Raw genomic sequence first — 56,262 nt, forward strand, 5'->3', positions numbered from 1 at the left:
GGGTGCTGCACCGCTACGGATTTTTCGAGGCCGCCCTCACGCAAACCGTGCTGCTGCTGGCCCTTACCGTACTTACCTTTTTCATCCGCCTCGACCATACCGACCAGCTTGTGCCTACTTTCGGCCGCAGTGCTGCCGCGCCGCGTCACGCCGACAACCCATCGGTAGGCTGGCTGTTCCGGGCGCTGTTCCGAGCCATAACCGAACCGCGCACGTTGCGGCTGTTCGGTGTTATTGCGGCGGCTTACCTGTGCTTCGGCATGTTCGGCTGGGCTTACAACTACCACCTCATTCACGTGCTGCACTGGCCCGACAGCGACGTATCCATCCTGCAAGGCGGCTGGGGTACGCTGGCCACCCTCGGCATAACCGTAACTGGCGGCATCCTCGCCGACCGGATTGGGCCAGCCCGGCTGCAACGCCGGGTGTTGCTGGTACTGGGCGTATTTCTGCTGCTGTTTTGTAGCCTGAGTTTCCTGTGGCCGCAAGTGCCCTTCGCCATCTTCGGCTTGCTGGTTTGGAACATGGCCGACCCCAGTCTCAGCGTAGCGGCTCTGCCCTTGCTCATGGCGCTGTGCCAGCCCCGTATCGAAGGCTCCCAATTCACCACCTATATGGCTCTCGTGAACCTGTGCGGCGTGAGTGGCGCCTACCTCACGGGCTTGCTGCTGGAGTATCTGTCGGTGCCGGTGCTGGGTGGGGCTTGTAGCGTGGTGGTATTGCTGCTATTCTGGGTACTCGGCAACAAAGCGGTAAGAGCCACTGCGCGCTCAGGTAGTTCGGTTGGTTGAGAATAAGCCGCCTACAGCCCTTCTTCGTGCGCAAACCGCACCAGCGCGGCCACGTTGTGCAGCTCCAGCTTGTGCATGATATTGCGCCGGTGCGTGGTAGCCGTGTGTACTGATATCGACAACCGGTCGGCTATCTGGCTGGTGGTAAAGCCCAGGCGTACTAGCCCTACAATTTCTTTCTCCCGAGTGGAAAGGCGGTGTAACTGCTTGGTTGCTGCGGCCGGCAACGCCGAGTACACCGGGAAACAGGTTTCTCCGGCGAATATGGCCCGGATGGCCAGCAACAGCTGGGCGGCGTCGGCAGCTTTCGATACAAAGCCGCTGGCCCCGGCCGCGACCAAGCGGCTTATCAACTCGGGTGTGGCATCGGTGCTGAACACCAGTACCCGCAGGCTGGGCCACTGTTGGCGCAGGCGGGGCAACAGGGTCAGGCCGTCGGGGGGGGGCAGGTGCAAATCCAGCAGCAGTACGTCGGCGGGGGTAGGGCCAGCTTTGGCCAGCCAGGCCAGTAGTTCGGGCCCCGTAACAAACTGGCCAAGTACCTGCAAATCGGGCTGCTCGTTCAGCAGCCGCTCCAAGCCCTGATTCAACATCAAGTGGTCATCCAGAATCAAAAGTCGGCAGCACATAGGATTACGGTGGTGAGAAACAGATCGAATGAAAAACTACGCCAGTATCGGCCGGTGTGGTCTTACTCTTTCAGTGGCAGCCTGACCACAATGCAGGTGCCCGTTGCCGAGCTGTCGATGTGCATCTGGCCCCGCAAGTACTCAGTGCGGGCCTGCACGCCGCGCAGCCCGATGCCGGCGCGGGTTTGCGTTTTGTTGAAGCCGTTGCCGTTGTCGTCCACCAGTATTTCCAGCGCCTCGGGGTGTAGCAGCAGCTGCACTTGCACCTCGGTGGCATTGGCGTGGCGCACGGCATTGTTGAGCAGTTCAGCGGCAATCCGGTAGGCGGCTAGTTGCAACGGCTGGGGCAGTTGCTCTAGGCCCTTGTCGCAGTAGGTGTGCACCGTGGGGTTGCCATACAGGTTGAGCAGTTCGGCCAGCGCCGCTACGGAGTCGCAGAGCCCTCCCAGGCCAGGCTCGGCTGGTAGGATGGCGTGGCTGAACGTACGCACCTCGTCGCGGAGGTGGCGTAGTAGTAACTCGGTATGGTGGCCGGCGGCGGCAGCTTCCGGCGAGCTGTTTATGGCCTCTTGCACAGCCCGGCCCTGCCAGGCCAAATGCAACGCCGCCAGGTTGGGCCCCAGGGCATCGTGCAGCTCCCGCGCCAGCCGTTCCCGCTCTTCGTCTTGGGCCGCAATCAGGCGGGCGCTTTGGCTGTTGCGCTGCCGCAGCTGTCGAATGCGCAAACGAGCATTCTGACGGAGCGTATGGCGGAAGCGCCCTGTAAGCAATGCACTCAGTACCAACAACTCGAAAAACAAGCCCCAGGCCAGCGCGTTGGGATACACGGGGTTGAAGCTGGTTAGCCCAATATGGTTGAACCAAAAGATGGCAAAGCCCGCAGAGAAAAAGAAGTACGTGAGAGCATAGTAGGCTGCCAAGCGCCGGCGCCGGGTGAGCATCACGGCCAGTAGAGTCACCCAGCCATAGCCAAACTGGCAAATCAATATCAGCTCCCGCGTGAAGTTCAAGGCCTGAACCATCGTTAGGCTGTGGCGTACGGCCCACGGAAAAGCTACCGCATAAAGTAGCACGAACACCGCGGAAGTACCCGCCAGCCAAGTACCTGCCCGGTGCAGACGGGGCCAGCCGCTGCCCAGCCGTACGAATAGCTGTAAGATGCGGATGCCCGCTGCCGCCGCCAATATCACAAAGTTGAATTGCCCTATTGACCAAGCCAACTGGTAAAGGCCAGTTGGAAGCAACATGGCGTCCAGCCCATCTTCCATCATCAAAAACAGCGTGACGCATACCACGTACGCCAGGTACCATACATGAATTCGGTCGCGGAGGAAGGCAAATAGCACCAGATTGAACAGCGCGCTACTTAAGTAAAAGCCTAGCATCCAGACCCAGTGCCGCTCGAAGGGAAAGTTCATTTCCCAGTTCAGGAAGTGTTCAGCAGTTTCGATATACGTGGGTAGGTATAGCGCCCCTGCGTGCAAGTCAATGCGTAGGTAGAGCACGGCAGATTCGTTGGCTTCCAGCGTAAAGGGGAAGCTGAGCGCCCGCGCCGGAAAGGCCCGCTCGGCAGCCGGCACCCAGGAGCTGGCTATAGCAAGCTGGGTGAATTTCGTTTCGCCCCGGCGCCGACAATAGAGGGCCGCACTATCGGTGAAGTTGAAAATGCTCCACAAGAATCGTAGCCGTTGGGATTCGGTGTTGCGGACAGCCAGCCGCATCCATACCCGTTTGTGCAGTATGCCTAGGTTGAGCGTTTCGTGCCAGGGGCCAGGGCGAAACTTGCCGGCTCGCCACTGCGCTTCCACTTGCTCGGGGTCGGGCTTGGTGGCAAAGGGTTCGGTGTAGTAACGGTACGCTTCTGAAATATGGGCGCCCTTTGGGTTCTTAAGCAGGAGGGTATCCGTCAGAACTTGTTGCGGCGGTGCTGCCCCAACGTTAGCTGGCACCAAACCACCAAGCAAAAGCCAGAACAAGAGGAGGCGTGCAAACACAACAGTAGGTGATTATAGATGGCTCACTTTCAGAAAGCACAATACAATAATATAATCAGATACTAAGATATTGAGTGCTGGTACTGTAAATTATAAGAAGTAGTTGTTTCGGTAAAGCGCTGCTAATAAACTGTATACTACAAGAAAGGCCCGGCCAGTTATTTGCTGGTCGGGCCTTTTCTTTACAAAGTTTTACGCTGTGCCGCTACCTCAGACCTGTTACAGCCCTATTAAAGAAGCTCTCCTTATTTGGCCTGTCCTACCGTTTCGGGCTTCAGCGTACGGCCCAGCCACTCGAAAAACACCCTGTTCCAAAGCACAGCGTTTTGCGGCTTGGAAATCCAGTGGCCCTCGTTGGGGAAATACAGGAACCGGCTCGGAATACTGCGCAGCTGCGCCGTGCCGAAAGCCTCCATGCCCTGCCCCTCGGGCACCCGGAAATCCTTGCCGCCGTGAATCACCAGAATCGGGGTGTCCCAGTTTTTGGCGAACAGCTGCGGGTTGAACTCAGTGTAGCTCTTGTGCTGCGGTGTTTCCCAGGGGGCAGCCCCAATGTCGTGCTTAGCGAAGAACATTTCCTCGGTGCTCGGGTACCAGCTGGTGAGGTTGTAGAGGCCGCAGTGGGCAATAAAGGTTTTGAAGCGGCCTTCGTGCTTGCCCGCCAAGTAGTACACCGAGTAGCCGCCATAGCTGGCTCCCACGCAGCCCAGGCGAGTTTTATCCACGTACGGTTCGGCACTCACCGCATCAATAGCCGACAGATAATCCCGGATGGGCTGCCCGCCCCAGTCGCCGGAGATACTGTTGTTCCACTCAGTGCCGAAGCCGGGCAAGCCGCGTCGGTTGGGGGCCACTACTATGTAGCCGTTGGCGGCCAGCAGCTGGAAATTCCAGCGGTACGAGAAGCTCTGGGTGATTGGGCTTTGCGGGCCACCTTGGCAGTAAAGCAGCGTCGGGTACTTCTTGGCCGGGTCGAAATCGGGCGGGTAGATGACATATACCTGCATCTGTTTGCCGTCGGTGGTGCGTACCATGCGGGCCTCGGTTTTGCCAGTTTTCACGCCTGCCAGCTCCTGCTGGTTGATGGTAGTAAGCACCGTTTCGCGGCCGGTTTTCAGGTCTACGCGCACCAGGTCGGCGGGTGTGGCCTGGGTGGTTTTGTTGGCAATGGCCACGTCGGAGCCGGCCAGCTCAAAGCTGTTGTAGTTGTGTGCGCCTTTGGTGAGCTGCTTGATTTTGCCGCCCTTGCCCGGTACCGAGAACAACTGCTCGGTGCCTTCCAGTACGCTCACGAAGTAGATGGTTTTGCCATCGGCACTCCACCGGATGTTGGCTGCCGCCTGCTCCGAGCTGGCGGTAATATCCTCGCGCTTCTTGGTTCTGAAATCATACACCACAATGCTGTTGCGGTCCGACTCGAAGCCGGGCGTGGCCATACTCAGCCAGGCTACCTTGGTGCCGTCGGGCGAGAAGGCAGGCTCGGTGTCGTAGCCGCCCAGGCCTTCGCTCAGGTTCTGGGTTTTGCTTTCCCGAATGTCGTAGAGGTAAATGTCGGAGTTGGTGCTTTCGGCTTCGGCTTTGCCTGTGAGCTTGCGCGAAGTGTAGGCGAGGCGGTAGCCGTCGGGCGAAAACGCCAGCTGCTCGGTGCCGCCAAACGGCTGAAGCGGGGCGTCGAATTTCTCGCCGCCCATTACGTCTTTGCCATAGCCGGTCGGGCGTCCATCGGTACCTACCGGCTGGAAAAACACGTGCGACACCTTGAGGTCGTCCCAGGCGTTCCAGTGGCGGTAGTTGAGGTCGTCGATGATTTTGGCGTCGGCTTTGGGCAGGTCGGGGTACCAGTCCTGCACCGATTTGCCGGTTTTCACGTCCTGGGTGTACAGGATGAAGTTGCCTTTGGGGGCGTATTTCAGGTTAGCCAAGCCTTCCTCCGGAAACTCGCTGAGCTTCTGTTTACCGGTGCCGTCGGCGTTCATCACGTACAGTTGGTCGGAGCCACCTTCGCCGCTCACAAAGGTCAGCTTGCCATCGGGCCGCCAGTTCAGGTTACCCTCCGAGCCGGGCGTGGTGGTGAGTTGCTTGGCTGCGCCGCCCGCTACTGGCACCACCCAAATATCGGCGTTGCCCGTGTTGTCGGCCAAGTTGTAGCGCGTGATGGTGTAGGCCACTGTTTTGCGGTCCGGCGACACCTGCATTTCACCTAAGCGTCCTAGCTTCATCAGCAATTCGGGCGTGTACACAGGTTGTTGGGCTGCCGCGGCCAATGGCAGCAGGGTAAAAGCAACAGAAAGGAATTTATTCATGGTAGCAGGCAGGGCGAACTATACAGCCAACAAGGTAAGCATGCCCACCGATAAGGTTAGCTACTAGCGCGCAGCCCCGGCCACCATCCAAAAAAACCAGGGCACTTTTTGCGCTGCTGATGCAACGCCCGGCTATCTGCCCGGACTCAGCCAGTAAAAGTTGGGTTTGACCGGCCTGAGAATCTGAAACCCTCCCAAATCGTTTTAAATTGCTTGGCCGGCTTGTTCAGCTAGGCACCTATTGAGGTATTATGATGAAACTACTACTCACGGTTTTGTTGCTGCCTATTGCGCTGTCGGGCAGCTTTGCTCAGCAAACGGCCAGTACCAGCAAGCCCGCGCCCAATGCACGGGAAAACAAAGAACTCGAGCGCCAGAAGTGGAATGCAGTGCTAACGGGCAGAGAAAGCCGGGTGCCATTCAATGCCCGCCCCAACAAGCTGCTGGCCGAAACCATCAAGGAGCGCAAGCCCGGCAAAGCTCTGGACGTAGGCATGGGCCAGGGCCGCAACACGCTGTTTCTGGCGCAGCAAGGCTGGGATGCCTACGGCGTGGATATTGCCGACGAAGCCGTAACGCTAGCCCAGGACAATGCCCGACGAGCCAACCTGCGCATTACCACGTTTGTGCAGGACGCATCGGAGTTTGAGTTCGGGACTGACCGCTGGGACTTGGTGGCGTTTATCTACGCCGGAGGGCGCAACGAAGCCGAGCAGGTGCACCGCAGCCTGAAGCCCGGCGGTATTGTAGTGGTGGAAGGGTTTCACCGCGACGCCACCCGCAAGCGCAAAATTGGTGAAAACGTTGTTTTTGATACCGATGAGCTGAAAAAGCTCTACACAGCGGCGGGCTTTACGGTGCTACGCTACGAGGAAAAGGAAGGTATCGGAGACTTTGGTTTGCAGCAGATGCGGCTAGTGAAGCTGGTTGCCCAGAAGAAATAGGTAGCAGCATTCTTTAAAGCAAAAAGCCCTTGTACGCAAATACAGCGGCTTTTTGCTTTATCTCATTAGGAGGTTTAGCTGCTCTTCTTGCGGCCGGAGCCGCTCTTTTTACCGCCGCCGTCTTGTTTGTTGACGGTGGCCCAAGCGCGTGCTTCCGCTTCTTCTTCGGGTACGCCGCGCTTCTCGTAGCTCTCTTCAATGTGTTCGGCCTGCCGCTTTTGCTTGTCGGTGTACGCCGATTTATCTCCTTGTGGCATGATGGAAAGAGTTGAGTGGTAGAAACTTGACAATGTGCTTGTAGTGATACGCCGCCTGCAATCAGAGGTTATGCCGAGCTTGTTCGGGTGGGTGGTTGCCGGGCAGGGGCTATCTTCGCGCCTTCGTTTCACCAGTCTGCTTCTGCCATGCGCCAGCTTGCCAATATTCCGCACCCCGAGGTCAACATCACTCTGTTTTCCTGGAACGGCAAATACCTTATCAAGCTGGAAAAAGGCCCGTTTGAGCAAACCTACAAAGTGAGCGAGATGGACGTAACCAGCGACGAGGACATCCGCATGCTGCTCGATGAAGAGTTCGTTCAGGCTGCCGTTGCTCGTTTCCGGCACATGCACGCCGATTTGCAGGCCGCCTTCGACCGAAACGGCCTCTAGTCCGGCGCTGGGCCCAACTCTTTTGCCCGGAATGAGTTAGAGTGACTCACCGATATAGCAGAAAAACAATATGAAATCCACCTTCCTCTTCCTGGGCGTTTTTTTGGCGGCTGTATTGAGCAGCGGTTCGGCTACGGCACAGCTTTATGAAGTGCGCCAAAGCTCTATCAACTACGAAAAGCAGGAGCGCCCCGCCGCCAAAGTGTTGGTAGATGGCACCCCCGACTGGACGCGCAACTTCTGGCAAACTTGGCTCAAGGACACCTACAACATCAAGCCCAAGGGCAACGGTACCTTCGGGGTGGGCAAGCGCGACGTGCTGGCTGCCAAGCAGGTACCCGCGTCCAGCGTGTCAGGCAAGCTAATCGACCTCTACGCCATGGTAACGGCCCCTTCCGACAGCGTAACGGAACTGGCCGTGTTTGGGGGCTACGACGCCAAAACCTATTTCAGCCCGGAAGGCACGCCCACTGAATTTGCCGCCATGCGCAACATGGCTCAAAACTTTGCCGCCGCCGCCCGCCTGAAAGCCTACCGGGAGCAGATTGAAGCCGCTGAAAAAGAGCTACGCGAAACAGAGAAGGAAAAAGACCGACTGGAAAAGGAGCGCGCAAATCTGGCCAAAAACACCGAAAGCAACCTGGAGAAGATTGAGTCGTTGAAGAAGCAAAATATTGAGAATAAGCTCAAAGCCAGCCAGGACTCCGCGCAACTCATCGTAAACGGCCAGCAGCTTGACCTGCGCAAAGCCAAGCTCCAGCGCCGCAAAGACCGGCTCTCCACCCTCGACCGAAAATAAGTTATCGGGTGTCAGTTGCCAGTTGTGGGTTACCAGCTGCCGGTTTGTTCATTAACTGGCAACTGGTAACCCACAACTGCAAACTCCCAACTGGCAACTCACAACACACATCATGGAAAAAAGCTCTTCCCCCCTCGATAACCTTCTTCAGCTCCGGGAACTGTTGGATGCAGGCCTCATCACGCCGCAAGAATTCGAGACGCTGAAGAGTCGGTTGCTGGCTTCGTCCGCCGCGCCGCTCCCGCCGCCCGCTCCGGCCGCTGAAGCTCCCACCACCCCAGAGCCGGAACTCTCCGTCCCCGACTACGGAAGCCCAGCTACGCCAGAGCCGGCCGCTACCACCCCCACCGAGTGGCCCCAGCCCGCCGCTGCTTCGCCCGAGTACACTTCCTCCTACCAACCCACCGAACCATCGGCGTATACCAGTCAGGAAACTGCGCCGGATGTAGCCACAGATGAGTACTTTGAGGAGCCCCCTCGCAATCCGCTCGGTAAAATCCTGGCCATTGGGGGCGGGGTATTACTACTGGGGCTGATTTTGTACCTACTGCTAGGCCAGTCTCGCCCTAGTGAGCACCTGACTAGCACCAGCCAAACCGCCGCTGATACTGTGGCCGTAACTCCCGAAACCGGCCCTCAAGCCGAGCAACTGGATCTGCCGCCCGTAGCCGCCCCCGAAACTGTACGAGTGGCGCCCGCCGTGCCGCTCACTTCCGATACTGCGTCGGCCACCTTGCCCGCCGATGCTACCATACCACCCACTACCGACCCCACTCCGTCAGCCGACAACCCCGACGAAGCCGCAGTCCGCATCAGCAAGGTACTCTCGGCATACTACTCGGATTTGCAGGCCGCGCCTTTCAACGCCGAGCAATATTTCGCGCCGCAGGTTGAGCTATTTATCATTCTGCGCAATACCACGCCGGCCGCCATTAATGCGTGGCTGGACCAGAACCGGTTTCCAGAGTTCAAAGACGCTCAAACCCAAGTGGAGCCCGGCACCCTGCGGGTAACTCCGGTAGCGGCCGATGGCTCGCGCACGGCTACCTACGTCGAGCGGAGCCGGGCGTTCCGGCAGTCGCTCCAGAAAAACCAGAACACCCGCGCCCAGATGCGCCTGCGCGTCAATGCCGATTATAAAATTGTATATCAGAAACAGGAGCGACTGCTGGAAAACACGCTTACCGACGCGGAAGGCGCCGCCCAACCAGCCGTAGAATAGGCCATCCACACTGTATCGTCTACAGTATAGAAGCCTTAGCAACAGCCTTTACCTACTAGAATAATGGCGTGTATCTTTGCTTGAGAGAACCACTAGCTACTATATAGTGGATATTTTGCCTTCCTCCTGCTATGTGAGTATGCGTTACGCTGTTTTTCTGTGTTGGCCAGCATTACTACTGGCTTTGCTACTATCTTCTTATCTTAATGTAATCAAGCCTGGCCGCGACTTTACTAGCTGCCCGCTTCCTCCAACTCCTGATTACACCCAGTCAGCCTACTGGGCTGCTCTGCCTACCCGCCCTGATGCGGCCGACTCCGTGCCTGCTCACTCTGGCTTGCACGACCAACAGGCTATGGCGCCGGTAGATGTGTTTTTTGTGCACCCTACTACGTATTTTGGTCGCACTACCTGGAATGCCAATCTAGCCGACCGAAAAACCAACCGCTTTACCGATGCCAGCACTATGCGGCGGCAAGCTTCTGTATTCAACGGTACGGCGCGCATCTACGCGCCACGGTATCGGCAGGCTACGCTGTTTTCGTTTTTCGATGAAGTTTCGCCGAGTGGTAAGGAGGCATTGGAGCAAGCGTATGTCGACGTGAAAACGGCTTTTCAATACTATTTAGCGCATTACAACCAAGGCCGCCCGTTCATTATAGCGGGGCACAGCCAAGGTACGTTTCACGCCGCGCGCCTCCTGCGCGAGCTAGTCGACCAAGACCCTAAACTGCGCAGTCAACTGGTAGCGGCATACCTCATCGGGTTCAACGTGAAGTCCAGCGAATATCAGGTGCTCAGGCCATGTCAGGATTCTACCGAAACAGGGTGCTACGTAGCGTGGAACTCTGTGGAGTGGGGCAATGAGTATCCGCCGTTTCAAGGTGGTGTAGCTGTAAACCCGCTCACTTGGAAAACCGATACGGTAGCTGCACCCGCCACGCTAAACCTAGGCGGCGTGCCATACACGTTCAACAAAATAGACAAAGCTGTAGCAGATGCCAAAGTGCATGACGGCCTCGTGTGGCTGCATGCCCCCAAACCCATTGGCTATCCTCGATTCCTCGTTCCAGGCCGTCCCGAACTCCGCCACTCCTTCCATATTGCCGACTACGCCTTGTTTTACATGAATATCCGGCAGAACGCCGCCACGCGGGTGCGGGCGTACGAGCGGCGGAGTAACGGGCAGTAGTCTACTTTTCTAATAATTCAGCCAAACGACGCTCGAATACTGTTCTGTAGCGCGTTGCTAATGGTATCTCAGGGTTTTGATTTGAAAAATGCTCCAAGCCAGCCCAGAAATGCTCTTCATCGAAATCTGTAAAGTCGTTAGCCACCGCCAGACCAAAGTTGTGTAATTGATAAGCTACTGCCCCCGTGTAATAATTCCGCTTAGCCAGCCACTCGAAAGTTGCAGTGTCAAATGGCTGAGGACTTGGAGGAACAGGTACTGTTCTGACTTCAATAAGAAACTGGTATAGCAAGTAGCGGTAAGCATTTTTTCTGTTTGCGTCCATGTCGTAATAACGCACAAAAAGCCCCGCCAGCACAATGCTAGCGGGGCTTTATATATATGGCAAGGCTAAAAGCTACGCGCCGATGGCTACGCGCTTGAAGTCGGTTACTGTCATACCCTTGGAAGTTTTGTCGAGCAACTGAGCAATAGTTACCGAGTTATCTTTCACAAACTCCTGGTTCAACAGCGTATTCTCTTTGTAGAACTTGTTGAGCTTGCCTTGAGCAATTTTCTCCAGCATAGCCTCAGGCTTGCCTTCGGCACGCGCCTGCTCTTTACCGATTTCGATTTCGCGCTCAACCGTAGCTGAATCCACACCGTCTTTGTCAACGGCAACGGGCTTCATAGCTACAATTTGCATAGCTACGTCGCGGCCTACAGTGGTTACGTCAGCACCGTTCACGTTCTTCAGGCCTACAAGTACGCCTTTCTTACCATCGGAGTGGATATATGAAGCCACTTTCTCGGCAGTCATGTTAGCGTAGGCTACTACGTCCAGCTTCTCGCCGATTTTGCCCATCAGGTCGGTGATGTGGTCTTGCAGGCTACGGCCATCTTCTTGCGAAGCAGCCAGAAGCTCTTCTTTGGTAGCTGCGTTGGATTTCACAGCTGCGTCCAGGATTTGCTGAACCAAAGCGCGGAAGTCAGCCACTTTCGAAACCGGCTCGGTTTCGCAGGCCAGAGCTACCAGCTTGCCATTGGTGCCGTCTTCGCTTACGCTGGCCATTACTAGGCCTTCGGAAGTAGCGTTGTCGGAACGCTTGTCAGCAATTTTCTGACCCTGCTTGCGCAGAATGTCGCGGGCAGCTTCGAAGTCACCTTCGGCTTCTACCAGAGCTTTTTTGCAGTCCATCATGCCGGCGCCGGTCATGGCGCGCAGCTTGTTCACGTCTTGGGCGGTAATTGCTGCCATTCTTGGGGAAGTTAGGGGCTAGCGCCAAAGGCACTAGCTAAAAGGTTGGAGTTAATGAGAGGAAACGACAAAAGAAGAAGTCAGAAGCAAAACCCGGAAACTGGCATGCACCATCGGATTCTAGCTTCTGACTTCTCACTCTTAGCTTCTGGAAAGCTTATTCTTCAGCAGTCAGTTTTTCCTGGATGCCTTCGTCTTCAGCTTGCTTCTTGTCGGCATCTTCTTTGTCGACTTTGCGCTCCGACAGACCATCTTCGATGGCCTTACCGATTACGCTGATGATCAGCTGGATAGACTTGGAAGCGTCGTCATTGGCTGGAATCGGGAAGTCTACCAATTCAGGGTTGGAGTTAGTATCGCAGATAGCGAATACCGGAACGCCCAACTTCTTGGCTTCTTTCACAGCAATGTGCTCACGCTTCACGTCCACTACGAACAGAGCAGCGGGCAGGCGGCTCAGGTCGGCAATGCCACCGAGTACACGCTCCAGCTTCTCCCGCTCGCGGGTCAGCATCAGACGCTCGCGCTTAGCGAGAGCGGCGTAAGCCGTATTTTCTTTCACCATCTTGTCGATGGTGCTCATTTTCTTCAGCGACTTGCGCACCGTGGCGAAGTTGGTGAGCATGCCACCCAACCACCGGTCAGTTACGAAAGGCATCTTGAGGCGCTCGGCCTCCGAGGTTACGATTTCCTGCGCCTGCTTCTTGGTTGCTACGAACATCACCTTGCGGCCGCTCTTTGCAATGTTGCGGATGGCGTTAGCAGCCTGATCCAGCGAAACAAGGGTTTTGTTGAGGTCAATGATGTGGATACCGTTCTTCTCCATGAAGATGAACGGAGCCATTTTCGGGTCCCACTTGCGCGTGAGGTGACCAAAGTGGGCACCAGCGTCAAGCAGTTCTTTATAAGTGGTGGACTGAGCCATGATGAATTTCCTCTGGGATTAGCGTTTCGAGAACTGGAACGAACGACGAGCTTTGCGCTTGCCAAATTTCTTGCGTTCCACCATGCGCGGGTCGCGGGTCATGAAGCCTTCCTTCTTCAGGGCCGGACGAACTTCTTCGTTATTCCCTACGAGGGCTTTCGAGATGGCCAAACGGATAGCTTCAGCCTGAGCCGAAATGCCGCCACCGCCTACGTTCACCTTGATGTCGTACTGACCAACCTGCTCAACAATAGCGAGCGGCTGATTCACAATGTTTTCCAGGAGTTCGTTACCGAAGTAAGTCTTCATGTCCCGGCCATTGATAGTGATATTCCCTTGCCCGGCTTGCATGTAGATGCGAGCCACCGAGGTTTTTCTTCTACCAGAGGTGTTGGTAATTTCCATTAAGTGAGAAAATTAAAGAAAAAAGAGGCCGAAATCGGCTTAAAGGTTTTTCAGTTCAACAGCTTGCGGCTGTTGGGCTTGGTGCGGATGCTCGTTGCCAGCATACACATACAGGTTGCGGAATTGCTCGCGGCCGAGGCGGTTGCCTTGCAACATGCCTTTCACGGCGTGCTCGATTATGCTAGCGGCGTTTTTAGCCTTTTTCTCGCGTAGCGTCAGGCGCTTCTGACCACCTGGATAACCCGAGTGGGTTACATAGATTTTGTCGGTCATTTTTTTGCCCGTTACGCGCAGATTGTCGGCGTTGATAACGATAACGTTGTCGCCGCAATCGGAATTGGGCGTGAACGATGGCTTGTGCTTGCCACGCAGCATGTTGGCAATCTGGCTGGCCAGACGGCCCAGGGGCGCAACACTGGCATCAACCACAACCCAGGCCTTATCGGCGTTGGCTTTGTTGACGGATACCGTCTTGAAGCTCAGATGATCCATTGGGAGGAAGGTAAGCGTTTGGAAATGAGATGAAACCGAACCATGTCCGGGAAAAACGGACACAAAGATACCGCTTTCACGCGGATTTACAACATGGTGAGCAACAAATGCGCCGGAGAAAGGGCTAGAATACAGGCGCTTCGATTGTCTTATAGACTATTGGTACTGCCGGAGCGTATCTATCAGCACCCGAAAATCTTTAGGATAGGGTGCCTCAACAGTAACAATTTCGCCATCGAGCTTGGCAAAGCTGAGGCTGGCTGCGTGCAAAGCAAAGCGCTTGATGAAGGGCTGCTCTTCCTCGCCTTCCTTCATATTGAACTTCTTTTTTAGCGACGATAAGTAGAAGTCCTCGCCGCCGTACATCTTGTCACCAATGATGGGGGCTTGCAGGTAGGCTAAGTGCAACCGAATCTGGTGCATGCGGCCGGTAATGGGCTGGCATTCTAGCAGCGTGTGGCGAGCATAGGCCTCCATGGTACGCACTAGTGTCACGGCGGGCTTGCCGTTATAGGCTAAGCGTGCTCTGCCTTTGGTAGTGGTTTCAATATTGCGCTCCACGCGCAGACCATCGTACTGGTGCACGCCCCAGGCGGCAGCATGGTACACCTTGCGCACTTTGCGGTCCTCGAACTGCATGGCCAGGTGGCGGTAGGCGGCGGGATTTTTGGCCAGTGCCAGCGAGCCGCTGGTTTCTTTGTCGAGACGGTGGCAGGCCTGCACGTCGTCGTACTGCTCACGGGCCAGGCGCAGGATATTGGGCGCGCCGCCAAATCGTTCATCAAGTGTGGCCAAGAATGGTGGCTTGTTGATTACCACGTAATCTTCGTCCTCGAACAGGATCAGGTCTTTGAAATTGGGTAGCTTCATAGGAAGCTGCAAAGGTAAGGGGCTGCCAGTGGTTTTGTAGCCTCCACACATCAAGCGAATGGCAGGAGGATAAGCCGAAAATACAATGATGGATGCTACGCTTCCGGTGCTTGTTCGCCGGTTGCCTTGGTGGTAGGAGTTAAAGGGCTTTTGGGCTTAATAAGCTTGAATTCCAAGGAGGTGCCCTGCCCGACTTCGCTTTGCACCCGGATGGTGGATTTGTGCGCCTCAACGATGTGCTTGCAGATAGCTAGTCCCAGGCCCGAGCCGCCCGAGTCGCGGGAACGGCTCTTGTCGATGCGATAGAACCGTTCGAAAATGCGGTTTAGATGCTGTTTCGGAATGCCGGCTCCGTCGTCGCGCACAGCTATGCGCACCGATTTGCCGCTTTCCTCCAGCAGCACGGAAACGTGCCCATTTTCGCGGCCGTACTTGATGGCATTGTCAATCAGGTTGATGAGTACCTGCCGAATCCGGTTGCGGTCGGCCAGCACGCGCAGGCCGGTTTCAGGTAAGTTGGGGGGCAACAGCTCCAGGCTCACATTGCGTTGGGCGGCCTTCATCTCCAGCTGCTCGAATATCTCATGGACCAGCACCACCAAATCGAAGCCCTGACGGCGCATGCGCACCACACCTTTTTCCAACTGCGAAATCGTTACGAGGTCCTGCACTAGGGTATCCAACGCGTCGAGGCTATTGGCCGCTTTGCGCAGGAAGCGCTGGCGTGTGAAATCGTCTACGTCGTCGTCGTCGAGAATGGTGTGCAGGAAACCCTGAGCGGCGAAAATGGGCGTTTTTAGCTCGTGTGATACATCGGCTAGGAACTCACGGCGTAAGGCCTGAAGGCGTTTTAGCTCGTCGATTTCCTTCTGCTTACGCTCGGCCATGTCCACAATTTCGTCGCGCATGCGCTTGAGGGGTTCGGGGCGGAAAAGAAATTTGTTGGACATTTTCCGGAACTCCTTGCGCTTCACGTTCTCCAAGCTGGCATAAATGCTATTGATTTCACGGAAAATCAGCGCCTCAAACATTAGGTATAGCAACAGAAAACAGGCGGCCACGGTGATGCCTCCTGCCAGTACACCTTGCTCCAGGCTCATGGTAGGGCCCACCAGCGCCAGCGTAGTAAGCACCCCAGCCACCAGCAGCGACAAGATGATGGCAATGACGCGGGAAGAAATATTCAAGGGAAGCACAACGATTGATTCGGGGGTAAAGATACTTGATAACGGAGGCCAACTCGACGCAAAAAGGCCCCTGCATCCTCTCAGCGTAGCTGGAGCAACCAGCAAGAGAAGAAAACAGAGGCCAATGCGTAGAGGACAGAAGCCCGGCTAGTCGATGTTGAACTTGTAGCCGACGCCTTTAATGGTCTGAATGTGGTGCTCACCTACTTTTTCGCGCACTTTACGCACGTGCACGTCCACGGTGCGAGCCAGCACGAATACGTCGTTGCCCCAAATATTCTGAAGCAGTTCCTCGCGCCCGAATACCTTATGCGGCGTAGCGGCCAGGAACGCCAGCAGTTCAAATTCCTTCTTGGGTAGCGTGATTTTGCGGCCTTCCTGGTACACCGAAAAGCCGGTGCGGTCAATCTTAAGGCCGTTAATTTCGATGGTGTCCTGCACAGACAGCGGGTCCCGGTCGCGGCGTACGAAGGCGGCTAAGCGGCTGAGCAATGCCCGGGGCTTGATGGGCTTGGCAATGAAGTCGTCGGCGCCGGCCTCGAAGGCGGCCACTTCCGAAAACTCCTCGGCGCGCGCCGTCAGGAAAATGATGTAGGTGTCTTTGAACTTGGGCTGCTCGCGCAGGTGGCGGCAGGTGGCAATGCCATCAAGGTTGGGCATCATCACGTCGAGCAGGATAATGTCGGGGGCAAACTGCGGGGCAATATCCAGTGCCCGGCGGCCGTCGGGGGCCGAAGCCACAGAGTACCCTTCCTTGCGCAGATTGTATTCCAAAAGCTCCACGATATCAGGGTCGTCATCGACCACCAAAATCTTGTAGGCGTTGGGGTTGGCAGGTGCTTGCACGATGTAGGGTGTTTAGGTAAAAGGATTGCGCAAATGCAAAAGTACCGCCCCGCTGGGGCACTCGTGTATTACCTTTTTGTTACTCGCAGGTATTGATAAGCATTATCAAGATACTGGAAATAGTGGTTCCGGCCCGAACCGCTAGCCCTACGGCGGAGAAGCAGTAACCCATTACTTAGTCTTATAAGTTGGCTACATCTCGGCCAAAAACAACAACGGCTCCGTTGGGAGCCGTTGTGCTGTTCCTTAGTTCTGGGCTACCAGATTGAGCCTGTTTTTGAGGCCTTGGTATTTGTACATATCCACTTTCACCGCACCCACAAACATTTCAGCCTGAATCAGTACCGGAATCTTGTTCCGGTCGTCGGAGAGGTATACTGAAATGGCGTTTTCGCCTTTGAAGAGCTTGTTGCTGGGCATTTTCGGAACCAGCTTAATGGCCCGTACGGTGCCAGCCTTGGTTTCCACCGTTTCGCGGCCTTTATAAACGACGTCCATGACAAATACATTTTCGTCGAAAAAGCCTTGTACCCGAATGACTTCCCCGATGCGGCGCTGGTCATAGTTGATGGTACGCAGGTAATAGAACCCGCTCACTAAGTCCTGCACGTTGTCGGGCACTTTGTAGGTGCCGGTTTTGACTTTATTTTTGTCTTTGCCGTGGCGCTCCATCTGAGCTACGTCTCTTTGGTGGTCGAAATCTACGGTTTCGCGGCGACGGTAATTGTTTTCCTCGATGTTGCGAAAAAAGCGCTGTGGCAGGATACTAGTAGTGTCAAGGTAGGTGCGCCAGGTGTCCCGTATACGCAGAAACACGTCGAATGAGCCCGTAGTACGGCCCGTAACGGTAGCCTTGAAGCAAGTCCGGTCGTTGACGCGGTGTAACTCATCCGACACTTCAATGGTAGCTTCAGCGGCGTTGATTAGGCCGTAATGCACTTTGTATTGCAGCACCTCGCCTCGCTTGAAGCTATTGTTAGGCACTGAGCGAAGCGCATCAGAGGGTTGAAAAGCCAGCAAGCCGGCCAGTGACAATACAGTAAAGGGTGCTAATAGCCAACGGCAATTCATAGTGGTAATAAAACAGGACAGAGGGGTGCCTGATGCCCCAGACAAAAGGGGTGCCAGCAAATATACAGCAATGTGCGAACGGGGCAGAAAAGCTACTGCTCGGTAGCAGCTTTCCTAGTATAATGGACTGGTATTTACGGAAAGCAATAGTACTTGGTATACGGGCGCCAAACGAAAAAAGCCCCGCCAGATTGCTGGCGGGGCTTTTCAACCTCTTGAACTTACTTCTTAAAGCAACGACTATAGGGTGTCGTCGTCGTCAACGGTAGTATCTACGGGAATTGCAGCCATAGCGGTTTCCGGTTCACCTTTCACCAAGTTCCGAATTTGGGCTTCAATCTTATCAGCCAGCTCCGGATTGTCTTGCAGAATGGTTTTTACGCCTTCACGGCCCTGGCCCAGCCGGTCGCCGTTGTACGAGAACCACGAGCCCGACTTAGCAATAATACCCATGTCAACACCCAGGTCAAGGATTTCACCGACCTTGGAAATGCCTTCACCGTAGATAATGTCGAACTCGACCACCTTGAACGGCGGCGCTACTTTGTTCTTCACCACCTTCACTTTGGTGCGGTTACCAGTTACATTGTCTTTGTCTTCCTTGATCTGGCCAATGCGGCGAATATCAAGGCGTACCGAAGCGTAGAATTTTAGGGCATTACCACCGGTGGTGGTTTCGGGCGAACCGAACATTACGCCGATTTTCTCCCGCAGCTGGTTGATGAAAATGCAGCAGCAGCCCGTCTTGTTGATAGTACCAGTCAGCTTCCGCAGGGCCTGGCTCATGAGGCGGGCGTGCAAACCCACTTTCGAGTCACCCATGTCGCCTTCCAGTTCGCCTTTTGGCACCAAGGCAGCTACGGAGTCAATTACGATAATGTCGATGGCACCCGACGAAATCAGCTGGTCGGCAATTTCCAGCGCTTGCTCGCCGTTGTCGGGCTGCGCAATGAGCAGGTTTTCGGTGTCGATACCCAGCTTCTCGGCGTAAATCCGGTCGAAGGCGTGCTCAGCGTCGATGAAAGCCGCCATGCCACCTTTTTTCTGTGCTTCAGCAATGGCGTGCAGTGTCAGCGTGGTTTTACCCGATGATTCTGGACCGTAGATTTCTACCACCCGGCCGCGGGGCAAGCCGCCAATACCAAGGGCAATGTCAAGGCCTAGCGAGCCAGTGCTGATGGCCGGAATATCGACAACTTTGTTGTCGCTCAGCTTCATAACCGTGCCTTTGCCGTAGTTTTTGTCGAGCTTGTCCAGCGTGAGCTGAAGGGCTTTCATTTTCTCGGTCTGAGGGTTGGTCACCTTCTCGGCTTTGTCAGTAGTAGCAGCCATTAGAATAGGGTTTGTGAAAATGCTTAGGTTTGGTGAATGTAGGCGTTTTAGGTTGCCTTCGCAACCACAGAATCAGCATTGCAAAAGGGCAAGTGGGTCTGTTTTTGGCAGGCTAGTGGTAACGCTGCCGACCTATATTTTGTCCCCGCAATGCTAAAAATTTTCGTTGAATTTAGGTGAAATTTTTCGTGCTAAAAATTTTGGGAAATAAGCCTGCTTATACCGCGCTGATACTGACGTTGGTAAGCTGGTTAAGTGGGGCAGAGCAGGCGTGGGGACAATTAAATAATTCGGCCTTTCTGCATCCGCTGGCCGTAAAACCCGAGTACGTTGGGCAGCTTCGAGTAGCGGTACAGGCGTTTTTGTTTTCCAAAGACAACGAGTACTTCAATAAAATCAACGAGGGCAAAACGCTCTATGGTACGCAGCTGGCGCCGCGGCTGGTGTACTTTCCCAGCAAAAATCTGCGGTTGGAGGCTGGTATCTTTTTGTACAAGGACTACGGTACGCCGCGGCTGCGGCAGGTGCGGCCTCTGTTTACGGTGAAATACCAGAATGGACCGCATAGCCTGCTGTTTGGCAATATTGAAGGCAACCTGCACCACGGCTACATCGAGCCGCTGTTTGACTTCGAGCGGGTGATGCTCAACCGGCTGGAAGAGGGCATGCAGTATCGGTTGCAAACCCGCCGCCTACAATTGGATGCCTGGGTGGACTGGCAGCGGCAGCAGTACCGCTTTAGCAATTTCCAGGAAGAAGTGGCCGGCGGCCTAACCACCGAGTTTACGGCTTACCAAGATTCGGCGGGGTGGCGGCTGGGCGTGGTGCCCATGCAGTTTCTGGGGATTCACCGCGGCGGGCAACTTGATACTATCCAAACGCCGCTGCAAACCTTGTTCAACTTTGTGGGAGGCGTGCGAGTGCGGCGCAAGCTTGGTTCTTACTTCACGCGGGCCCTGTATTTTGATGGCTACGTCACGCATTATACCGACTACTCGTTTGAAGAAGTGCTGCCTTACGGTAGTGGTACCGGGCTTTACCTTAATGCGGCCGTGGATACGCGGCTTGGCAATGTGATGCTAAGCTATTGGTCGGGCAAGGGGTTTATAGCTCCGCAGGGTGGCAAGCTATACCAGTCCATTTCCAGCACCGTCAACAACCCCAATTACACCGAGCGGCACCGACAACTGCTGATTCTGCGCTTCCTCAACGATTTTCATCTGCCTGGCAAGATGGTTTTATCTACCCGGTTCGAGCCGTTTTATGATTTGCAGAACAAACAGGTTGAGTTTTCCTTCGGAACGTACCTGAATTTCAACGCCGAATTTCTATTGACAACACTACGCCGGGCCGATTAGGTTGATTTTCAGCTCTCAGTTGTGGGAGATGAGCTACCGAAGTACGGTTACAAACCAACAACTGGGTCTATCCGAAAATGCACGATGTCTGGTTCCTTATCACGCAAGGGCCACAGGCGCCGCTTGGTTACAACAGGCTGAAATCCCACGGCTTTGGCCACGGCTATGCTGCGCGGGTTGTTGCGCCGACACCGAAGTGTGAGGTATTGAGCCTCTAAATATTGGCCGAACCCAAACGTAACAGCGGCGGCCAAAGCTTCGCGGGCGTAGCCATATCCTTCCGCTTCGGCCGCCAGATAGTACCCTATTTCGGCACTTCTGGGCAATTGCCAACTAGGCCGAAGGCTGATGTCGCCGAGGTAAACACCAGTTTTGCGGTGCCAGATGCCGAATACATATAACCGGCCGGTTTGCCAATCCTGCTTGAATTGGGTGAGGGTGCGCGCCGCGCCGGCAATAGTTTGAACAGCGGCAACTCGGTTGGGGAAGGCAGGAGCGAGGCGGCTCCGGTTTTGGTCGAGAACAGTGAAAAATGCCTCTTCATCTGTGGGTTCGTATGGCCGCAGTGTAAGCCGAACGGTGCTGATGGGCGTGAGGGGAGGGGGAGAAGCAGCGTACATAATTTTAAAAAAGCAGCGCCACTATCTACGTACAGCACGGCAAAAACGCTCAAATACAGCTATAACTGCTAGCTCGGCCGTAACTCTCGCTACCTAGGGCCGTTAGTTTTGCTAGTCTCGCCTGTGTACTGTCTGCATGAAATAAGCATGGCGTAAGACTTTCACTCGCTCATATTCATCTGCCTGCTATGAAAAGAAGACTCGAAGGAAAAGTGGCTATTGTCACGGGTGGTGGCGCCGGTATCGGGGAAGCCATTTGTAAGAAGTTTGCCAACGAAGGGGCCGCCGTGGTGGTGGTAGGGCTGGAAAGTGACCCGGTGCGGAAGGTAGTAGATGAAATTCAGCAACGAGGGGGCAAAGCCATTGGCTATCTAGGCGACATCTCGCACGAGAAAAACGCCGAAGAATGCGTGCAGCTAGCTGTTGATGATTTCGGGAAGCTAGACATCTTAATCAATAACGCAGGCGTATTTCCAGCAACCTCCGTGCTCGAAAAGTATCCTGTGGACGCTTTCGAATACATGATTAAGAATAACATCTATTCCACCTTCATGATGACGCGGGCCGCTCTGCCCGAGCTACAGAAAACACGGGGCAACATTGTAACGGCTGGGTCGGAGGCTGGCTGGATGGGCATTGCTGAAAACACACCATATGGGGGTACCAAGGCTTTCAACCACGCCTTTATGAAAGGGGTGTCCACTGAGCAAGCCAAACATGGCGTACGCGCCAATTGCGTTTGCCCTGGCCCTGTGGATACTGCCTGGACCCACAAGGAAACCGGACCAATGAATGCTAAAATGGAAAAGCAGAACGTAGACGGCCCACCACTCGGCCGCCGTGGTACGCCCGAGGAAGTTGCTAATGTTTATCTGTTCTTGGCTTCCGATGAAGCCAGCTACGTAACGGGGGCGCTGTTCTTTGTGGATGGAGGCATCACCAATTCCAAAGGCACACCGGGCGCTGAGGTACCCAGCCACCTGCGCCGTGAGCCAGAAGGGGAGTTGAGCTTAAAGCACAGCAAAGAAGGCAATACAAAGATTCGGGAGGAAGCGGCCGGCACCATGATCAGCTAACCAATTGTTCTGACCCGTGCTATAGCTGAAAAAGAAAAGCGGCTTGCCAATTGATTGGCAAGCCGCTTTTCTTTTATACTTGGTTAAGCATTACGCTTTTTGCAGCGCAGCTCCAATGCCAGAACGGTACTGCGGTGGGCTGCCCAAGGACTGTTGAATCCGCATCACATTTACCTGGCGAGCTGCTTCGTTGAAGAACTCAAGACGGCGAATTAGCATTTCCTTTACCAGCACTCGGCCTTCGGGGGTACGCATAACAGCACGCTTGTCTTCCAAAATCCGGCGCATAATGGCTTCGGTTTCAGCCTCACGTTGCGCGTATTGAGCTTGGAACTCGCGCAGCCGCTCTATGCCTTCGGTGGTGAGGCGGAATTGGCCGCCGCCTTGGTTCAGGACCTCACACAGCACATACACTTCCAGCGGAAGCGAGGTAGCCAGCGCCGTAGTGCGCAAATCGAGGCCTACAGCTAGCGCATCCAGAATGATGTGAATGTTGCGCTCAAACTGCTGATAGTAACCGGAAACTTCCATATGGGTAATACTGGATTATGAATGCTGAGTTCTGAATGCCAGTTGACCTATAAAGTCAAGGCTTAGCACGCTTGATTGCTTAAAGCAATTCTTTTACAATCTGCTCAACCGAAATGCCTTCGGCTTCGGCCTTGAAATTACGAACCAACCGATGCCGCAGAATCGGTAGCGCTACCGCCTTTACGTCCTCAATATCGGGCGAATATTTACCGTTGAGCAAGGCGTTGCACTTGGCACCTACAATCAAATGTTGAGAAGCACGTGGGCCGGCACCCCATTCCAGCAATTGAGTGGCACGAGCAGCACCTCGCTCGGTGTTGGGGCGGGTTTTGTGCACGAGGCTCACGGCGTACTCCACCACGTTATCAGCAACGGGCACTCGGCGGACGAGTTGCTGATACGCTTGAATTTCGTCGGCGTGCAAAGTCTTTCCAACTTTAGCCTTCACGTCCGACGTGGTATTCTTCACGATTTGCAGTTCGGCCTCGTAGCTCGGATAGCCCAATTCAATATTGAACATGAACCGGTCGAGCTGAGCTTCGGGGAGTGGGTAGGTGCCTTCCTGCTCAATAGGGTTTTGGGTAGCCAGCACAAAAAACGGCCGCTCCAGCGGGTACCGCTGGCCTGCTACCGTCACGGCGTATTCCTGCATTGATTCTAGCAGGGCGGCCTGGGTTTTAGGCGGGGTCCGGTTGATTTCGTCGGCTAGTACGATATTGGCAAAAATAGGACCTTGCACAAAGTGAAAGTCCCGCTGCTGATTCATCGTTTCCGAGCCCACAATGTCGGAGGGCATCAAATCGGGCGTGAACTGGATACGGTTGAACGAAAGATCCAGTGCATCGGCTACTGTTTGGATGAGCAGCGTTTTGGCCAAACCTGGCACGCCAACCAGCAGGCAATGCCCCTGCGAGAAAACGGCAGTTAGCACCAGCCGAACTACTTCATCCTGCCCAACTATGACCTTCCCAATTTCCTGGCGCAGCGTGCGGTACGAGGCAGCCAGCGCGTCGGCGGCTTCTTTATCAGAAGAGAATGTGCGCATTCAGAAGGAGCTAGAAGATAAAAACTAGATACTAGAAGCCAGAAGTTCGAGGCCTATATTCTAGCTTCCAACTCTTGACTTCCAGCTTCTTGAAAAATTAATTAACCGAGTCCAATAGTTTGCAGCCAGCGTATTGCGGGTCAACTTCGATGAAAACACTGCCACGGTTCTTAGTGAACCACTCATCCAAAGCCTTGTTTTTCTTTTCAGCTAAAGCGGCCTGGGAAAGTTTCTGGTAGTCGTCTTTGAAGTTGGCTTGGTGCGGCGGCGTATTCGATTTCAGCCAGATGATGCGCATGGCATCTTTGCCGTCGTCGGTACGGTAGGGCATGGGCGGCGTGATGTGGCCCACTTTCATCGTGTCAATAGTAAAGAATACGGCCGGATCGAGCTTGTCGAGTGGCAGATACGTGCTGCCGTCCTCACGGTTCTGAAGCAAGCCTCCATTCGCGCCCGACTGCTTGTCATCGGAATTATCCTTGGCGGCTTTAGCAAACGTGAGGCTGTCAGCCAGAATACGGCGGCGCAAAGAAGTCAGGTCTTTTGCGGCTTCGTTTACGTCGGTCGAGCCAGTGGTAGGCTTAAGTAGGATGTGGCGGGTGCTATATTGGTCGCCTTTGCGCTCGATTAGTTGAATGAGGTGGAAGCCGAACTGCGACTCCACCACCGGCGACAACCCACCTGGCTCCAAACGCAATGCGGCGGCTTCGTACTCAGGCACCAGTTCTTTCCGCTTGAAAAAGCCAAGGTAACCGCCTTGGGCTCCCGAGCCAGGGTCTTCAGAGTACTGCTTAGCCAGCGTTTCAAAACTCTCGCCGGCCAGAATACGTGCCCGAATATCGTTGAGCTTGGCTTGCGTAGCCTGCTTAGCTGAAGAATTTACTTTGGCAAACTTAATGATCTGCCCCACTTCCACTTCGGTGGAATAATAAGGGAGACTGTCCTTGGGAATCCGGTTGAAGTACTGGCGTACTTCGCGGGGTGTCACGCTCACCTTGCCTGAAATCTGGTCCTGCATTTTCTGCTGCACCAATTGCTCTTTCACTTGGGGCCGCAGATCTTCCTTCAGCTGCTTGATGGGCTTATTGTAGTACTCCTCTAGCTTTTTCTCTGAGCCAATCTGCTGGGCGAAATAGTTCATGCGGCGGTCCAACTCACCTTTCACCTGAGCGTCCTCCACTACCACCGAGTCGGTTTCGGCTTTGGCGAGCAGAAGCTTATTAAGTGCCAGACTTTGCAGGATACGGCATTGCAGGTCAGGTGGCAAAGGCTTGCCTTCAGCCCGCGCCTTTTCCTGAGCCATAATAGCTTCTAAGTCGGAGCGCAATACAATCTGGTTGTCGATTTTAGCGATAATGCCATCAACGAGCTGCTGCCCTACGGGGCGCCCCACACCTAGCTGCGCAAAGCCCGTGTTGTACAACGTGGTGAGCAGCAATACGGTCAGCAAGGCTGCCCGTTTCAACGAAACAAAGGAACGAGTCATGGAATGAGTCAAAGGATACGTCCGGCACTAGACTATAAGCACCACCGAACCGGGCTGCTGACTGAACGCAGAAAGCGGCCCGTAAATTTCAACATAAATCCTTTCTCCGGCAAAAACCATCCGGGTATCAGGCTTTCAAGCATAGAGCCTGCCAGTGAGCTACGGGTTGCACGCCTGCGAATGTGCTGCGGCAAATCATGTACTAAACAAAAAGCCCCGGTTGTAACCGGGGCTTTTCACTGCAAGCGAAGCACTACTTAGTAATAAGCTTATCAACTTCGGCCTGATTGATTTTCACGGGATATTTAGCCCGCAGCTGTGTTATCCACTCCTTTTCCAGATAATTCTGGTAATCGGAAGTGGCAAGACCACGAGCTTCAGCTAGAGTCTTTGGCCCTGCTGGCAACGTTTTGTCGATGATGACGGTGTAGTAGCGCCCATCTTTCTGCACGTCGTACGAGCCAGGCCCACGGCTCATCAATTCATCCACCACTTTATTGTCGCCTTTAGCAAACGCCTTCTGTGTGATTTGCACTGAAAGTGGATTCTGGGCATTCAGCAACTCCTCCAAAGCCGTTGGGCTAATACTGGAAACGGTTTGGGTTAGAGTATTGTCGGTGCTAGGCTTGGCCTGAGTGGTTTGCTCGATGCGGTTTGCTGGTACACCCTTACCAGTTAGGTACGCAGCTGTAGCGGCGGCGCGGCGGCGGGCAATGCCAGCGGGTTCGCCTTTTTTTGCCCGCCCAACCAGTGTAACGCGTAAGGCGCTATCGGCTTGCAGAATCCCAGCCAGTCGGTCGAGGGTAGGGCGTGCGCCTTTGTTAAGCTTATCGGTATTCGGGAGGAAGCCTACGGGCTGCGGTGCTAGGCGTGACACCGCATAGCGGCCAGCTTTTAACTGCTGCTTGGCTTGAGCCAGCAGCGCTGGTGTAGCCGCGCTGATAACGGTACCCTGGGCGCGGTTGTCCCACTGATATTTGCTCTGATTTTCAGTGAAGTATTTCTGTAAGCCTACTGTATCCTCAATGGCTTTGCTCCATACTTTCTCGTCCATGAGTTGGAACAGCAGAATACCGTCGCGGTACTCTTTCACCAGCATCCGGTAATCCTCATACTTATTTTCGAGGTTGTTTTTCTCGAAATCAGTCAGGCTTTGGTCAACAAACTGCTCGTATAGCTGCTGCGAAACAAAGCGAGGTTCGGCGCCGGGCCGCGGGCGTTGGTTCTGCTGCTCATAAGCCAGAAAGTCAGCCACCGTATAGGGCTTGCTTTTAATGGTAAACAGCGTTTGAGTGTCGCCTTCTGCCTTTTTGCCGCCTTTGCCTACCGGAGTAACCGGGGCGGTGTACTTGAAGCGGCCACTTACCAGCGCGGTGTCAGCCTTGGCAAACGCATAGTCTTTGCCGGCTTGGTTTTCAGTGAATTGGTTTTCAGTGCGTACGCGCTTGAGGAAGGCGGCTTTATTCAACTCAGAGCGTGAGTCTTTGGCTACCTTGCTTTTCAGCGTTGGCTCCATGGCCTCAAAAGTGGGCACTGGCTGTTTCTCAATTAGCTTGATAACGTGCCACCCGTACGGAGTTTGTACCGGCGCCGAAATCTGGCCGGGGGCCTGCAGCTTGAACGCTACTTCCTCGAACGACGGAATCATGCGGCCCGTACCGAAGGGCGGCAATTCGCCGCTGTTAGCTGCCGAGCCGGCGTCTTCCGAGAATTGCGCTACCAGCTTGTCCCAGTTCTCTTTGCGCTGGGTGAGGCGGGTGTACAACTCGTCAATTTTCTTTTTGGCCGTTACAGAGTCAGCTTTAGGCATGCCGGGTGTCGCCCGAATCATGAGGTGCGCCACCTTAATTTCGCCTTGCGCTGGCCGGATATCGTTCACCTTGATGACGTGGTAACCGAAGCGCGTCCGTACGGGCTGCGAAATCTGCCCTACTGGCGTTTTAAAGGCTGCTGATTCAAACGGATACACCATCTGCATGGCAGTGAAGTACCCCAAACGGCCACCGTTTTCACGGGCTGAGGGGTCCTCGCTGGTTTCACGGGCCAACTGCTCGAAATTCTCGCCGCTGCTTACGCGCTGGCGTAAGGCCGTGGCTTTTTGGTAGGCTGCCAGCGTATCGGCAGGGGAAGCATCGGGCGAAAGACGAATCAGAATGTGCGAGGCATTCACCTCTTTGCTCATCCGCTCATAGGCTTCGCGAACCAGCTGCTCGGTGACGCTTTTCTCGGTAAGATAAGGTTGAGCTAGCTGCTGCTTGTAGCCGTCCAGTTCGCGCTTGAACGCCTGCGTGGTATCAAGGCCGCGCTGCTCGGCTTCAATCACTTTTAGCTTGAAATTGGTGTACAAGTCCAAGTATTCCGTAACGCTAGGGCGTGTGCCGTACTCGGGAGCCGTGCTATTATTCTTCCGATAAACGTAGGCAAACTCCTGCGCGGGTACTGGCGTGGTCCCGAGCGTTTCGACAGCAGCTTGAGGAGCGGTAGTAGTTGGTTTGGTAGCCTGGCAAGCGGCCAGCAGCGCGGCGGCAGCAGTGCCGACGTACAGAATGCGTTTGTGCATACGAGATATAAGAAACTACAATGCGGGGCAATTGCCTCTCAAATCAACTGAGCCTAGCTAACTGCACTGTTGCAATTTTACGGAATTTATTTGGCCTGCCCTCTACAAATTACCCTTGTGGCTACGGTCAATTTGCAACTAGCACAGCTTGGTTTCAACTGCGCTAATATCACCTAACGCCATAAGGGCCGGGCAGAAACAAGAGAAAATCAGCAACTGCTGTTCTTGTTTCTGCCCGGCCCTTATGGCATTGAATGGCTATTGCTGAGGTTGCTGTACCAAGCTTTTGTACAGCCGGCAAACGTTCTGCGTGCCTTGGGTGGTAAATTCCACCCGGTCCATAATGCGGTTGACCAAGGCCATACCTACACCACCCTTTTTGCCTTGCCGAATAAACTCTGGCAAATCGGGCTCGTGGTAAGAGGATGGCTTGTATAAATTGGCCGCATTATCGAATATCTCGATGCCGAAAGCCTGCTCGTTTACATCAATCGCCAAATCGAGGTGTTGCGACTCGTCTTCACCGTTGGCGTGAATGATGATGTTGGCCACTATTTCATCCACAGCCAGCACAATCTGGTTGAGTTGGAGTGGGGACAGGTGATAGTTCAGCAGAGAATCCGCGACAAAGTCGCGGACAACCTTCAGGTTGCCTCGGCTACAACTAATCCGCAGTGCGTTTTTCATCCCCGCTGGCTGTTCAATATAAAATTAAATGGCAGTAGCCTCCGATTCTGAAGGCACGATGGTCATGAGGGTATCTAGACCGAGGATTTCGAACACGTTGTGTACTTTCTCCTGCATATTGAAGAACACTAGCTTTACTCCTGCGTCCTGAAACTGCTGCAAGTGCGAAATGAAAACACCTAATCCAGCCGAAGAAATGTAGTTCAGCTTCTGACAATTGATAAGTACTTTCTGGTATTGCAGGGTTTCTGGCTTGGTTAATTCGCCATCGAGCAATACTGATGAACTGGCATCTAGTTCACCATCAAGTAGTAACGAAAGTGTATCGGCGGAAGCGTGTTGCGTTATTTTCATAAGGTCAGGGTACGTCAGTTAAGCCCGTCAGGTTGAGCGGATTTGAACTTAACTACCAGCAGCGTCTGGTCGTCGTGCATAGGCTGGCCAGTACTAAACTCAGCTAGATCTGCCAGAATCTGCTCCTTGATTTCGTCAGCCTCCATCGAGAAGGTTTGTTCCAGCATATACAGCAGGCGCTGCTCCCCATATTCTTCCTGAAGGGCGTTGCGGGCTTCTACAATACCGTCGGTGTAAATCACCATCACATCTCCCGGGTTGTAGTCGTAAAACTGGTTTTTGATGTGCTTCTCGTAGGTCTCGTTGCGAATGATGCCTAGCCCTAAACCGGTTGTTTGGAAGTAGGAAACCTCTTCTTTGATGGAGTGATAATAAAGCGTGTGGCAATGGCCAGCGCGGGCAAATACAAAGCCGCCGTTTTCGTAGTCAATAATGTACAAGGAAGCCGTGATGAAAGCAGCCTTTTCCAGGCAGCGGGCCAAGGCAGTGTTGGCCTGGGTCATGAAGCGGCTAGGCACCGGAAACTTCTCTCGCTCTGAGCGGGCCAGGTAGTTTTCCTGCATCAGCGCGTGAAAAATGCCCTTCATTTGAGCCACGTGGAACGCTGCCGTTACACCCTTGCCTGATACGTCACCGATAAGGATAGCTAACTGCCGGCCCGGCAGGTGTAAGAAGTCGTAGAAGTCGCCGCCAACTTCCTTGGCCGAAGCCGCATAAGAGCTGATGTCAAACCAGCTATCGATAGGTAAGTTCTTGGGAATCAAACTGTCTTGTACTGCAGAAGCAATCTTTAGCTCCTCCTGCACCCGCTGGTTTTCCATCGAAATATGCACCAGTTGCAAGTTCTCGATACTAAGTACCGTTTGGCTGGCGAAAGTTTGCAGAATGCTCAGGTTTTCACGGTCGAAACCATAGCGCTGCTCTTTCAGCATATAAAGCGACCCAAAACGCCGCTTGGCCGAACGCAGTGGCATCATCACCAGCGAGCCATACGGCAACTCTAGGCTGCGGAAGCCGCTACTGCCAGCTAAATCGTTGTTGAGGTACTCGATATGTTGTAGCTTATACTCTTGCAGCAATTGTAAAATGCTGTTTATCTGCTCGGGTGAAACGCGGTATTCTTGGATGGTGGTGGTGCCTTCTTCGGTTTCCAGCGTAAGCCAGGCTGCATCGGCGTCCATGGTTTGCACCGCCGAATCGAAAAGCATGGCGTATACTTCTTCTTCGGTTTGGCCTTTTTGAATGAGCTGGGTGAGGCGCTGCATGCTCAAAATCTCTTCGCGCTTCTGCTCAAATACACTAGCCGTGGGCAAATTGAAGATGGTTACCAACAACCCCATAGAGGAGTAGAAAGCACCAAAGAAGGCGTTGAGTAATAGAAAGGCATGTTGCGGTGCCGGGGCCACCAGCTTGGGGTCGAAGCGGATGCGCAGGAAGTACACCACAAACACCGTCATGGCCAGCAAAATAGCTACTTGCAGCAGCACAGCTTCCCATTTTTGACGGCGGTTGAGGTAGGCCACCCATTGTTGATTGCCACTCAGATACACCCCAAAAATACCTAGGCCGCCCACAATAAAGTAGTCGAATGGATGTGGTGGTACCCAGTTGAGCAAGCGGAAAAGGAGCGTAAAGCCTAGTAAAACTTCAAACCATACCCATTGCTGCCGCAGCTTTGGCGAAGCTCTGAACAGCACTAGGCTGCGCCAGGAATAATTAGTGTACGCCAGGAAAACAACAAACAGCGCCAGATTAATCGTGTAGATAACCGCATAGAATGTCTCATCGTTGGTGGGCAGTTCGGCCTGTACAAACCGCTCAGTCAAGTGCAGGCCGATGCAGACGGTAGCTAACAAACCAGGACCTAGTACGAGGCGGCGCAGCAGACCCGCAAAGTCGTTGCCATGCAGCGGATCTGGGCGGCCGCGCTGATAGATAAACGCAAATGCCGCAAATGCCGCCTGACTTACCAGCGTCACCCACTCCGGCCAGCTACCGCCCAGCCATTCAGCCGCCTGGCCGTTGGTACGGCTAAGCGAGCTAAGTAGCAGCAGCACCCAGCTGATAATCGTAAGAGGTAAGGTAATGGCTTTCAGCCGCTGGCGAAAGGGCATAAGGTAAGGAACAAAACTGCGCTGGATTATAGCCAGCATTTAAGCAAAACGGACCGCTAAGATATAGCGGCAGAACTAATAATGTAGCTGAGGCTTTGGGGTAGCTACTTGGGTGAGTTTTAACTGTAAGCTGTTAACTAGCTACCAGCCTGAGCACATGGGGTTTTGTGCTAGACCTTTAATGAATGTGAATTAGTCAACAGCAATGCTCACAAAAGGAAAGCCGGCCCTTTGCAGGACCGGCTTTCAGTGACAGAATACAGTGTTGCTATTTGGTGCTGTAGTTAGGCGCTTCTTGCGTAATCTGTACGTCGTGGGGGTGCGACTCCCGGAGGCCAGCACCAGTGATGCGCACGAAGCGGGCTTGCTGCAAGTCTTCCACGGTAGCGGCGCCACAATAGCCCATACCGGCACGCAAACCGCCAGCCAGCTGAAACAGCACTTCAGCTGCTTGGCCCTTGTAGGCCACCCGGCCCACAATGCCTTCGGGCACTAGCTTCTTGATATCGTCTTCGGCATCCTGGAAATACCGGTCCTTCGAGCCGTCTTCCATAGCTTCCACCGAACCCATGCCGCGGTAGCTCTTGAACTTGCGGCCTTCAAAGAGCGTGACTTCGCCAGGTGCCTCTTCGGTGCCGGCTAGCAACGAGCCAACCATAATTGTGCTAGCTCCGGCCGCCAGCGCCTTCACCACGTCGCCCGAAAACTTGATGCCGCCATCGGCAATCAGCGGAACGCCGGTACCTTCCAGGCCGCGGGCCGCTTCCAGTACGGCCGAAAGCTGGGGCACCCCGATACCAGCAATGATGCGGGTGGTGCAGATAGAACCCGGTCCAACACCCACTTTCACGGCGTCAGCGCCAGCATCGGCTAGGGCGCGGGCACCCTCGGCAGTGGCTACGTTGCCGGCAATTACCTCCAGATTAGGAAACTGCTGCTTAAGGTTACGTACAGCATCAAGTACGCCTTTGCTGTGGCCGTGGGCGGTATCTACGCTTACCACGTCTACGCCAGCTTCCACTAGCGCCGCTACCCGGTCCATCAAATCAGGCGTAACACCCACGGCGGCACCTACCCGCAAACGGCCGAACTCGTCTTTGCACGCGTTAGGAGTACGGCGGCGCTTCCGAATGTCCTTGTAGGTGATGAGGCCTACCAGCCGGCCGTCGGTGTCCACTACCGGCAGCTTTTCCACCTTCGATTCTTGCAGAATATCCTCGGCATCGGCTAGCTCGGTGCCGGCTTTGGCCGTTACGAGCGGGCCGTGGGTCATCACCTCGGTTACGTGGCGGCTCATGTCCTTCTCGAAGCGCAGGTCACGGTTGGTAAGAATGCCTTTGAGGCGGCGCTGCTCATCCACGATGGGAATGCCCCCAATGTTGTTGTCGCGCATCAGCTTTTTGGCGTCGCCGAGGGTAGCCGCTTCTTGCAGCACGAACGGGTCGAGAATCATGCCGCTTTCCGAGCGTTTCACCCGGCGCACCAACTCAGCCTGTGCCTTGATGCTCATGTTCTTGTGAATGATGCCGATACCGCCTTCCTGCGCCAGCGCAATAGCCATTTCCGACTCCGTGACGGTATCCATAGCGGCCGACACAAAAGGCAGTTTTAGACGGATGTTGCGGGTGAGTTGGGCGCTCGGGTCGGTGTCGCGGGGCAGTACTTCCGAGTAGGCGGGAAGCAGCAGGACGTCGTCGTAAGTCAGCGCCTCGAAGGCAATTTTGGAATGGGGGGTGGCGTAATCAGCCATGGCAACAAGGAGGTTAGGTTCCGCTTATTGCCGGGTAAAGTTACTATGAAAAGTTGGGATGCAGATTATCAATAGATTGTTTTACTAGAAAGTATACTGCCAACAGCCGTCAGCCTTACCGAAAACCTCTGTTGCCGTTTTCGAGTTGAAAGAACCGCTGTGCTAGGTAGCATAGCATCTTCCTCTCAGATTCAATATTCATGGCAACTAACAACAAAAACTGGTTTATAACCGGTGCCAGCACCGGATTCGGCAAAGAACTGGCTGAATACTGCCTCAGCCAAGGCGATAAAGTGGCGGCTACTTTCCGTAAGCAGGAGCAAGCCGATGAATTCACCAAGAAAGCCGGTGCCAACGGCCGCGGCCTCATCTGTGAGGTGACCGACGAGCAGCAGGTAAAACAGGCTATTGCCGATGCTATTGAGGCGCTGGGCCACGTAGATGTGGTAGTAAACAATGCCGGTTACGGCTCCTTGGGCAGCATCGAGGAAATTGACGCGGAAGAAGTGCATCGTCAGTTCAACGTGAATGTATTTGGGCCGCTGCACGTGTTGCGGGCTGTGCTGCCGCATCTGCGGGAGCGGAAAAGCGGCCACGTGCTCAACATCACCAGCATTGGCGGCCTGAAAACTTTCCCCGGTGTGGGCGTGTACAATGCCAGCAAGTTTGCGCTGGAAGCCATTGGCGAGAGCCTAGCGCAGCAAGTGAAGCCTCTCGGCATCAAGGTGACCAACATCGAGCCCAGTGGCTTTCGTACCGAGTGGGCCGGCGGTTCGGCGTCGTATGTGGATACTAAAATCGAGGATTACCGCGCCACCGTGGGCGAAAACCTAAAAGGCATTCAGAGCTATAGCGGCAAGCAGCCCGGCGACCCGCAGCGCGCCGCCAAAATCATGTTCGACGTGGTGCGGGAAGAGAATCCGCCGCTGCATTTGCCACTCGGTAAAGCGGCCGTGAAAGGTGCCCGCGACAAGTTTACGGCCTTAGTGCAAGAATTGGAAGGCGTAGCTGAATTAGGTGATTCGGCCGACTTTCCGGAAGAAGGCAAATAGCGCAGCAACCGCGCTTTTCGCTAGTGCAAGTGCTTAAATACGGGCTGTTTCCTCTTAGGGAATGGCCCGTATTTGTTTGTGGTACCAACCAATGGTAAGAATGTGGAGCGGCATTCGGGCTTCCACCCAAAACATAACGGAGTTGCACCGCCTGCCGCCCGGCAACCTCCGTATCTTGCTACGCAGTTACTCACTTATTCAGCTACTCTATTGTGTCGCTTTCCGCTAACGACCTCCACGTAACCTCCTGGGCCGACTTGCAGCAGGCGCTTTTTCGCGACACCTGGGACGGACGCATCGGGCGTTTCCGTTCACCGTTTGTGTACCGGGGGCTGCGCTCTTCCAACTGGTTGATGACTACCAGCTTGCAGCGCCTGGGCGGCGAGTATGGCCAATTGGAAAATCATTTGCTGCGCAATTTTCGCAAGTACGGCCGCGACTTTAGCCAGCCGGGTGCTTCGGTTTGGAACTGGCTGGCGCTGGCGCAGCACCACGGCCTGCCTACCCGCCTACTCGACTGGACTTACTCACCTTATGTAGCCCTGCATTTCGCCACCGACGACCTGGAAGCTTACGGCGAAGATGGCGTCATCTGGGCTATTAACTATGTGCTGGCGGCTGAGTCGTTGCCACCTAGTTTGCGAGAAGCCTTGCGCACCGAAGGATCCAATGTATTCACGCCGGAACTATTGGAGCCGCTTTGCACCACCTTACGAGAACTGGAGCTACTGCGTGACGAGCAATTTCTGTTGTTTCTGGAGCCACCTTCCCTTGATGCCCGCATTGTGCATCAGTACGCGTTGTTTTCGCTAATGAACACGGCCAACGCTACGTTGCATGAGTGGCTGGAACAGCACCCAGAACTGTATTTTCGTATCATTATCCCGGCACATCTGAAGTGGGAAATCCGGGATAAGCTCGATCAGGCCAATATTACGGAGCGGGTACTGTTTCCGGGACTAGGGGGGCTCAGCCGCTGGCTGCACCGTCACTACACCCCCACGCCAGGCCAAACTGCCTCCGACTTAGAGGACGACCAAATTTCTGGTTAGCGTGGCGGTCGATGTGTTTTTGTGGAACAAGCCGCCGGGTGTTGAATGCCGGCAAACACTTCCTCTTGCTTATCTTTGCAACTAATCCCGCCCTGCGCGGTTTTATATGTCAGACCGGAACCGAAACCGGCTGACTTTCTCCCGCTTGTCTCCAAGTCTTTCAAACATGGCTGAACAACTCACTGCCCCCGCTGCGCCGGTATCAATCTACGCCGAAGCCAGCCCCAACCCCGAATCCATGAAGTTTGTGCTCAACTCCCAGCTGCTAGCTGATGGGGTAAGCGTAGACTATCCGAACGTAGAAGCCGCTGCCAATTCGCCGCTGGCTCAAGAGCTTTTCAACTTCGATTACGTAGGCCGCGTGTTCATTGCGCAGAACTTCGTAACCATTACCAAAACCTCTGATTTGCAGTGGGCGCACCTCATTCCGGAGCTGCGTACTTTCCTGAAGTCATATATTGAGGCTGCTGGTCCTATCTTCTTGGTCGATCCTGCCGCCGAGCAAAAAGCCGCTCAGCAGGCCGCTGCTACTGGCGATTCGTCGGAAGCCGACCAGCAAACCAGCCAGAAAATCATTGACCTGCTCGACAACTACGTGCGCCCCGCTGTAGAGCAAGATGGGGGCAATATCACCTTCAAAAGCTACCAGGACGGCATCGTGACTGTGAATCTGCAAGGTTCATGCTCGGGCTGCCCTTCGGCCACTGTTACGCTGAAGTCAGGCATCGAAAATCTGCTCAAGCGCATGGTGCCTGAAGTGACAGAAGTGGTAGCTGAAGGCGTAACCATCTAAGCTTTCTGAAGCCCGATTTATAATCGAAAAGCCCGCCGGTGTATCCGGCGGGCTTTTCTTATTTCTGTAATCCGGTTTGTTGAGCCCTGTCTGCAACCTGGGCGCGGCTTACAGAAAATCCAGCTACTCCTAATGGCGTAGCTGGAAGGCGCGGGAAATATTGAAACCGAAATAGATGTCGCCATCAAAGAAGTTGCCGGTGGTTTGCGGCACAAAAAACTTCTCAATCATACCCTGCGAGTTGGTGAAGTGCAGTTGAAACACGTGGCCCCCGGTTTCAATGTCGAAGCCCAGGGCCAAGGAGTTGCGGTAGTCGTCGGCGGTACTTCCGGGCAGCACGTAGTAGTATTCAGCCGTAAGGGCTAGGCGCTTGGTGAGCTTTTGCCGGCCTGCCGCCCCAATGGCGTATACGTTATTTTCGTCGCGCCGCAAATCCACATAGTTGCGGTGGATGAGCGTGGGCATGAGCTGCACCGACAGATTGGAGCTGAACTTGCGGGCGAGCAGCACCTGATAAGAGTAAGTGAAGCGCGAGGTGGTAGAGCGCTCCGGTTGGGGCTGAAACTTGAGGGTACTTACGGACGTGGTAGCCAGCAGCGTTATGGAAACGGGCATAGGACGCGGGCCGCTGCTCTGGCGCACTGCCTTGTATTTCACAAATCCGTCGTAGGTTTTCTCCAAGGAGCTACGCCCGATACCTACCGCTAGCCGGTCGGTGAGGCCATATTCCAACCCCAGCCGAATGGTGGCTTGATCGAGGCCAAAGAACTCGTAGGCGCCACTGTTGAGCGTGCCGAAGCGGTGTGAAATCAGAAACAGCATACTGCCCTTGCCCGGCGTTTCGATGGAGTGCCCGTTGATAACGCGCGTGCCTTTGAACGTGGCCGTTACGTACTCGCGGCGCAAACTATCGGTGGTTTGGGTTTCCAACTGGTTCAGCAGATCCTGGGCTTGTGCGTGTGAAGCAGCTAAGGCAAAGGCCACAGTCAGGGGCCCAACTACCCGCCGAAAAGATAAAAGTGAAGGCATACAAAAGACAGTTATAGAGTTGTTGGTGCATCGTGCCTAGTGCGTAGTGGCCGTTTTGCTAAGTACGAAGCACCAGGCACAATGGGTTAGAGGCATCAGAAAGTTGGGTCGCAGGCCAAACTCACGGTAACATCCACCGACTTAGCAATTTGATTGCGCACCAGCAGTGGAATCTCGATGTTGTAGTCGGCAGGAGCCACGGCAAACTTGGATTTGACTACCAGCCGGTTGCCTTGCTTTTCCAGCGTGCCCGGTACTTTCATCCGCTTGGTTACGCCATGAATGGTTAGGTCGCCTTCCACTTGCACGGCTTGGGAGCCGGAGGATGCTAGGCTGGCAGCAGTCCAGTTAGTTAGCTTCCCGCTGAACGTTGCTTTCGGGTACTTCTCCGACTCCACGTAATTCTCGTTGAAGTGCTCCTGCATCAACGACTTCGGAAACTTAAACGCCTTCATGGGCACCGTAAATGCCACTTGCCCCGACTGCAGGTCTACGGCGGCGCCTACCTGCTGGTTTACTGCCTGAATGTCTTCAATCGGTGTGGCCGAAAAGAAGGTGATGCTGCCACTTCGGGTCAGATACTTGCTTTGCGCCCACGTTGGCAGGCCAATCAGCCAGCCCAACAGCAGCGCCACGGAGAAAACTCGGGTTTTCATAGAGCGGGAGTGTAGCCTTGTGGTCAGTTATTAAGCGCGCCATCGGTCACCCACTTGCGCACCTGGCTGATGTCGCAGTCGGGTAGCTTGCTGCCACCTTGGGGCATGGCTCGGAAACCGGCCTCGTGATTAATGGAGCCTACTAGGCGGCCATTAAGAGCCACCGTCCGGACGGTAGCGTAGGTGCTCAGATTCACGCCGCCGCTAGCAAAGTTGCTGTTGTGGCAGGAGGTGCAGCTTTTCTGGAGCAGCGGCGCCACCGTGAGGGCATACGTGACGTTGGCCGTATTGCAGGTTGGCGTGGGCGTAGTGTTGGTTTGGTCTTCGCCGTTTTCGGAGGCGCAGGCCATGAGCAGAAATCCGAAACCAAGAAATGGCAGCAGTTTGATCTTCATAAGTAGTCGGTTGAGAGTAATCTGACAGAAAAAATGGGGGCCGCCGACCACACAGCAAGCCTTGAATAGGTTAAGCTTCTGCGCTCTTGCTACCTGCCTGTGTGCTTTAGGGAGTGGCTACCGACCAGATATTGCCGATGCCGTCACCTTCTGCTTTGTTGCGCTGGCCTCCATCAGGCGTGTAGTAGTACAGCGGCATACCCTTATAAGTGGTTTGCTGGCGGGTAGCGCCGTTGGCCCCATCGGTCCGTATGATGACCCCAAAGTCACTGCTGCGGAGGTTGGAAGGCATAACGCGGCCAGGCTCTAGGTACACTGGCCAAGTGGCAATGCAGTTACCAGTGCAGTTAGTGGGCTGGGTGGTAGGGTTGGTTTGGTCGCGCCCAAAGGTGTAGAGGGTCCGGCCTTGGCTATCAATCAAAAAGCTCTTCTGAGTGCTTTGGTTGGTTGTTTTGTTGACTACTGTAGTGCGTGCCAGCAGCAAATTGTAGTCGGGTTTCATTACGTACCACACGCCGCCCACATTCTCGCCGAGCATGTCGCCGGCCTTTTCGCGTACGTTCTGGCCGGCTGTATTGGCAGGGGCGTAGTAGTACATGGGCCAGCCTCTGTAAGTGGTCTGCGGCTGCCCATCGGCAGTAGTAATGGTGGCAAAGTCTTCCTGCTTCAAGCCTTCACCCAGCACCAAATTCGGCTCGTAGAAAATGGGCCAAACGGCAGCACAGCCGCCGGTGCAATTGTTAGTGCCGGCCAGGTCGCGGGTGAAATAATAGATTGTGTTGCCTGACTTGTCAACCAGGTAAGAGCCCAGCGTGGCATTGCTACCGAGTTGTACCGTAGGCTGGGGTTTCGTATCGTCGCTGGAATCGTTGCAACTGCTGGTGCTCAAGGCCAGAGTCGTGACGAAAAGTACGGGGGCGCACCACCGCAGCACACGGCTGCAAAGGGCATAGGAAAGTTGTCTAAGCATGGTGGCTGTCTTAGTGAAAAGTGAAGGAATAAGGAGCAGGCCGGCTCAGTAGCCGCGCAGCACACTTGCCGGGCCCAGCAAGGAGGCAGCTTTCGTGGCCGACCTGGAAAATGACTCTGATACTAGAGCCGAAAAAGCATAAGCAATGGCCAACGGCGGAGTAAGCTTACCGCAACAAGCCGTATTTAAGAGAGAAAGAAGCGCCTGCACTGCTCAACCGTACTTTGCCGGCTCCCACACTACCTAGTGGAAGCTCTAAAAAAGGCTCCGCCTGCATCGACCAACGGCTACCAAGCGTGCGTTCCACCCCCGTGGATATCGTGAAAAGGCCAAAAGCATAGTTAGAGCCATTCACGACTTTAGCCGCCGCTGTTCGGTTTTGCCCATTCACCTGATAGTCGTAGGCGTACTGCTCATGGCGCATGAGCAGGGAGGTTAGGCCTGCACCCGCAAACACCGAATAAGTGGGTTTGCTTACCACATCGTAGCGTAGGTCCAGTGGAATTTCAGTGATGCGGCAGTTGGCGTACACCTCGTAGTTGCCAGGTCGCCAGTTCCACGCGGGTAGGGGGGTATAGTCGGAACTGGCAGCTTCGTAGCGCTTCACACTTCGCACCAAGCCAGTCCGCAAGCGTAGCCGAGTGGTCAGCCGGTATTCTAAAGTCAGCCCTAAGTTGCCTCCAAGCTGGGCCGTATTGAGCGTGCGCACCGCACTCCAAGACGGAGCCGCTGCTACGCCGACCACCACTCGGTAGAATGGAGCCATTTGCTTCTCTGGCTGGGTAGTTGAATCAGCAGGTGTTGTTGGCCGACATACAACACCCGCTAGCGTATCCTGAGCGGAAAGAGGTAACACCAGCGGCAATGTAAAATGCTGAGCTAAGTCTCGTTGTTGAAACGATAGTTGTACTAGTTCAGCCGCTTGCTTTTGGGAAGAGGTAGCTGTTAGTGCGCTTTCAGGAGCAAAGGATGGGAGTAGTGCCGCAGTCTGCTTTTTAGGTTCATCACCAAACAGGACAGGCTGTGGTTGTTCCGTAACAGAGGTAAGCCTACGGCGTTTGGAAATCGGGTTGGCAGCCAGTAGGTAGCATGAAAACACTTGTCCGGTTTTCGATTTTGCGGGCCGTGAGGAAGCCACAACCGTTGGCTTGATAGTCCTTACCCATGTGTCTTCTGCCTGAGGCATAGTACCAGAGTCAGCACCAGAACTAATACTCGTAACACGAGGAGTGGAGCTGAGTGGCGAAGTGCTCTTGGGTTGACCAGGCTGTTGGGTAGCCGAGGGAGCGACGGATTGCAAATGCGTAGCAGCAGCTGGTTGGGTAGCGGCCTGTTGCTTACGCCCAGCAGTTGGGCTAACAAACCGGTACCCCTGCCACACAAGAAGCAGCAACGCCACAACCACTACTTCCAGCCCAAAAAACCGCCACAACCGCCGCCGTATCAGGCGTTCGGTGGCCGCTTCTTGCAGCCTGTTTTCCATGCGCAGCCAATTGCCCAGAGGAAGTTCCTCGGGGTACGCCTCGGCGCTGCGCCGGACTAACTCGTCCAGCTCTTCATCCGACATATCTGGCGTAAGCATGATGTTTATTTTTTTTAAGCAAGGTTTTCAGGTGCTCCCTTGCCTTGAACAGATTCGACTTGGACGCGCCCACCGAAATGCCCAGTTGGGTAGCAATTTCCTCGTGGGTGTACCCGTCGATGACGTACATATTGAATACGGCCCGGTAGGCCGGCGTGAGCTTGGCAATCAAGTGTAGCAACTCCTCGAACGACAACGCATCAATGGGCGAATGGCCGCTGTCGGGGTGGGAGCCGGCCACTGAATCCAGGTCGGCCTGGAAGGCGTGCCGGGAATCAGCCCGGAATCGGTCGATGGCCGTGTGTACCATTACCTTCCGAATCCAGCCCCGCAACGAACCCGCTAAGTCAGCATGCAAGCCCGTATCGAAGCGCGCCACATCCTGAAATACCTTCATGAAACCGTCGTTTACGGCTTCTAGGGCCGCATCCCGGTCGTGGAGGTAGCGCAGGCATATGCTTAAAGCATAGCTGTAGTACAGCATATATAGCCGTCGTTGCGAAGCCTGCTCCAGCTTTTTACAGCCAGCCAGGATGTTGGTAAGAAGCGCAGAATCTAGTTCGGGGCTAGCCACAGCAGCAGGGGAGAAGATTCAGTAGGCCACTCGCAGGCCGGTAGAAAAAGGTTGCCTGCCATTGATAAAATATATGAATAAAGAAGTGGAGCTGAAAGCGTATGGATGAGCTTTAGCTACACACAAAAAAAGAGCCCGGCCAAGTGGCCGGGCTCTTCCCTGTAAACTAGCAGTCCAGCTTTATACCGAAGCCGTCGACAGCTTAGGTGCGTCGGTGTCGTCGGTGATTTTGGTGGACATATCGGTACCCCGCTCCCGGGCCTCTTTGCGGCCGTAGGTGTCGAGGATGATAGGCGTAGCAATGAACAGCGACGAATACGTACCGAAGATGATACCTACCAACATGGCGAACGAGAAGGAACGCAATGTTTCGCCTCCGAAGATGAACAATACCAGTACCACCAGGAACAGCGTAGTGAACGTAATCATGGTGCGCGAGAACGTGCTGTTCAGAGCAGGATTTACCACCTGCGCGAACGTCAGCTTGGGGTTCTCCCGCAGATATTCCCGAATACGGTCATAAATAACCACGGTGTCGTTCATCGAGAAACCGATGATGGTCAGCACGGCCGCCACGAAAATCTGGTCCATTTCGTAGTTCAAGCCAAACAGACGAGCAATGGGGTAGCAGGCAATAACCAGCAGCGCATCGTGGAACAGCGCCACTACGGCTGCCATCGAGTACTGCCACTTCTCGAAGCGGAACAATACGTAGATGAAGATACCCAGCAAGGTCAAACCCAAGCTCAGCACCGAAGTACGCTTGATGTCGTCGGCAATGGTAGCGCCTACTTTCGAGGTGCTCTTGATTTGTGGGTTATCGGCGCCATATTTTTTGAGGCCAGCCATCAACGTGGCTTCCACTTTCTTGTCGGCGGCTACGCTTTCATCGTCGGCCAGGTAGCCGGTGGTGATGCGCAGACGGGTTGGCTGACCGAACGTTTTCACTTCGGTACCCGCGCCCTGGAACGCCTCGGTTACGGCTTCCCGTACTTCCGAAGCAACTTCAGGCTTGGCGAAGTCAACGACGTAAGCCCGGCCACCGCGGAAGTCAACGCCCAAGTTCGGGCCACCCTGCACGGCCATCAGCACAAAGCCAATAACAATGAAGACGGTAGAGAAGGCATAAGCAATTTTGCGCTTGCCCACGATGTCGAAGTTCGGGTTTTGAAACAGCTTGCGCGACAGGAAAGTAGAGAAGGTCATCTTGCTGACGGTCTTGCCTTTCACCAGCCACTCGATGATCATGCGCGAGATGTACACAGCCGACAGGAACGAAGTGAAAATACCGATCAGCAGCGTTACGGCGAAGTTCTGCACCGGGCCCGTTCCGAAGATGAACAGAATCACGGCGATAATCAACGTCATAACGTTGGAGTCGAAGATGGCCGAGAAAGCGCGCGAGTAGCCTTTGGCAATGGCGTCATGCAAGGTCAAGCCGTGGTCTAGTTCCTCCCGAATCCGCTCGAAAATCAACACGTTAGCATCCACCGACGAAGCGAATACCAGAATCAGACCGGCAATACCGGGCAGCGTAAGGGCAAACGAAAACTGAGCCAGCACACCCAGAATCAGGAAGCTGTTGAACAGCAAAGCAGCATCGGCCACTAGGCCGGCACGGCCGTAGTAGAGCGCCATAAAGGCCATGATGATAACCAGACCAGCCAACGACGAGTACAAACCCTGGTTGATGGCTTCCTGGCCAAGCGACGGACCTACTACTGCTTCTTCCACAATGCGGGTAGGAGCAGGCAGTTTACCGGCTTTCAGAACGTTGGAAAGGTCTTGCGCTTCTTCAATCGAGAAGTTACCGGAAATGCTGGTGTTGCCGCCGGCAATTTCCGACTGCACTACTGGGTCAGAGTACACATAGTCGTCGAGCACGATACCTACCTGACGGCCGATATTGGCACCGGTCATTTTCTGCCACTTCTTAGCACCCGATGGGTTCATGGCCATGCTCACTTCGGGGCGGCCACCTTGGTCGTAGTCCTGGCGGGCATCCGCCACTACCTCACCACCCAGTGGGGCTTCGGCACCACGGGCTTTGCGGATGGCATTCAGTTTCAAATACTCCTGGCCTTCAATGATTTCGGGCTTCACACTCCAAAGCATGGTCAGGTTAGGCGGCAGAATAGCACGGGCTTCGTCGGAGCGCAGAATGGCGTTCATTCGGGCAGTGTCGCGCAGGTTTACGCCCAACTGGCCAGGAATCGGCATCGTGAACAGGCGAGCCAGCACCGAGTTTTGCTGTGGCTTCGCGGAGTCAGCTTTGGCAGTGGTAGCAGCTTTCTTGTTGGCCAGTTGACTAGCCAATGAAGTAGAGTCGCCAGCAGCGGCGGTAGAATCGGTGGTAGCGGCAGTGGTGCCGGCAGCAGCCGTGGCCGGAGCAGCGGTGGTTTTCTCTTTGGCAATTAGGGCCTGATCAAGTTGCTGGAGGTAAGGGCCGAACTCGTCTTGGCGCCATACTTCCCAGAACTCCAGCTTAGCCTGGCCTTGCAGCAGCTTGCGCACCCGGTCAGGGTTGTCTACGCCGGGCAGCTCTACTTGAATGCGGCCGGTGCCTTTCACGCGCTGAATGCTCGGCTGGCTGGTACCAAACTTGTCGATACGGGTCCGCAGGATGTTGAACGACCGGTCAATGGCTTCTTCCACTTCCTTGTCGATGGCACCAATCACCTTGTCGTTGGTGGAGTTGATGTCGATGCCGCGGCTCTTGTTGGTGGTGTTGGCGAAGATGCGGGCCAGGTTTTCGCCGGGAGCTACCGTGCGGTAGGCCTGTGCAAATAGGGCCGTGAAGGGTGTTGAAGGGTTGGCTTTCTGAGCGGCCTGGGCCTGCTCGATGGCGCGGTTGAATTTTGGGTCTTTGGAGTTGCCGCTCATGGCGCGCACAATTTCCACCGGCGATACTTCCAGCGTTACGTGCATGCCGCCTTTAAGGTCGAGGCCAAGGCCCAACTCCGACGAACGTACGTCGCGGTAGGTGTAATCAACGCCGAGCAGGCTGGCTACCGGAGCACGCCACACCGAATCGAGGTAGTGCTGGCGCTGTTGCTGGTCCACTTTGCCGTTTTTGGTGGCATACACCACGGCATCGTTCTGCACCCGCCGCGAAATGAACGTGAAGGTCAGAAAGTAAATACACAGGGCCGATACGATAATCGTCAACCCAATGATGAGTCCTTTATTACGCATTGAAAAAGTTTGTATGTGAGGCTGGGAATGTAAGATGGTCTTGCCACTACAACACTCGGCTGAAAAGCCGGGAAACCAACTGCAAGGGCAAGTCAGACGGGAGCCACCACGGAATCAACCACGGCTGGCTACTCAAGTGGAGTAGCGCTAGGGAGCCTGCGGCGAAAGCGCCGCTACCAACAGCCGGGCATGAAATACCACGGCCGGACGAATACCAGCAAGGGGGCGCGGTGCGGCTAGCACACGGCGCAGAGTAGGTAGCCAGCTGTATGTAGCTGGCCAGGGCAGCCATGCATAGGCATCTGGGGCCGTATGCAAATCCAATGCGCCAATGGCCTCCAGCGTCACTTTCTGCTTCACCACGGTCACCTTGGCCGGCTGACCAATGCGCGTGGTTTTGCCAGCTGGCACCCGGAAGGTGGCAACCGCTTGGTGGTTGAGCGACAGCACAAACAGCACGGTGGCTGTGAGCAGCGCAAAACGCAAACGAGGCAAAAATTTGGTGATGAGCAGTAACATTGGAAAGCTAAAGGCTACAAATATAGCCAAATGCAACAGTCAAGGAAAGTCTATTCTCCAGGAGGCTAGTAATTCTGCTTTAGAACTGCCTTGTTGGCATAAAACAGCTTAGGATGATCAGCACACGGACCATTCTTGATTCTCAGGTGCAACTGCGGTTGTTTATAGCTGCTGAGCAGTTTTAAAAGCTGAGCTTATTTAGCAAAAAAGCCGGTGAGCGGGAAACGTAGCGCTTTCCAACTCACCGGCTTTGCTTTGTGTAGTGCCCGCTATTTGATGATTTTCGACTTCAGGAACGACACCAATACTTCCAAGCCCCGGTCGAAGTGCCGGTTGTTGGGAATAACGATGTCGGCATCCTGCTTGAAGGGGCGGATATATTTCTCGTAGGTTGGAGCTACGTGGTTGGTGTAGCGGTAGAGCACATCCTCTAGGCCATAGCCCCGCTCGTCACGGTCGCGCACAATACGGCGCTGAAGCTTCACGTGCTCTTCGGCGTCGATATACACCTTCAGATCGAGTAGCTTGGCTACTTCCTCGAAGTAGAAAACGAAGATACCTTCCACTACCACAATCGGAGCGGGCTGAAATATCAGCTCTTTGGGTGCCACGTTGGGGTTATTGAACGTATACTCCGGCCGGCGTACCTCCAAGCCTTGGCTAAGCCGTAGTACGTCTGTTGCATATGACGTGGAGTCGATGCTGGAAGGCAGGTCGAAGTTGGTGACGCCTTGGGCATCAACTTGCTGAATTTCACGCGGATGATAGTAATTGTCCTGTGAAATCAGACATATTTCTTCCGCGGGAAACGAGGCCAGCAGCCGGCGCAGAAAAGTGGTTTTGCCTGAGGCGCTGCCGCCGGTAATACCGACGATATAAGGATGTTGCATGAGGCGAATAAATGACCCGTACCGGTGGGGCCAACCCTGCAAAAGTAATGACTTAACAGCGAAATACTGAGCTAACCTTCAGATGCTACTCCTGCGCAACAAGCACTAGGTAGATTATAAACTTAGCCTTTCGGTGTATCGTTAGGCTGATTTGTTTAGAAAAGCTACTAGTCCTGCTACTGCCCGTGCGCGGTGGCTAGTTTTGTTTTTCTCTTCGGTAGTCATCTCCGCAAAGGTGCGGCCGTCGCCTTCCACTGGTTGAAATACTGGGTCGTAACCGAAGCCACCTACACCGCTGGCGGTATCTGTTATGATTCCGTCTACTACGCCTGCAAACTCCTGAACCTCGCCAGTGGGCTCTATTAGCGCTACTACCGTCCGGAACTGCGCCGACCGGTTAGGGTGGGGCTGTAGCTCCCGAAGCAGCTTGGCTACGTTGTCGGTGGCTGAGCGCTGAGGGCCCGCATAGCGTGCCGAGTACACGCCTGGCTCACCGTTCAGGGCGGTTACTTCTAGGCCGGTGTCATCGGCAAAACAGGCTACCCCATAATGGTCCCACACGTACTGGGCTTTCTGCCGGGCGTTGCCAGCTAGCGTGTCCTGGGTTTCGGGTAGTTCCTCGTGGCAACCGATGTCGGCCAGGCTGAGTAACTCGGTGCCAGCTGGCAGCAGTGGCCGAATCTCATCGAGCTTGTGGGCGTTGTTGGAAGCAAAACAGAGGCGCATAAGGAGCAAGTTGAATAGATGAGAGGCTGCCCGGATATACTAACGCCGGACGAGCCGGTTGCCAGGGAAGCAGAAAAACAAAACCACAATCCGCCTCTGCTACCCCGGAACACATTACCGAAACATCGACTTGATACTGCCCCAGGAGCGTTGTACGGCGCTCGGAGCCTGGTCGAGAGTGCTGAGGTAACTATGGTCGGTGGCGGTGGTGCGCACCGTCAGGCGGTACGTAAAGGGGCCGCCTATTTCCCGGTGTACCTCGCTGTCGAGGTACTGGTAGTGGTCTTGGCCGGAAGGGGAAATGGTAGTGAGTTTAGTGAAAGCCGGTTCATTGTTGGCTTTGCGGTACAGCTCGTAGTTCTCAACACCGGCTTCGCTCCCTACCTCCCATATTATCTGCGCATTGGCATCGTCGTAGCTGGCTTGAAACAGCGTGACAGTGGCTCCAAAAACCAAAGAAACGCTTAGTAATAGTAGCACTAGTAACGGAAAACCAACTTTGCGAAGCATGGCGGAAGGGGTATGGTAGTCGATAGGCAATAGGGCTGAGGGCGGGGCCCAAAAATAAACATTTTCTAATAGGGCATGCCGAACAGCTAGGGAAATGCAGAAAAGCCGGCCGGCGCTTTTGAAAGTTGAACGTAACGTGTACTTTTGCAGTCCCTTCCGCAAAATCGGCAGGCAATTAGGTACAAACGGCATTCGACCATGAAAAAGAACATTCACCCCGAGTATCGCGAAGTCGTGTTTCAGGACACCTCGAGCGGATTTAAATTCATCACTCGCTCGACGATGAACTCCAACGAAACCGTCACGATGGAAGACGGCAAGAGCTACCCCGTCATCAAGGTGGAGGTGAGCAGCGAGTCGCACCCTTTCTACACCGGCAAAAACGTGTTGCTTGACACGGCTGGCCGCGTGGAGAAATTCCGCAACCGCTACCAGAAAAAATAGTTGCCGGCTCTAACCGCTTGATTTCAAGAGGCCAGAACGCAACCACTAAAAACTCCTGCCGGCTTTGTCTGGCAGGAGTTTTTTATTTGTACCCGTAACTAGCTGCTTATCCGCGCTGGGTAGTTATTCAGTTACTGCCCGCTACTAGAAATCTTTATCCGATGCACGTTCTGCTTTTCGATGACCCGGCTATCTGGCCGCACCTGTTGCCGTTCACGTTCACTAGGCCGGTAGCAGCCCTGCGCTGCGGTATTCTGACGTTGGCTGAAAAATGGCAGCACCGTTTGCGGCAGCCCGTGGGCTACCTCACGCAACTGCATTTGCAGGCTAAGTTTCCGGCGGGCCCTACGCAGGGGCCTGCACTGATAATCAACGGGGCCGTGTGCGCCGATGACCTGCTGGCCCGGCAGGTGCAGGCACTACAGCCCGGCGAAGCGCTTTACTGCGAGGAAATGCTGGTAGCCGCGCACCTCGCCGACGCTTCCCTGGTGGCCGAGTTGATTCAGGATGGCTTCCGCAAAACCCAGGAAGTACAGGAGCCTGTCACCGTAATCCGGGAGGTGTGGCACCTGTTTCTGCATAATGGCGCCGAAATCCGCCGCGACTTCACGCTCCTGACCAAAGGCCGGCAGTCAGCCCCCGTTGGCGACCCGCATACTATAGTATATGCGCCGGAGAATATTTTCATCGAACCCGGCGTAAAGATTCGGGCAGCCATCCTGAATGCCGAAAACGGCCCTATCTATTTAGGGAAGAACTCGCACGTCAGCGAAGGAGCCATTATCAAGGGGGCGCTGGCGCTGGGCGAAGGCTCAATCATTAATCCCGGCGCCAAAATGCGCGGCGACAATACCGTAGGGCCGCACTGCAAAGTAGGCGGTGAGGTTGGTAACAGCATTTTCTTCGGGCACAGCAACAAGGGCCACGACGGCTACGTGGGCAACTCGGTGATTGGCGAATGGTGCAACCTGGGGGCCGATACCAACACCTCCAACTTGAAAAATAACTACGCGCCCGTCAAAATCTGGAGCCACGCGGCGGGCCGCTTCGTGAACACCGGACAGCAGTTCTGCGGCCTTATGATGGGCGACCATAGCAAGTGTGGTATCAATACCATGTTCAATACGGGCACGGTGGTAGGCGTAGCGGCCAATATTTTCGGGGCTGGATTTCCACGCACATTTATTCCAAGCTTTAGTTGGGGTGGAGCCGCTGGGTTTGAAACGTTCAAGCTGCCGAAAATGGCCGAAGTAGCAGAGCGCGTAATGGCCCGGCGCCATTTGCCTTACGACGCTACCGAACAAGCCATCATGCAGCACGTGTTTGAGGCAACGGCCAAGGAGCGGGTGTGGGAAAAGGCCAGTCAGTAGCCACTTGCATGAAAAAGGTGACGTTGTTTTGTTGTCTAGTTGTATGGGCCGGGCCGGGCTTCAGTCAGGGGCGCGACACGGTGCGTGCCGTACACAAGCTGTTTGCACAGAAGCGCGGCAGTGGCGCAACATGGGTGGCCACTGGCGCGGAAGCAGCCTACGACGAAAGCGTGGGCTGGCGGTCCATCCGGTCGAAGAAGGAGAATACAACGGCGGCGGTTGTAGACGGTGGCGTACCAATGGTGGTAGGTGCCTTGCAACTAGTGCGCTTCAGTCCCGAACGAGAGGCGGCCATCGTCAAAAGCTACCAGGAAGGATGGAACATCCCAGCTGACATCCGGCGTAAGCTTCGGCGCAAGCATTTCCGCCTCACCACCCGCGACCTTAGCCAGCGTTAATCTTACGAGAAGAAACAAGCAATGCGTTTTTCAGCTATTCCCGGTCAGCAGCAGGTAAAGCAGCTACTTGTACAGAGTGTGCAGCGCAACCATGTGGCGCACGCACAATTGTTTCGGGGGGCGGAGGGGTCGGCGGCGCTAGCTTTGGCGCTGGCGTATGCCGCGTTTCTGAACTGCGAGCAGCGCGCCGCTACGGATGAAGATTCTTGCGGGCATTGCCCCAGCTGCCAGAAAATCGACAAGCTGGTACACCCCGACCTCAACTTCATTGTGCCGGTCACGACTACCAAAACTGTGGCCAAGGACGCCACCAGTAGTAAGTTCATGGCCGAGTGGCGCAGCTTCGTGCTCGACAACCCCTACCAGGGACTCAACGACTGGATGCAGCACATCGGCGCCGAAAACAAGCAGGGCAGCATTTCTAAAGACGAAAGTTTGCAGCTGCTGAAGCTGGTTTCGCTGAAAGCATTTGAAGCGCAATTCAAGTTAGTAGTCATCTGGCTACCCGAGCTGATGCACCCGGCCGCCGCCAACGCCGTGCTGAAGCTGCTGGAGGAGCCACCGCCCGCTACTGTGTTTTTGCTGGTGAGCTATGCGCCCGAGCAGTTGCTGCCCACCATCATCAGCCGGGTGCAGCCCGTGGTAGTTCGGCCGCTTCAGGAAACTGAGCTAACTGAGTGGTTGCACACCGCACACCAAATTCCGGAAGTGAAAGCGCGCCAGCTGGCTCAGCTGGCCGAGGGCAACCCTGGCACCGCGCTGGCTGCCCAGCACGCCAGCACCGACCACGACTATTTCGCTTTGTTTGTGAAGTGGATGCGCCTGTGCTACAGCAACAACGTGGGCGACATGCTCACGACGAGCGACGAATTTCAGAAGCTAGGCCGCGAAAATCAGAAAGAGTTTATGCAGTTTGCGCTGGGACTACTGCGCAAGGTGTTGCTCTACGGCCTCGACCCGCAGCTAGTGCCCCATTTGCCCGCAGCGGAGCAGCAGTTCATTGGAGGCTTCAGCCGTTTCGTCACGCCCCGCAACGCCGACCCACTTACCCGCGAGTTGAACGAGGCGCACTACCACATTGAGCGCAATGCCAACCCTCGCATGGTGTTCGTTGACGTGTCGTTGCGAGTGGCAGAATTGTTGAAAAACGCTGCCTAATGGCTAAAAATGCTGAAAATACAGTTTGCTAACTTGCTATAGTAGGCGTTAAACGAGCTATAGTCGGCAACATAGGCGCCGGAGGCAGTACCTTTGCACCGGCTTATTTAGCCCTGGCTTATTAGCTGCTGCGGCCGTGGCAAGCTGACATTTTAAATCTGAATTGCTTGAAAAAGATTATCCGCATCGGTACCCGCGGCAGCAGATTAGCGCTGTGGCAAGCCCACCACGTAGCGGCTTGCCTGGAACTGGCTGGCCTGAGCACCGAAATTGTCATCATCACCACCACCGGCGACGTTGTGCTGGACCGCTCCCTCGATAAAATCGGCTCGAAAGGCGTGTTTACCGAGGAACTGGAAGTGGGGCTACGGACTGGCCACGTGGATATTGCGGTACATAGCGCTAAAGACGTACAAAGCTCCATACCGTCTGACCTGGAACTGTTGGCTTTTATGGAGCGCGAGCAGGTGAATGATGTAGTAGTCAGCTTCCAAGCCGACCTCGACCTGCACCGGCCTGGCCTGGTGTTGGGCACCAGCAGCACCCGCCGCAAGGCCATGTTGAAACGGTTTCTGCCCAATGCTACCACCGCCGAAGCTCGTGGCAACCTGCAAACCCGCCTGCGCAAGCTGGAAGAAGGCCAGTATGATGCGCTGGTACTAGCCTACGCTGGTGTGCACCGCATGGAGTACGACGCCCTCATCCGGCATATGCTGCCTGAAACGCAGTTTGTACCCGCCACCGGCCAGGGTAGTGTGGCCATTGAGTGCGCGCGCAGCTTGGAGCCCGAACTGAAACAGGAGTTGCAGCGCATTCTCGACCACGGCCCCACGCATATTTGCCTGGCTGCCGAGCGGGCGTTTTTGCGCACCATGGAAGGCGGGTGCAGTATCCCGTCGTTTGCGCTGGCTACACTCACGTCGGCCGGTACTGTGCAGCTGCATGGCGGCCTCATCAGCCTCGACGGGGAGCAGCTACTCGAAGAAATTCAGTCGGCCGCCACCACCGAAGCCGATGCACTAGGGGTACGGGTAGCGGAGCAGATTCTATCCCGCGGCGGCCAGGAAATTCTGGCCAGCATCCGGCAGGCGCGCGCCTAACTTCGGAAGTTATGTAGTATCAAAAGGCCCCTGCTGAGTGATTTCAGCAGGGGCCTTGTTGTTTGCAATGAAATCTAGCGGGTGCGCCGGCCGCCGAATATTGCGTATAGCAATAGCGCGAAAATGGCGCCGCTGGTATCGGCTAGCATGTCTTTCTGGGCATCCCAGATGTCGCCTTGGCTGCCGAGGAAAGCGGCCCCGGCGTCGCCGCCGGCTACTTCGGCATATACCCACTCAATCAGCTCATAGGTCATGGCCACAGTGCCAATAACACACAGGGGAAACAGGTAGCTGATGGCGCGGTTGCGGATGGTGCCGTACCGGTCAGTCAGCTCGATGATGGCGTAGGCGTAGAAGCCCACCGAGAAATGCGCCACCCGGTCGTACATGTTGCGCTTGAAGCCAAACAGGTTGTTGAACCAATCGAACGGTACCTTCTCGAAGGTGTAGTGCCCGCCCACGGTGTGCATGAAGATGAGTACACTCATCAGCAAATACGCCAGGTTTGAGAACCGCACGCCCCGTAGATACAGGACCACTAGCGCCAGCACAAGCAAGAAGATCGGCACGTTTTCGGCCCACCACGTGCCGCGTTCCGCCGGGTGCAGCCCCAGCGCAACGAATTCAACTAGGTAGATAACGAGCAGCAGCTTCGGAAACCAATGGGGTGGCGGCGTAGCCGAAAGGGTAGGGGTGGCAGTCATAGAAAGCAGAAGGTGAACGGTAGTACTGCCAGCCCATACGGCATTTACAATATTTTGGCGGAGGTTCTCGGGTATACTTTCAGCGAAAACAAGAAGGCCAACGCAGGCAGCAGGCACGAAGATGTCCGCAGGCGTGGTGTTGCCGCGCGAAACCGCTTAATTTCGCCGCATAAACTTTTCGTGCTGCCGCGTTATGAACCTAAATTTCCGTTTTTCGGCGCTGCTGTGCGCCATCCTGCTGCTTTTCACCACTTCAGCGCTGCAAGCTGCCAGGAAACCGAAGTTCAGTAAGAAGGATCAGCTGGTGACCATCAGCACCTCCCTCGGGGATATCAAGCTGGTGCTGTTTGATGCCACGCCCAAGCACAAAGCCAATTTCCTGAAGCTGGCCGAAAGCGGTTTCTACAACGGCACTACCTTTCACCGCATCATCCCCGATTTTATGATTCAGGGCGGCGATGCCAACTCCAAAGATGACGACCCTACCAACGACGGTGCCGGCCAGCCCAACGCCCCCACGATTCCCGCTGAAATCCGGCCCGAGTTCAAGCACAAGTTCGGCGCGTTAGCTGCGGCCCGTCAAGGCGACTTTGTGAATCCGGAGCGGGCCAGCAGCAGTTCCCAGTTCTACCTCGTGCAAAACCACCGCGGCGTCTCGCACCTTGATGGGCAGTACACGGTGTACGGGCAGGTAATCAGTGGCCTCGATGTGCTGGATAAAATTGCCGCCCAGCCCAAAAATGAGCGTGACCGGCCCCTCACTGATATTAAAATGACGGTGAAAGTGGAAAAGCTGAAAAAGAAAAAAATCGCCGAGCTGTACGGCTACCAGTATTGAGGTAACAGGTTGATATTTCGCTAATCGCCTTATTTAACGTATCGTCAGTAAACAAACCGCCCTCAACTACCAGCCTATGCGCATTTTGATAACGGGTTCCAACGGATTGCTGGGGCAGAAGCTGGTTGACTTGCTGTACCGGCAGCTTGAGGTAGATGTAGTAGCTACTTCGCGCGGGACCAACAAACTGGCTGCCATTCATCCTGGCTTGCGTTTCGTGTCGCTCGACGTAGCCAACCAAGAGGAAGTAGAGGCCGTGCTGGCGCGGGAGCGGCCCACCCACCTCATTCACACAGCGGCCATGACCAACGTGGACGAGTGCCAGCTAAACCAGGACGCGTGCTGGGCTAGCAACGTGACGGCCGTACAACACTTGGTAGCGGCCTGCGCCCAGCATAGCGTGCATCTCACCCACGTTAGCACCGATTTCGTTTTTAGTGGCGAAGAAGGGCCGCTGGCGGAAGATGCCGTACCGGCGCCCATCAATTTCTATGGCAACAGCAAGCTGGCTGCTGAGCAACTGGTGCAAGCTAGCACCGGCCCGTGGGCCATTGTGCGCACCGTGCTGGTATATGGTACCGCTCACGACTACGGTCGCACCAACATTGTGCTGTGGGTGCGTGACTCATTGCGCGCCGGCAAGGCCATCAACGTCGTCGACGACCAGTACCGAACTCCAACTCTGGCCGAAGACTTGGCCCAGGGTTGCTGGCTGGTAGCGCAAAAAAGCGCCACTGGCATCTACCATATCAGCAGCAGCGAGGTGCTCACGCCCTACCAGATGGCCCTTCAGGTAGCCGACTACTTCCAATTGGATAAGTCGCTCATCACTCGGGTTGATGGCAGCACATTCTCGCAGCCGGCCAAGCGGCCGCCGCGTACGGGCTTCATCATCGAGAAAGCGCAGCGGGAACTGGGCTACCAACCCCACGATTTCCAGAGCGGTATTGCCATCCTGGCCCGCCAGACGGAGCCTTCGTAGCTGGTAGGCATATGTTGCGAGAAACAGAATAGTAACTGCTTATAACGCAAAAACCCCGCAGGCAGAACCAGCGGGGTTTTCACACACCTATTGCAACATTGTTCACTAACCTTCCTACTCCCTTAGTAGGGAAGGCCGTAATAATTAACACCTTTATCAGGATTCCAATAAGACAGTTCCGACGAAAAGGCCTCCAATCAACACTGCCGCTCCAGAGCGGAGTGCGTGTTCGCCAGCTAAAAACGGTACTATCTCTCCATCAATCGTCTGAAAGCCAGACCCAGTTGTTGTAACTCGTTGCCGAGTTGCCATTTCCAGAAGCAAGTAACGCAATGCGTGTCCCTGCCGACGCTTGAGAAGTAGTGACGCCATTATTAGCCGAGCCAAACAGCGAGAGAGTATGTCTTTTTAGTGCTTTTCCTTTTAGCACATTACAAAACTAGGGCAATACGCTAGGCGAGTAAAGGAAAAAAACTCACTATTTGTGACTAGTGTTTTAGGGTATAACTATTGCTTTGCTTTAGTATAAAATAAATATTGGTGCTCTTTTGAAGGGAGTAAGAATAGTTTTGCGGTGTCGTGTAGAAGCTATGTGAGTGTATAAGCTCAATAAGTAAGCTTGATTTGTGACATAAAAATTAGATGGTGCTTCGCTGTTTATTGACCGGCAGCAGTTGGCGCAACGATAAAGTGGTAGCCAGCAGGCACAATCCTGGAAGTGCCAACAGCCACCAAGCGTCCGGCGCCACCCTGCTGAAAGCCAGCAGCCGCCCCCAACTGGGAATTTCGGGCGGAAGCCCTACACCCAAAAAAGAAAGAGTGGTTTCGAGGGCAATGAGGGCGGCCATGCTGAGGGGAATAGTGGTAGCAATGGGCCCCCAGACGTTGGGCAGAAGATGATGCCGCACGATACGCCAGGGCGGCAAGCCGGCCGCAGTTGCCGCTTCCAGATACGGCAGTTGCCGCACCCGCTGTACCTCTGCCCGCACCAGCCGCGCCGATTGGGGCCAGGTAGTAAGTGTGAGCAGCACAACCAACCCCCAAAAGGTGGGTTCAGAGGCTGCTGCTACCGTAAGAACCAGCAGCAACCGGGGAAGTGCGGCTAGCAAGGTTATCAGCGTCAGCAGCAGCCAGTCGGCCGGAAAGGCAATGGGCTTGCGCAGCCCCGTGATGCACGACAGGAACCTGCCCACTAAAATGGCCACAGCCCCCAGGGCCAGTGGCCACCACCAAACCACCAAGCCATGGCTAGGAACTGTAACCAACACATAGCAAGCCGCGGCTAAAAAGCCACTCAGCCAATAACATGCGGGCAATTGTAGGCGCTGGTTGCCCCAGTACCCAGCCAGCAAGCCTAGCAAAGTGCCAAGGGCAGCGGCTAGCAGCGCAGCTGGTAGGCTAACACACAACGCAACGCGGGCTCCAAAAAGCAGAACCATTCCTACATCTTGCCCCAGCGGATCGGTGCCCAGCCCATGGTTTGGCGTGAGAGGAGGCGCAGAGGTATGCAGCAGGTCAGGGGCGAGGTATTGCTCCGGGAGCAGCCCTGCCCCAACGGCAGCAAGCAGCAGCAAACCCAGCCAGGTTACCGCCAGCCACTGCTGCCACCCGAAGCTCGTAGTTTGTTGGGGGGGCGGCCTCATCAGCCTGTGGTTCGGATTCGTGGATCGGCCAGCTGGTATAGCCAGTCGGCTAGTAGGAGCGAGAATTGGCGGGTAAGCACCACCATCGCCACGCCACCCACTAGTACCGGATAGTCGCGGGCGGCAGCGGCGTCGGCTAATAGCCGGCCCAGGCCCGGCAGCGCAAAAATTAGCTCAACCACCACCGAGCCAGCTAATAAATTGGGTAGCAACTCGGTGTAGAGAGTAAGAATAGGCAGCAGCGCGTTGCGGAACGCATGACGCCGTAAAACCCGCCCGCTGGAAAGCCCTTTGGCCCGCGCTGTCAGAATGTAGAAGAATTGTAGCTCGTGGCGAAGTGCGGCGGCTAGCTGCAAGGTCGGTTCAGCGAGGCCCGTTAACACCAGGCTGGCCACGGGCAGTACCGCATAAGCTGGCGCAGTCAGAATGAGCGGTAGCGAAGTAGCAGCTTCATTGTCCAGCCCGAGCCCATAAGTTGGAAAGAGAGTTAAAAAGTCGGGGTTGGCTAGCAGCAGCAGCAGCAGCAGGGCTACCACGAAAAGCGGCATAGAATCGAGCGTATACAGGCCCATTGCCACCCAACCAGTATGCGGGCGGGAAGCCAGCAGTAAGCCAAGCAGCAAGGAAAAGACAACAATAAACAGCGCGGCCAAGCCGGAAAGTGGGAGCGTAATGAGCAGTGCCGAGCCTAATAGCCCGGCCACCGGCTCCCCAGTGCGGTACGAGCGGCCCAGGTTGCCGTGCACAACGTCGCGCAGCCAGTGGTGGTATTGATTGTGGGTGCCATTCCAGTGCCAGCGGCTGATTAGCAATTGCTCATCATCAATGGGAACTGTGGCCCGCGAAGCATAGAATACGGGTTCGGCTAGCCCTAAACGCTGAAGCCGGGCCTGCTGGGCTTGCCGAACCTGCTCGCCCGAGGCAGTAGTGCCGGTGGTAGTGTCGGTAAAGCGGGAGAGCAACTGCTGGTCGTCGGGTAACGTCCGCGTTAGTAGAAACAGCAGCGTTATAATGCCCCACGCGGTAAGTAACAGCTGAAATAAGCGACGCAGTACCTGACGCACCATATATCTACTGCCGGGCAGAAGCAAGTTGTAGCTGGGTGGCATCGTAGCCGGGGCGCGCACTGATGGCCTGAACCGTGCCAAGGCGACGTGACGCAATCAGCCGGTGGCGTGCGAAATACAGCACTGCCACCGGTGATTCCTGCTG

General features: G+C 55.0%; 56 protein-coding genes (2 of these 56 cut by a window edge). 18 read left to right on the top strand and 38 right to left on the bottom strand.

The window, feature by feature from the left end; all coding sequences use genetic code 11:
* Positions 1-791, top strand: the 3' portion of a protein-coding gene (locus G536_RS26085; RefSeq protein WP_022822211.1) for an MFS transporter. 499 nt of this gene lie to the left of the window's left edge; only the last 791 of its 1,290 coding nucleotides appear in the window; its start codon lies beyond the left edge, outside the window; it ends in the stop codon at positions 789-791.
* A gap of 11 nt (positions 792-802) precedes the next feature.
* Here G536_RS26085 and G536_RS0103600 read toward each other — a convergent pair whose 3' ends face one another.
* The 3 genes from G536_RS0103600 to G536_RS0103610 all read right to left on the bottom strand — a co-directional run bounded on the left by G536_RS0103600 (position 803) and on the right by G536_RS0103610 (position 5,717).
* Positions 803-1,405 (bottom strand): response regulator, encoded by a 603-nt coding sequence (locus tag G536_RS0103600; RefSeq protein ID WP_022822212.1) that lies wholly within the window; start codon positions 1,403-1,405, stop codon positions 803-805.
* Between the two features lie 77 nt (positions 1,406-1,482).
* Entirely contained in the window at positions 1,483-3,414 is a 1,932-nt protein-coding gene (locus G536_RS0103605; protein WP_084708471.1) for a sensor histidine kinase, read from the bottom strand.
* A 245-nt stretch (positions 3,415-3,659) separates the two neighbouring features.
* Positions 3,660-5,717 (bottom strand): S9 family peptidase, encoded by a 2,058-nt coding sequence (locus tag G536_RS0103610; RefSeq protein ID WP_022822214.1) that lies wholly within the window; start codon positions 5,715-5,717, stop codon positions 3,660-3,662.
* Between the two features lie 251 nt (positions 5,718-5,968).
* Here G536_RS0103610 and G536_RS30260 point away from each other — a divergent pair, with 251 nt between their 5' ends.
* The gene (locus tag G536_RS30260) at positions 5,969-6,661 is read left to right on the top strand and encodes a class I SAM-dependent methyltransferase (protein WP_084708472.1); all 693 of its coding nucleotides are present in this window, start codon (positions 5,969-5,971) and stop codon (positions 6,659-6,661) included.
* 74 nt (positions 6,662-6,735) lie between these two features.
* Here G536_RS30260 and G536_RS0103620 read toward each other — a convergent pair whose 3' ends face one another.
* The gene (locus G536_RS0103620; protein ID WP_022822216.1) at positions 6,736-6,918 is read right to left on the bottom strand and encodes a hypothetical protein; all 183 of its coding nucleotides are present in this window, start codon (positions 6,916-6,918) and stop codon (positions 6,736-6,738) included.
* A 147-nt stretch (positions 6,919-7,065) separates the two neighbouring features.
* Between G536_RS0103620 and G536_RS0103625 the strand changes: the two genes are divergently transcribed.
* The 4 genes from G536_RS0103625 to G536_RS0103640 all read left to right on the top strand — a co-directional run bounded on the left by G536_RS0103625 (position 7,066) and on the right by G536_RS0103640 (position 10,524).
* Positions 7,066-7,311 (top strand): hypothetical protein, encoded by a 246-nt coding sequence (locus G536_RS0103625; RefSeq protein WP_022822217.1) that lies wholly within the window; start codon positions 7,066-7,068, stop codon positions 7,309-7,311.
* A gap of 70 nt (positions 7,312-7,381) precedes the next feature.
* Positions 7,382-8,110, top strand: coding sequence for an ATP synthase subunit B family protein (locus G536_RS0103630; RefSeq protein ID WP_022822218.1), 729 nt, complete (start codon positions 7,382-7,384; stop codon positions 8,108-8,110).
* Between the two features lie 112 nt (positions 8,111-8,222).
* Positions 8,223-9,332, top strand: a complete 1,110-nt coding sequence (locus tag G536_RS0103635) for an SHOCT domain-containing protein (protein WP_022822219.1) — start codon at positions 8,223-8,225, stop codon at positions 9,330-9,332.
* A gap of 139 nt (positions 9,333-9,471) precedes the next feature.
* Complete coding sequence (locus G536_RS0103640) at positions 9,472-10,524, top strand: DUF3089 domain-containing protein (RefSeq protein WP_033369499.1); 1,053 nt, start codon at positions 9,472-9,474, stop codon at positions 10,522-10,524.
* A gap of 1 nt (position 10,525) precedes the next feature.
* On the opposite strand, the gene G536_RS0103645 is transcribed toward G536_RS0103640, so the two are convergent.
* The 10 genes from G536_RS0103645 to recA all read right to left on the bottom strand — a co-directional run bounded on the left by G536_RS0103645 (position 10,526) and on the right by recA (position 18,889).
* On the bottom strand, positions 10,526-10,849 hold the full coding sequence (locus G536_RS0103645; RefSeq protein ID WP_169515035.1) for a hypothetical protein: 324 nt from the start codon (positions 10,847-10,849) through the stop codon (positions 10,526-10,528).
* 72 nt (positions 10,850-10,921) lie between these two features.
* The gene (tsf, locus tag G536_RS0103650) at positions 10,922-11,761 is read right to left on the bottom strand and encodes a translation elongation factor Ts (RefSeq protein ID WP_022822222.1); all 840 of its coding nucleotides are present in this window, start codon (positions 11,759-11,761) and stop codon (positions 10,922-10,924) included.
* 157 nt (positions 11,762-11,918) lie between these two features.
* Positions 11,919-12,686: a 30S ribosomal protein S2 gene (gene rpsB / locus G536_RS0103655; protein ID WP_022822223.1), complete on the bottom strand. Its 768-nt coding sequence runs from the start codon at positions 12,684-12,686 to the stop codon at positions 11,919-11,921.
* Positions 12,687-12,704: 18 nt separating this feature from the next.
* A complete protein-coding gene (rpsI, locus tag G536_RS0103660; protein ID WP_022822224.1) occupies positions 12,705-13,091 on the bottom strand; it encodes a 30S ribosomal protein S9 in 387 nt (128 codons plus the stop codon).
* Between the two features lie 39 nt (positions 13,092-13,130).
* Entirely contained in the window at positions 13,131-13,583 is a 453-nt protein-coding gene (rplM, locus tag G536_RS0103665) for a 50S ribosomal protein L13 (protein WP_022822225.1), read from the bottom strand.
* 156 nt (positions 13,584-13,739) lie between these two features.
* A complete protein-coding gene (locus G536_RS0103670; protein ID WP_026879802.1) occupies positions 13,740-14,453 on the bottom strand; it encodes an RluA family pseudouridine synthase in 714 nt (237 codons plus the stop codon).
* A gap of 95 nt (positions 14,454-14,548) precedes the next feature.
* The gene (locus G536_RS0103675; RefSeq protein WP_342664752.1) at positions 14,549-15,649 is read right to left on the bottom strand and encodes a sensor histidine kinase; all 1,101 of its coding nucleotides are present in this window, start codon (positions 15,647-15,649) and stop codon (positions 14,549-14,551) included.
* A gap of 138 nt (positions 15,650-15,787) precedes the next feature.
* Positions 15,788-16,489 (bottom strand): response regulator transcription factor, encoded by a 702-nt coding sequence (locus G536_RS0103680; protein ID WP_425402122.1) that lies wholly within the window; start codon positions 16,487-16,489, stop codon positions 15,788-15,790.
* 243 nt (positions 16,490-16,732) lie between these two features.
* The gene (locus G536_RS0103685) at positions 16,733-17,557 is read right to left on the bottom strand and encodes a DUF3108 domain-containing protein (protein WP_033369500.1); all 825 of its coding nucleotides are present in this window, start codon (positions 17,555-17,557) and stop codon (positions 16,733-16,735) included.
* Positions 17,558-17,797: 240 nt separating this feature from the next.
* Positions 17,798-18,889 carry a recombinase RecA gene (gene recA / locus G536_RS0103690; RefSeq protein WP_022822230.1) on the bottom strand — a complete coding sequence of 364 codons (1,092 nt, stop codon included), beginning with the start codon at positions 18,887-18,889 and terminating at the stop codon, positions 17,798-17,800.
* A gap of 200 nt (positions 18,890-19,089) precedes the next feature.
* On the opposite strand from recA, the gene G536_RS0103695 reads away from it, so the two are divergent.
* A complete protein-coding gene (locus tag G536_RS0103695; RefSeq protein ID WP_157530374.1) occupies positions 19,090-20,247 on the top strand; it encodes a hypothetical protein in 1,158 nt (385 codons plus the stop codon).
* Between the two features lie 47 nt (positions 20,248-20,294).
* Here G536_RS0103695 and G536_RS0103700 read toward each other — a convergent pair whose 3' ends face one another.
* Positions 20,295-20,867: a GNAT family N-acetyltransferase gene (locus tag G536_RS0103700; protein WP_022822232.1), complete on the bottom strand. Its 573-nt coding sequence runs from the start codon at positions 20,865-20,867 to the stop codon at positions 20,295-20,297.
* Positions 20,868-21,055: 188 nt separating this feature from the next.
* On the opposite strand from G536_RS0103700, the gene G536_RS0103705 reads away from it, so the two are divergent.
* On the top strand, positions 21,056-21,943 hold the full coding sequence (locus G536_RS0103705) for an SDR family NAD(P)-dependent oxidoreductase (protein WP_022822233.1): 888 nt from the start codon (positions 21,056-21,058) through the stop codon (positions 21,941-21,943).
* A 90-nt stretch (positions 21,944-22,033) separates the two neighbouring features.
* On the opposite strand, the gene G536_RS0103710 is transcribed toward G536_RS0103705, so the two are convergent.
* The 8 genes from G536_RS0103710 to guaB all read right to left on the bottom strand — a co-directional run bounded on the left by G536_RS0103710 (position 22,034) and on the right by guaB (position 32,470).
* Positions 22,034-22,474, bottom strand: coding sequence for a hypothetical protein (locus tag G536_RS0103710; RefSeq protein ID WP_022822234.1), 441 nt, complete (start codon positions 22,472-22,474; stop codon positions 22,034-22,036).
* Between the two features lie 79 nt (positions 22,475-22,553).
* Entirely contained in the window at positions 22,554-23,519 is a 966-nt protein-coding gene (locus tag G536_RS0103715) for an AAA family ATPase (RefSeq protein ID WP_022822235.1), read from the bottom strand.
* 97 nt (positions 23,520-23,616) lie between these two features.
* Positions 23,617-25,005, bottom strand: coding sequence for a peptidylprolyl isomerase (locus G536_RS0103720; RefSeq protein ID WP_051166832.1), 1,389 nt, complete (start codon positions 25,003-25,005; stop codon positions 23,617-23,619).
* A 253-nt stretch (positions 25,006-25,258) separates the two neighbouring features.
* Complete coding sequence (locus G536_RS0103725) at positions 25,259-27,565, bottom strand: peptidylprolyl isomerase (RefSeq protein WP_022822237.1); 2,307 nt, start codon at positions 27,563-27,565, stop codon at positions 25,259-25,261.
* 258 nt (positions 27,566-27,823) lie between these two features.
* Positions 27,824-28,252, bottom strand: a complete 429-nt coding sequence (locus G536_RS0103730) for an ATP-binding protein (RefSeq protein ID WP_022822238.1) — start codon at positions 28,250-28,252, stop codon at positions 27,824-27,826.
* 24 nt (positions 28,253-28,276) lie between these two features.
* Positions 28,277-28,606, bottom strand: coding sequence for an STAS domain-containing protein (locus G536_RS0103735; RefSeq protein WP_022822239.1), 330 nt, complete (start codon positions 28,604-28,606; stop codon positions 28,277-28,279).
* Positions 28,607-28,620: 14 nt separating this feature from the next.
* Positions 28,621-30,720, bottom strand: a complete 2,100-nt coding sequence (locus G536_RS26095) for a PP2C family protein-serine/threonine phosphatase (protein ID WP_169515036.1) — start codon at positions 30,718-30,720, stop codon at positions 28,621-28,623.
* 268 nt (positions 30,721-30,988) lie between these two features.
* Entirely contained in the window at positions 30,989-32,470 is a 1,482-nt protein-coding gene (gene guaB / locus G536_RS0103745) for an IMP dehydrogenase (protein WP_022822241.1), read from the bottom strand.
* Positions 32,471-32,670: 200 nt separating this feature from the next.
* Here guaB and G536_RS0103750 point away from each other — a divergent pair, with 200 nt between their 5' ends.
* The 3 genes from G536_RS0103750 to G536_RS0103760 all read left to right on the top strand — a co-directional run bounded on the left by G536_RS0103750 (position 32,671) and on the right by G536_RS0103760 (position 35,367).
* Entirely contained in the window at positions 32,671-33,522 is an 852-nt protein-coding gene (locus G536_RS0103750) for an oxidoreductase (protein WP_022822242.1), read from the top strand.
* A 212-nt stretch (positions 33,523-33,734) separates the two neighbouring features.
* Positions 33,735-34,574 (top strand): FRG domain-containing protein, encoded by an 840-nt coding sequence (locus G536_RS26100; protein WP_022822243.1) that lies wholly within the window; start codon positions 33,735-33,737, stop codon positions 34,572-34,574.
* Between the two features lie 166 nt (positions 34,575-34,740).
* Positions 34,741-35,367, top strand: a complete 627-nt coding sequence (locus G536_RS0103760) for a NifU family protein (RefSeq protein ID WP_022822244.1) — start codon at positions 34,741-34,743, stop codon at positions 35,365-35,367.
* 129 nt (positions 35,368-35,496) lie between these two features.
* On the opposite strand, the gene G536_RS0103765 is transcribed toward G536_RS0103760, so the two are convergent.
* The 11 genes from G536_RS0103765 to G536_RS0103820 all read right to left on the bottom strand — a co-directional run bounded on the left by G536_RS0103765 (position 35,497) and on the right by G536_RS0103820 (position 46,413).
* Positions 35,497-36,396, bottom strand: a complete 900-nt coding sequence (locus G536_RS0103765; RefSeq protein ID WP_051166833.1) for a DUF5777 family beta-barrel protein — start codon at positions 36,394-36,396, stop codon at positions 35,497-35,499.
* A 95-nt stretch (positions 36,397-36,491) separates the two neighbouring features.
* On the bottom strand, positions 36,492-37,052 hold the full coding sequence (locus G536_RS0103770; protein ID WP_022822246.1) for a YceI family protein: 561 nt from the start codon (positions 37,050-37,052) through the stop codon (positions 36,492-36,494).
* 23 nt (positions 37,053-37,075) lie between these two features.
* Positions 37,076-37,447: a c-type cytochrome gene (locus G536_RS26105; RefSeq protein ID WP_022822247.1), complete on the bottom strand. Its 372-nt coding sequence runs from the start codon at positions 37,445-37,447 to the stop codon at positions 37,076-37,078.
* Positions 37,448-37,553: 106 nt separating this feature from the next.
* Entirely contained in the window at positions 37,554-38,417 is an 864-nt protein-coding gene (locus G536_RS26110) for a hypothetical protein (RefSeq protein ID WP_084708473.1), read from the bottom strand.
* Positions 38,418-38,583: 166 nt separating this feature from the next.
* Positions 38,584-39,999 carry a hypothetical protein gene (locus tag G536_RS32015; RefSeq protein WP_157530376.1) on the bottom strand — a complete coding sequence of 472 codons (1,416 nt, stop codon included), beginning with the start codon at positions 39,997-39,999 and terminating at the stop codon, positions 38,584-38,586.
* Positions 39,974-40,573 (bottom strand): RNA polymerase sigma factor, encoded by a 600-nt coding sequence (locus tag G536_RS0103795; protein ID WP_022822251.1) that lies wholly within the window; start codon positions 40,571-40,573, stop codon positions 39,974-39,976. Before G536_RS0103795 ends, G536_RS32015 begins: the two co-directional genes overlap by 26 nt.
* Before the next feature lie 180 nt (positions 40,574-40,753).
* Positions 40,754-43,768, bottom strand: a complete 3,015-nt coding sequence (secDF, locus tag G536_RS26115; protein WP_022822252.1) for a protein translocase subunit SecDF — start codon at positions 43,766-43,768, stop codon at positions 40,754-40,756.
* Positions 43,769-43,915: 147 nt separating this feature from the next.
* On the bottom strand, positions 43,916-44,263 hold the full coding sequence (locus G536_RS0103805) for a hypothetical protein (RefSeq protein WP_157530378.1): 348 nt from the start codon (positions 44,261-44,263) through the stop codon (positions 43,916-43,918).
* A gap of 293 nt (positions 44,264-44,556) precedes the next feature.
* A complete protein-coding gene (locus tag G536_RS0103810; RefSeq protein ID WP_022822254.1) occupies positions 44,557-45,177 on the bottom strand; it encodes a uridine kinase family protein in 621 nt (206 codons plus the stop codon).
* Between the two features lie 141 nt (positions 45,178-45,318).
* Entirely contained in the window at positions 45,319-45,903 is a 585-nt protein-coding gene (gene rdgB / locus G536_RS0103815; RefSeq protein WP_022822255.1) for an RdgB/HAM1 family non-canonical purine NTP pyrophosphatase, read from the bottom strand.
* Positions 45,904-46,017: 114 nt separating this feature from the next.
* Positions 46,018-46,413: a hypothetical protein gene (locus G536_RS0103820; protein ID WP_022822256.1), complete on the bottom strand. Its 396-nt coding sequence runs from the start codon at positions 46,411-46,413 to the stop codon at positions 46,018-46,020.
* A 198-nt stretch (positions 46,414-46,611) separates the two neighbouring features.
* Here G536_RS0103820 and G536_RS0103825 point away from each other — a divergent pair, with 198 nt between their 5' ends.
* The 5 genes from G536_RS0103825 to hemC all read left to right on the top strand — a co-directional run bounded on the left by G536_RS0103825 (position 46,612) and on the right by hemC (position 50,883).
* Positions 46,612-46,857 (top strand): type B 50S ribosomal protein L31, encoded by a 246-nt coding sequence (locus G536_RS0103825; protein WP_022822257.1) that lies wholly within the window; start codon positions 46,612-46,614, stop codon positions 46,855-46,857.
* A 161-nt stretch (positions 46,858-47,018) separates the two neighbouring features.
* Positions 47,019-48,227: a GlmU family protein gene (locus G536_RS0103830; protein ID WP_022822258.1), complete on the top strand. Its 1,209-nt coding sequence runs from the start codon at positions 47,019-47,021 to the stop codon at positions 48,225-48,227.
* 8 nt (positions 48,228-48,235) lie between these two features.
* Positions 48,236-48,625, top strand: a complete 390-nt coding sequence (locus tag G536_RS0103835; RefSeq protein ID WP_022822259.1) for a hypothetical protein — start codon at positions 48,236-48,238, stop codon at positions 48,623-48,625.
* Positions 48,626-48,646: 21 nt separating this feature from the next.
* Complete coding sequence (locus G536_RS0103840) at positions 48,647-49,783, top strand: DNA polymerase III subunit (RefSeq protein WP_022822260.1); 1,137 nt, start codon at positions 48,647-48,649, stop codon at positions 49,781-49,783.
* A 167-nt stretch (positions 49,784-49,950) separates the two neighbouring features.
* Positions 49,951-50,883, top strand: coding sequence for a hydroxymethylbilane synthase (gene hemC, locus G536_RS0103845; protein ID WP_022822261.1), 933 nt, complete (start codon positions 49,951-49,953; stop codon positions 50,881-50,883).
* A 74-nt stretch (positions 50,884-50,957) separates the two neighbouring features.
* Here the strand turns inward: hemC and G536_RS0103850 are convergent, their stop codons facing one another.
* Positions 50,958-51,587, bottom strand: coding sequence for a DUF2238 domain-containing protein (locus G536_RS0103850; RefSeq protein ID WP_051166834.1), 630 nt, complete (start codon positions 51,585-51,587; stop codon positions 50,958-50,960).
* Positions 51,588-51,780: 193 nt separating this feature from the next.
* Between G536_RS0103850 and G536_RS0103855 the strand changes: the two genes are divergently transcribed.
* A complete protein-coding gene (locus G536_RS0103855; RefSeq protein WP_022822262.1) occupies positions 51,781-52,425 on the top strand; it encodes a peptidylprolyl isomerase in 645 nt (214 codons plus the stop codon).
* A gap of 76 nt (positions 52,426-52,501) precedes the next feature.
* On the top strand, positions 52,502-53,407 hold the full coding sequence (locus G536_RS0103860; RefSeq protein ID WP_022822263.1) for an SDR family oxidoreductase: 906 nt from the start codon (positions 52,502-52,504) through the stop codon (positions 53,405-53,407).
* Between the two features lie 638 nt (positions 53,408-54,045).
* Here G536_RS0103860 and G536_RS30265 read toward each other — a convergent pair.
* The 3 genes in view from G536_RS30265 to G536_RS0103875 are tightly spaced (at most 4 nt apart) and all read right to left on the bottom strand, a layout consistent with a single transcriptional unit that may run on beyond the window.
* On the bottom strand, positions 54,046-55,050 hold the full coding sequence (locus G536_RS30265) for an ABC transporter permease (protein WP_022822264.1): 1,005 nt from the start codon (positions 55,048-55,050) through the stop codon (positions 54,046-54,048).
* Positions 55,050-56,117 carry an ABC transporter permease gene (locus G536_RS0103870; protein WP_022822265.1) on the bottom strand — a complete coding sequence of 356 codons (1,068 nt, stop codon included), beginning with the start codon at positions 56,115-56,117 and terminating at the stop codon, positions 55,050-55,052. Before G536_RS0103870 ends, G536_RS30265 begins: the two co-directional genes overlap by 1 nt.
* A 4-nt stretch (positions 56,118-56,121) precedes the next feature.
* A protein-coding gene (locus G536_RS0103875) for an ABC transporter substrate-binding protein (protein ID WP_084708475.1) crosses the window boundary here: on the bottom strand, positions 56,122-56,262 show its 3' portion. It continues 1,572 nt past the right edge of the window; only the last 141 of its 1,713 coding nucleotides appear in the window; the start codon falls outside the window, past its right edge; it ends in the stop codon at positions 56,122-56,124.

It is taken from the genome of Hymenobacter norwichensis DSM 15439, from assembly GCF_000420705.1.
In the GTDB taxonomy this organism is placed as follows: Bacteria; Bacteroidota; Bacteroidia; order Cytophagales; family Hymenobacteraceae; genus Hymenobacter; species Hymenobacter norwichensis.

What these genes read in the sequence shown, in the direction of transcription:
- G536_RS0103750 (WP_022822242.1), top strand. Translation starts at nt 32,671, where the DNA reads ATGGCAACTAACAACAAAAACTGGTTTATAACCGGTGCCAGCACCGGA.
- G536_RS0103645 (WP_169515035.1), bottom strand. Translation starts at nt 10,849, where the DNA reads ATGGACGCAAACAGAAAAAATGCTTACCGCTACTTGCTATACCAGTTT.
- G536_RS0103810 (WP_022822254.1), bottom strand. Translation starts at nt 45,177, where the DNA reads ATGCAACATCCTTATATCGTCGGTATTACCGGCGGCAGCGCCTCAGGC.
- G536_RS0103830 (WP_022822258.1), top strand. Translation starts at nt 47,019, where the DNA reads ATGCACGTTCTGCTTTTCGATGACCCGGCTATCTGGCCGCACCTGTTG.
- recA (WP_022822230.1), bottom strand. Translation starts at nt 18,889, where the DNA reads ATGGCTGCTACTACTGACAAAGCCGAGAAGGTGACCAACCCTCAGACC.
- G536_RS0103635 (WP_022822219.1), top strand. Translation starts at nt 8,223, where the DNA reads ATGGAAAAAAGCTCTTCCCCCCTCGATAACCTTCTTCAGCTCCGGGAA.
- G536_RS26095 (WP_169515036.1), bottom strand. Translation starts at nt 30,720, where the DNA reads ATGCCCTTTCGCCAGCGGCTGAAAGCCATTACCTTACCTCTTACGATT.
- guaB (WP_022822241.1), bottom strand. Translation starts at nt 32,470, where the DNA reads ATGGCTGATTACGCCACCCCCCATTCCAAAATTGCCTTCGAGGCGCTG.
- G536_RS0103735 (WP_022822239.1), bottom strand. Translation starts at nt 28,606, where the DNA reads ATGAAAATAACGCAACACGCTTCCGCCGATACACTTTCGTTACTACTT.
- rdgB (WP_022822255.1), bottom strand. Translation starts at nt 45,903, where the DNA reads ATGCGCCTCTGTTTTGCTTCCAACAACGCCCACAAGCTCGATGAGATT.
- G536_RS0103685 (WP_033369500.1), bottom strand. Translation starts at nt 17,557, where the DNA reads ATGAATTGCCGTTGGCTATTAGCACCCTTTACTGTATTGTCACTGGCC.
- G536_RS0103835 (WP_022822259.1), top strand. Translation starts at nt 48,236, where the DNA reads ATGAAAAAGGTGACGTTGTTTTGTTGTCTAGTTGTATGGGCCGGGCCG.
- G536_RS0103870 (WP_022822265.1), bottom strand. Translation starts at nt 56,117, where the DNA reads ATGGTGCGTCAGGTACTGCGTCGCTTATTTCAGCTGTTACTTACCGCG.
- G536_RS0103730 (WP_022822238.1), bottom strand. Translation starts at nt 28,252, where the DNA reads ATGAAAAACGCACTGCGGATTAGTTGTAGCCGAGGCAACCTGAAGGTT.
- G536_RS0103625 (WP_022822217.1), top strand. Translation starts at nt 7,066, where the DNA reads ATGCGCCAGCTTGCCAATATTCCGCACCCCGAGGTCAACATCACTCTG.
- rpsI (WP_022822224.1), bottom strand. Translation starts at nt 13,091, where the DNA reads ATGGAAATTACCAACACCTCTGGTAGAAGAAAAACCTCGGTGGCTCGC.
- G536_RS0103725 (WP_022822237.1), bottom strand. Translation starts at nt 27,565, where the DNA reads ATGCACAAACGCATTCTGTACGTCGGCACTGCTGCCGCCGCGCTGCTG.
- G536_RS0103630 (WP_022822218.1), top strand. Translation starts at nt 7,382, where the DNA reads ATGAAATCCACCTTCCTCTTCCTGGGCGTTTTTTTGGCGGCTGTATTG.
- G536_RS0103850 (WP_051166834.1), bottom strand. Translation starts at nt 51,587, where the DNA reads ATGACTGCCACCCCTACCCTTTCGGCTACGCCGCCACCCCATTGGTTT.
- G536_RS0103820 (WP_022822256.1), bottom strand. Translation starts at nt 46,413, where the DNA reads ATGCTTCGCAAAGTTGGTTTTCCGTTACTAGTGCTACTATTACTAAGC.
- G536_RS0103840 (WP_022822260.1), top strand. Translation starts at nt 48,647, where the DNA reads ATGCGTTTTTCAGCTATTCCCGGTCAGCAGCAGGTAAAGCAGCTACTT.
- G536_RS0103710 (WP_022822234.1), bottom strand. Translation starts at nt 22,474, where the DNA reads ATGGAAGTTTCCGGTTACTATCAGCAGTTTGAGCGCAACATTCACATC.
- tsf (WP_022822222.1), bottom strand. Translation starts at nt 11,761, where the DNA reads ATGGCAGCAATTACCGCCCAAGACGTGAACAAGCTGCGCGCCATGACC.
- G536_RS0103760 (WP_022822244.1), top strand. Translation starts at nt 34,741, where the DNA reads ATGGCTGAACAACTCACTGCCCCCGCTGCGCCGGTATCAATCTACGCC.
- rplM (WP_022822225.1), bottom strand. Translation starts at nt 13,583, where the DNA reads ATGGATCATCTGAGCTTCAAGACGGTATCCGTCAACAAAGCCAACGCC.
- G536_RS0103705 (WP_022822233.1), top strand. Translation starts at nt 21,056, where the DNA reads ATGAAAAGAAGACTCGAAGGAAAAGTGGCTATTGTCACGGGTGGTGGC.
- G536_RS32015 (WP_157530376.1), bottom strand. Translation starts at nt 39,999, where the DNA reads ATGCTTACGCCAGATATGTCGGATGAAGAGCTGGACGAGTTAGTCCGG.
- G536_RS26105 (WP_022822247.1), bottom strand. Translation starts at nt 37,447, where the DNA reads ATGAAGATCAAACTGCTGCCATTTCTTGGTTTCGGATTTCTGCTCATG.
- G536_RS0103700 (WP_022822232.1), bottom strand. Translation starts at nt 20,867, where the DNA reads ATGTACGCTGCTTCTCCCCCTCCCCTCACGCCCATCAGCACCGTTCGG.
- G536_RS26110 (WP_084708473.1), bottom strand. Translation starts at nt 38,417, where the DNA reads ATGCTTAGACAACTTTCCTATGCCCTTTGCAGCCGTGTGCTGCGGTGG.
- G536_RS0103720 (WP_051166832.1), bottom strand. Translation starts at nt 25,005, where the DNA reads ATGACTCGTTCCTTTGTTTCGTTGAAACGGGCAGCCTTGCTGACCGTA.
- G536_RS30260 (WP_084708472.1), top strand. Translation starts at nt 5,969, where the DNA reads ATGATGAAACTACTACTCACGGTTTTGTTGCTGCCTATTGCGCTGTCG.
- G536_RS0103640 (WP_033369499.1), top strand. Translation starts at nt 9,472, where the DNA reads ATGCGTTACGCTGTTTTTCTGTGTTGGCCAGCATTACTACTGGCTTTG.
- G536_RS0103770 (WP_022822246.1), bottom strand. Translation starts at nt 37,052, where the DNA reads ATGAAAACCCGAGTTTTCTCCGTGGCGCTGCTGTTGGGCTGGCTGATT.
- G536_RS0103620 (WP_022822216.1), bottom strand. Translation starts at nt 6,918, where the DNA reads ATGCCACAAGGAGATAAATCGGCGTACACCGACAAGCAAAAGCGGCAG.
- G536_RS30265 (WP_022822264.1), bottom strand. Translation starts at nt 55,050, where the DNA reads ATGAGGCCGCCCCCCCAACAAACTACGAGCTTCGGGTGGCAGCAGTGG.
- G536_RS0103765 (WP_051166833.1), bottom strand. Translation starts at nt 36,396, where the DNA reads ATGCCTTCACTTTTATCTTTTCGGCGGGTAGTTGGGCCCCTGACTGTG.
- G536_RS0103860 (WP_022822263.1), top strand. Translation starts at nt 52,502, where the DNA reads ATGCGCATTTTGATAACGGGTTCCAACGGATTGCTGGGGCAGAAGCTG.
- G536_RS0103855 (WP_022822262.1), top strand. Translation starts at nt 51,781, where the DNA reads ATGAACCTAAATTTCCGTTTTTCGGCGCTGCTGTGCGCCATCCTGCTG.
- G536_RS0103670 (WP_026879802.1), bottom strand. Translation starts at nt 14,453, where the DNA reads ATGAAGCTACCCAATTTCAAAGACCTGATCCTGTTCGAGGACGAAGAT.
- secDF (WP_022822252.1), bottom strand. Translation starts at nt 43,768, where the DNA reads ATGCGTAATAAAGGACTCATCATTGGGTTGACGATTATCGTATCGGCC.
- rpsB (WP_022822223.1), bottom strand. Translation starts at nt 12,686, where the DNA reads ATGGCTCAGTCCACCACTTATAAAGAACTGCTTGACGCTGGTGCCCAC.
- G536_RS0103715 (WP_022822235.1), bottom strand. Translation starts at nt 23,519, where the DNA reads ATGCGCACATTCTCTTCTGATAAAGAAGCCGCCGACGCGCTGGCTGCC.
- G536_RS0103825 (WP_022822257.1), top strand. Translation starts at nt 46,612, where the DNA reads ATGAAAAAGAACATTCACCCCGAGTATCGCGAAGTCGTGTTTCAGGAC.
- G536_RS0103610 (WP_022822214.1), bottom strand. Translation starts at nt 5,717, where the DNA reads ATGAATAAATTCCTTTCTGTTGCTTTTACCCTGCTGCCATTGGCCGCG.